This window comes from Chloroflexus sp., assembly GCF_049970315.1.
Classification (GTDB): Bacteria; Chloroflexota; Chloroflexia; order Chloroflexales; family Chloroflexaceae; genus Chloroflexus.
The window spans coordinates 117344-175014 of sequence record NZ_JBMFNE010000001.1 but is presented as its reverse complement, the minus strand read 5'-3'; the positions used below and the strand labels follow the sequence as shown (position 1 = coordinate 175014).

46 protein-coding genes, 1 tRNA gene, 1 pseudogene and 1 other annotated feature (1 of these 49 cut by a window edge) are annotated in these 57671 nt (G+C 55.5%); of the genes and pseudogenes, 21 read left to right on the top strand and 27 right to left on the bottom strand.

Annotated elements, in window-relative coordinates; all coding sequences use genetic code 11:
• The 9 genes from ACP5OT_RS00770 to ACP5OT_RS00730 form a co-directional block, all read right to left on the bottom strand.
• Positions 1 to 4399: the 5' portion of a DUF2298 domain-containing protein gene (locus ACP5OT_RS00770; protein ID WP_428131066.1), read on the bottom strand. The gene continues 3077 nt to the left of window position 1, outside the view; only the first 4399 of its 7476 coding nucleotides appear in the window; the start codon lies at positions 4397 to 4399; its stop codon lies beyond the left edge, outside the window.
• A gap of 91 nt (positions 4400 to 4490) precedes the next feature.
• A complete protein-coding gene (locus ACP5OT_RS00765) occupies positions 4491 to 4742 on the bottom strand; it encodes a (2Fe-2S) ferredoxin domain-containing protein (RefSeq protein WP_424674589.1) in 252 nt (83 codons plus the stop codon).
• Positions 4743 to 4834: 92 nt separating this feature from the next.
• On the bottom strand, positions 4835 to 5683 hold the full coding sequence (locus ACP5OT_RS00760; protein ID WP_428131064.1) for a 2-oxoacid:ferredoxin oxidoreductase subunit beta: 849 nt from the start codon (positions 5681 to 5683) through the stop codon (positions 4835 to 4837).
• A gap of 23 nt (positions 5684 to 5706) precedes the next feature.
• Positions 5707 to 7443: a 2-oxoacid:acceptor oxidoreductase subunit alpha gene (locus ACP5OT_RS00755; RefSeq protein ID WP_428112889.1), complete on the bottom strand. Its 1737-nt coding sequence runs from the start codon at positions 7441 to 7443 to the stop codon at positions 5707 to 5709.
• A 277-nt stretch (positions 7444 to 7720) separates the two neighbouring features.
• Entirely contained in the window at positions 7721 to 11947 is a 4227-nt protein-coding gene (locus tag ACP5OT_RS00750) for an AAA domain-containing protein (RefSeq protein WP_428131061.1), read from the bottom strand.
• Positions 11931 to 12434: a YcxB family protein gene (locus ACP5OT_RS00745; RefSeq protein WP_424674585.1), complete on the bottom strand. Its 504-nt coding sequence runs from the start codon at positions 12432 to 12434 to the stop codon at positions 11931 to 11933. Before ACP5OT_RS00745 ends, ACP5OT_RS00750 begins: the two co-directional genes overlap by 17 nt.
• Before the next feature lie 12 nt (positions 12435 to 12446).
• A complete protein-coding gene (locus ACP5OT_RS00740; RefSeq protein ID WP_424674584.1) occupies positions 12447 to 12860 on the bottom strand; it encodes an ATP-binding protein in 414 nt (137 codons plus the stop codon).
• A 127-nt stretch (positions 12861 to 12987) separates the two neighbouring features.
• A complete protein-coding gene (locus ACP5OT_RS00735) occupies positions 12988 to 14952 on the bottom strand; it encodes a hypothetical protein (RefSeq protein ID WP_428112886.1) in 1965 nt (654 codons plus the stop codon).
• A 64-nt stretch (positions 14953 to 15016) separates the two neighbouring features.
• Entirely contained in the window at positions 15017 to 16477 is a 1461-nt protein-coding gene (locus ACP5OT_RS00730) for a hypothetical protein (RefSeq protein WP_424674582.1), read from the bottom strand.
• Between the two features lie 148 nt (positions 16478 to 16625).
• Between ACP5OT_RS00730 and ACP5OT_RS00725 the strand changes: the two genes are divergently transcribed.
• The 4 genes from ACP5OT_RS00725 (at position 16626) to ACP5OT_RS00710 (ending at position 22472) form a co-directional block, all read left to right on the top strand.
• Entirely contained in the window at positions 16626 to 18737 is a 2112-nt protein-coding gene (locus ACP5OT_RS00725) for a SulP family inorganic anion transporter (RefSeq protein ID WP_424674581.1), read from the top strand.
• A 238-nt stretch (positions 18738 to 18975) separates the two neighbouring features.
• Entirely contained in the window at positions 18976 to 21027 is a 2052-nt protein-coding gene (locus ACP5OT_RS00720) for a SulP family inorganic anion transporter (protein WP_428131059.1), read from the top strand.
• 173 nt (positions 21028 to 21200) lie between these two features.
• Complete coding sequence (locus tag ACP5OT_RS00715; RefSeq protein WP_424674579.1) at positions 21201 to 22181, top strand: fructose-bisphosphatase class II family protein; 981 nt, start codon at positions 21201 to 21203, stop codon at positions 22179 to 22181.
• Between the two features lie 214 nt (positions 22182 to 22395).
• Positions 22396 to 22472: transfer RNA gene (locus ACP5OT_RS00710), tRNA-Arg, on the top strand.
• Positions 22473 to 22621: 149 nt separating this feature from the next.
• Here ACP5OT_RS00710 and ACP5OT_RS00705 read toward each other — a convergent pair.
• From ACP5OT_RS00705 to trpS, 3 genes are all read right to left on the bottom strand, one after another.
• Positions 22622 to 23140: a methylated-DNA--[protein]-cysteine S-methyltransferase gene (locus ACP5OT_RS00705; RefSeq protein WP_424674604.1), complete on the bottom strand. Its 519-nt coding sequence runs from the start codon at positions 23138 to 23140 to the stop codon at positions 22622 to 22624.
• The gene (gene trpE / locus ACP5OT_RS00700; protein ID WP_424674578.1) at positions 23140 to 24651 is read right to left on the bottom strand and encodes an anthranilate synthase component I; all 1512 of its coding nucleotides are present in this window, start codon (positions 24649 to 24651) and stop codon (positions 23140 to 23142) included. The genes ACP5OT_RS00705 and trpE overlap by 1 nt, the downstream gene beginning before the upstream one ends.
• Positions 24652 to 24735: 84 nt before the next feature.
• Entirely contained in the window at positions 24736 to 25746 is a 1011-nt protein-coding gene (trpS, locus tag ACP5OT_RS00695) for a tryptophan--tRNA ligase (protein WP_424674577.1), read from the bottom strand.
• A gap of 362 nt (positions 25747 to 26108) precedes the next feature.
• Here trpS and ACP5OT_RS00690 point away from each other — a divergent pair, with 362 nt between their 5' ends.
• Positions 26109 to 28058, top strand: a complete 1950-nt coding sequence (locus ACP5OT_RS00690; RefSeq protein ID WP_428112880.1) for a hypothetical protein — start codon at positions 26109 to 26111, stop codon at positions 28056 to 28058.
• A 130-nt stretch (positions 28059 to 28188) separates the two neighbouring features.
• Here the strand turns inward: ACP5OT_RS00690 and ACP5OT_RS00685 are convergent, their stop codons facing one another.
• Entirely contained in the window at positions 28189 to 29550 is a 1362-nt protein-coding gene (locus ACP5OT_RS00685; RefSeq protein ID WP_424674575.1) for a TrpB-like pyridoxal phosphate-dependent enzyme, read from the bottom strand.
• 62 nt (positions 29551 to 29612) lie between these two features.
• Positions 29613 to 29876 (bottom strand) — a binding site (T-box leader).
• Between the two features lie 1016 nt (positions 29877 to 30892).
• Here ACP5OT_RS00685 and ACP5OT_RS00680 point away from each other — a divergent pair.
• A complete protein-coding gene (locus ACP5OT_RS00680) occupies positions 30893 to 32407 on the top strand; it encodes a phytoene desaturase family protein (RefSeq protein ID WP_428131056.1) in 1515 nt (504 codons plus the stop codon).
• A 160-nt stretch (positions 32408 to 32567) separates the two neighbouring features.
• Here the strand turns inward: ACP5OT_RS00680 and ACP5OT_RS00675 are convergent, their stop codons facing one another.
• A complete protein-coding gene (locus ACP5OT_RS00675; RefSeq protein ID WP_424674573.1) occupies positions 32568 to 33014 on the bottom strand; it encodes a chemotaxis protein CheW in 447 nt (148 codons plus the stop codon).
• 81 nt (positions 33015 to 33095) lie between these two features.
• Between ACP5OT_RS00675 and ACP5OT_RS00670 the strand changes: the two genes are divergently transcribed.
• The 4 genes from ACP5OT_RS00670 to ACP5OT_RS00655 all read left to right on the top strand — a co-directional run bounded on the left by ACP5OT_RS00670 (position 33096) and on the right by ACP5OT_RS00655 (position 36190).
• Complete coding sequence (locus ACP5OT_RS00670; protein WP_424674572.1) at positions 33096 to 33881, top strand: DUF429 domain-containing protein; 786 nt, start codon at positions 33096 to 33098, stop codon at positions 33879 to 33881.
• A gap of 268 nt (positions 33882 to 34149) precedes the next feature.
• Positions 34150 to 34353 (top strand): hypothetical protein, encoded by a 204-nt coding sequence (locus ACP5OT_RS00665; protein ID WP_428113414.1) that lies wholly within the window; start codon positions 34150 to 34152, stop codon positions 34351 to 34353.
• On the top strand, positions 34354 to 34773 hold the full coding sequence (locus ACP5OT_RS00660; protein ID WP_424674570.1) for a CPBP family intramembrane glutamic endopeptidase: 420 nt from the start codon (positions 34354 to 34356) through the stop codon (positions 34771 to 34773).
• Positions 34774 to 34918: 145 nt separating this feature from the next.
• A complete protein-coding gene (locus tag ACP5OT_RS00655; protein ID WP_424674569.1) occupies positions 34919 to 36190 on the top strand; it encodes an MgtC/SapB family protein in 1272 nt (423 codons plus the stop codon).
• 16 nt (positions 36191 to 36206) lie between these two features.
• Here the strand turns inward: ACP5OT_RS00655 and ACP5OT_RS00650 are convergent, their stop codons facing one another.
• Entirely contained in the window at positions 36207 to 36653 is a 447-nt protein-coding gene (locus tag ACP5OT_RS00650) for a methyltransferase family protein (RefSeq protein ID WP_424674568.1), read from the bottom strand.
• A 41-nt stretch (positions 36654 to 36694) separates the two neighbouring features.
• Here ACP5OT_RS00650 and ruvA point away from each other — a divergent pair, with 41 nt between their 5' ends.
• A complete protein-coding gene (ruvA, locus tag ACP5OT_RS00645; RefSeq protein WP_424674567.1) occupies positions 36695 to 37282 on the top strand; it encodes a Holliday junction branch migration protein RuvA in 588 nt (195 codons plus the stop codon).
• Between the two features lie 37 nt (positions 37283 to 37319).
• Here the strand turns inward: ruvA and ACP5OT_RS00640 are convergent, their stop codons facing one another.
• Complete coding sequence (locus ACP5OT_RS00640) at positions 37320 to 37934, bottom strand: phosphoribosyltransferase family protein (RefSeq protein WP_428131054.1); 615 nt, start codon at positions 37932 to 37934, stop codon at positions 37320 to 37322.
• 352 nt (positions 37935 to 38286) lie between these two features.
• The gene (locus ACP5OT_RS00635; protein ID WP_424674565.1) at positions 38287 to 38862 is read right to left on the bottom strand and encodes a bifunctional nuclease family protein; all 576 of its coding nucleotides are present in this window, start codon (positions 38860 to 38862) and stop codon (positions 38287 to 38289) included.
• A 165-nt stretch (positions 38863 to 39027) separates the two neighbouring features.
• On the opposite strand from ACP5OT_RS00635, the gene ACP5OT_RS00630 reads away from it, so the two are divergent.
• The 7 genes from ACP5OT_RS00630 to ACP5OT_RS00600 all read left to right on the top strand — a co-directional run bounded on the left by ACP5OT_RS00630 (position 39028) and on the right by ACP5OT_RS00600 (position 44945).
• Positions 39028 to 40428, top strand: a complete 1401-nt coding sequence (locus ACP5OT_RS00630; protein WP_424674564.1) for a peptidoglycan DD-metalloendopeptidase family protein — start codon at positions 39028 to 39030, stop codon at positions 40426 to 40428.
• A 156-nt stretch (positions 40429 to 40584) separates the two neighbouring features.
• Positions 40585 to 41382, top strand: a complete 798-nt coding sequence (locus tag ACP5OT_RS00625; RefSeq protein ID WP_424674563.1) for a ParA family protein — start codon at positions 40585 to 40587, stop codon at positions 41380 to 41382.
• Positions 41379 to 42482, top strand: coding sequence for a ParB/RepB/Spo0J family partition protein (locus ACP5OT_RS00620; protein WP_424674562.1), 1104 nt, complete (start codon positions 41379 to 41381; stop codon positions 42480 to 42482). The genes ACP5OT_RS00625 and ACP5OT_RS00620 overlap by 4 nt, the downstream gene beginning before the upstream one ends.
• A 3-nt stretch (positions 42483 to 42485) precedes the next feature.
• The gene (locus tag ACP5OT_RS00615; RefSeq protein ID WP_424674561.1) at positions 42486 to 43394 is read left to right on the top strand and encodes a PfkB family carbohydrate kinase; all 909 of its coding nucleotides are present in this window, start codon (positions 42486 to 42488) and stop codon (positions 43392 to 43394) included.
• A 57-nt stretch (positions 43395 to 43451) separates the two neighbouring features.
• The gene (locus ACP5OT_RS00610; protein WP_424674560.1) at positions 43452 to 44090 is read left to right on the top strand and encodes a CDP-alcohol phosphatidyltransferase family protein; all 639 of its coding nucleotides are present in this window, start codon (positions 43452 to 43454) and stop codon (positions 44088 to 44090) included.
• A gap of 22 nt (positions 44091 to 44112) precedes the next feature.
• Positions 44113 to 44403 (top strand): Asp-tRNA(Asn)/Glu-tRNA(Gln) amidotransferase subunit GatC, encoded by a 291-nt coding sequence (gatC, locus tag ACP5OT_RS00605; protein ID WP_424674559.1) that lies wholly within the window; start codon positions 44113 to 44115, stop codon positions 44401 to 44403.
• A gap of 104 nt (positions 44404 to 44507) precedes the next feature.
• Positions 44508 to 44945, top strand: a complete 438-nt coding sequence (locus tag ACP5OT_RS00600) for a hypothetical protein (RefSeq protein ID WP_424674558.1) — start codon at positions 44508 to 44510, stop codon at positions 44943 to 44945.
• A 78-nt stretch (positions 44946 to 45023) separates the two neighbouring features.
• On the opposite strand, the gene ACP5OT_RS00595 is transcribed toward ACP5OT_RS00600, so the two are convergent.
• The 8 genes from ACP5OT_RS00595 to ACP5OT_RS00560 all read right to left on the bottom strand — a co-directional run bounded on the left by ACP5OT_RS00595 (position 45024) and on the right by ACP5OT_RS00560 (position 53316).
• On the bottom strand, positions 45024 to 45809 hold the full coding sequence (locus tag ACP5OT_RS00595; protein ID WP_428131052.1) for a DUF4397 domain-containing protein: 786 nt from the start codon (positions 45807 to 45809) through the stop codon (positions 45024 to 45026).
• A 430-nt stretch (positions 45810 to 46239) separates the two neighbouring features.
• A complete protein-coding gene (locus ACP5OT_RS00590) occupies positions 46240 to 47601 on the bottom strand; it encodes an NAD(P)H-dependent oxidoreductase (protein WP_424674557.1) in 1362 nt (453 codons plus the stop codon).
• 114 nt (positions 47602 to 47715) lie between these two features.
• A complete protein-coding gene (rfbC, locus tag ACP5OT_RS00585; protein ID WP_428131050.1) occupies positions 47716 to 48246 on the bottom strand; it encodes a dTDP-4-dehydrorhamnose 3,5-epimerase in 531 nt (176 codons plus the stop codon).
• Between the two features lie 3 nt (positions 48247 to 48249).
• A complete protein-coding gene (locus tag ACP5OT_RS00580; RefSeq protein ID WP_424674555.1) occupies positions 48250 to 49278 on the bottom strand; it encodes an NAD-dependent epimerase/dehydratase family protein in 1029 nt (342 codons plus the stop codon).
• A gap of 58 nt (positions 49279 to 49336) precedes the next feature.
• A complete protein-coding gene (gene rfbF, locus ACP5OT_RS00575) occupies positions 49337 to 50110 on the bottom strand; it encodes a glucose-1-phosphate cytidylyltransferase (RefSeq protein WP_424674554.1) in 774 nt (257 codons plus the stop codon).
• A gap of 29 nt (positions 50111 to 50139) precedes the next feature.
• Positions 50140 to 51090: a UDP-glucuronic acid decarboxylase family protein gene (locus ACP5OT_RS00570; protein ID WP_424674553.1), complete on the bottom strand. Its 951-nt coding sequence runs from the start codon at positions 51088 to 51090 to the stop codon at positions 50140 to 50142.
• 82 nt (positions 51091 to 51172) lie between these two features.
• Positions 51173 to 52186, bottom strand: coding sequence for an NAD-dependent epimerase/dehydratase family protein (locus tag ACP5OT_RS00565; RefSeq protein ID WP_428131048.1), 1014 nt, complete (start codon positions 52184 to 52186; stop codon positions 51173 to 51175).
• Positions 52183 to 53316, bottom strand: coding sequence for a DegT/DnrJ/EryC1/StrS family aminotransferase (locus ACP5OT_RS00560; protein WP_424674551.1), 1134 nt, complete (start codon positions 53314 to 53316; stop codon positions 52183 to 52185). The genes ACP5OT_RS00565 and ACP5OT_RS00560 overlap by 4 nt, the downstream gene beginning before the upstream one ends.
• Positions 53317 to 53499: 183 nt before the next feature.
• Here ACP5OT_RS00560 and ACP5OT_RS00555 point away from each other — a divergent pair, with 183 nt between their 5' ends.
• Together ACP5OT_RS00555 and ACP5OT_RS00550 are read left to right on the top strand one after the other, a co-directional pair.
• Positions 53500 to 53682 carry a Flp family type IVb pilin gene (locus ACP5OT_RS00555; protein WP_424674550.1) on the top strand — a complete coding sequence of 61 codons (183 nt, stop codon included), beginning with the start codon at positions 53500 to 53502 and terminating at the stop codon, positions 53680 to 53682.
• A gap of 162 nt (positions 53683 to 53844) precedes the next feature.
• A pseudogene (locus tag ACP5OT_RS00550) lies at positions 53845 to 54634 on the top strand (IS5 family transposase).
• Between the two features lie 20 nt (positions 54635 to 54654).
• Here ACP5OT_RS00550 and ACP5OT_RS00545 read toward each other — a convergent pair.
• Positions 54655 to 55305: a Crp/Fnr family transcriptional regulator gene (locus tag ACP5OT_RS00545; protein ID WP_424674549.1), complete on the bottom strand. Its 651-nt coding sequence runs from the start codon at positions 55303 to 55305 to the stop codon at positions 54655 to 54657.
• 99 nt (positions 55306 to 55404) lie between these two features.
• On the opposite strand from ACP5OT_RS00545, the gene ACP5OT_RS00540 reads away from it, so the two are divergent.
• Complete coding sequence (locus ACP5OT_RS00540) at positions 55405 to 56178, top strand: alpha/beta fold hydrolase (RefSeq protein WP_424674548.1); 774 nt, start codon at positions 55405 to 55407, stop codon at positions 56176 to 56178.
• Between the two features lie 26 nt (positions 56179 to 56204).
• On the opposite strand, the gene ACP5OT_RS00535 is transcribed toward ACP5OT_RS00540, so the two are convergent.
• Positions 56205 to 57500 carry a PQQ-dependent sugar dehydrogenase gene (locus ACP5OT_RS00535; RefSeq protein WP_424674547.1) on the bottom strand — a complete coding sequence of 432 codons (1296 nt, stop codon included), beginning with the start codon at positions 57498 to 57500 and terminating at the stop codon, positions 56205 to 56207.
• Between the last annotated feature and the right edge of the window lie 171 nt (positions 57501 to 57671).

Genomic DNA, 57671 nt, shown 5'->3' with positions numbered 1-57671 from the left:
TGTACAGTTGTCGCTCGACCCCACCGATATAGACGTACTCAACTCCATAGCGACGCAGGGCATCCAGTGCGGTGTCGGGATCGGGTGTGTTATAGATGGTTGCAATCGTCTGCTGCCGATGTGCAATGACCGGTCCGGCATTAACGGCACTCCGCTGCTGAATCTGGTGCCATTCCCAACCGAGAATGGTGGGCAAACCGGTGAAGGCGGCAATGCGTCCGGCCCATTGGTATGAAGGCTGGTGTGCTTCGAGGATAATCGGCGTTCCACGCGCGTTGCGCCGGAGCCAATCAATCACGGCAGCATCTTCATCGAGCGAGTACGCCGGACCGTTACGTGCAGCGGTGATGTTGGCAAAAAAAGCCATACCGTCGAGAGTATGCGGTGCGTCGCGATCCCAGCGATCGGCAAGACGAGCAGGAGTAGCGGTAAGCGGGTAGACCAACCCGGCGGCGAGCAGCAGACCTACCCCGGCACGCAATGACCAACGCCATTGATGCGCCAACCGTGCTGTCGCCGTCCACAACAATGGCATGGCCGCTGCGGTAGCTAGTGCTAATAGCATCCATGCATGCAGACCGAATTTGAACACAGTATTCATCCGGCCCACATCGCCGCGTACCACGACGACCTCAACCAACGCCCATAACCCGATCCCGCCGAGTGCCCACAGGGCAGGTATCAGAAAGGTGAAAGGCCACTGCCGCATCTGCCAGAGTAACCAGATGGATACGACCAGTAGACCAACCAACGGTACGATCGCCGGCACATTAAACGCCAATGCGATTAAGAAAAACACCGCCAAACTCTGTACAATCAGTATGGAGACTCCGCGCCGCCACGTCCACAACCCGATCACGATCAACCAGATCGCCAGCCAATGACCACCGATCTGTACAAGCTGACTCGTTGTCGTTCGTTCGGCAGTGAGAATTGCCTCTAGTAAGGTAGCACCTGCGCCACGCCACACCTCGATCCCACTCGAGTCGGTAGCAAAGTTGGCGATAAACGGGGCAAAGAGCAAGTTCCCGATCGGTGCCGGTGCCACTCCAACTCCTAATGCGACCAAGACCGTTGCCGGCCATCCCCAACCGGCACGCCGTTGGTGGCGTGCGGTCGCCACTGCCACCAACAGACCGGTCAACCCAACAAACGTCGGGTAATCCCACGTATTGGTGGCACGGATCGCACCGGCAACCAAACCCAACCACCCTATCAACCACCAATGAGTAGCTCCACCTGTACGCACCCACGCCAGCCCCAAGCCTAACGCAGCCAGGCTGAGTGGCATCACGATCATATGTGCGTGCAGATCGGCAAAGAGGAAGGTAAAAAACGGAAATTCGTTAATCGTCCCCGGAATAATGCGTGTCGCATCCCAGAAAGCCCACTCCAACCGCCCCTTTGCTACCTGTTCGGCAGCATACCCACTCAGGAACCAACCGGCTTGGGCCAGATTACCGAGCAACAACATCAATACCGGTGCAAGCACACCGGCCACTAACGCAGTACATTCACGCCGGAGTTGCGGGAGACGCGGAGCGAGGAGATTGTAGACGACGCCAAATGCGCCGAATGCGGTTAGGGCAAAGATTGTGGCTACAGCGAGATTATAGCCAACTGCCGGGGCGACCCCGCTGAGATGGATCAAGGCCCCAACGAGCACAAACCCAAAATAATAGTAATTTATGTAGCCACCAGCGTGCCACGGGTCGAGAGGAGGAAATGCCGCACTGCGCAAGACGGCGTTCAAATAAGCGAAATCCATCGGCTTTTCCCCACCACGGGCCGGATGCCACAGATCGGGGTTGAACCAGCGCAACGTCACGCCGAGCAGCAGAAAGCCGATAAAGAGAGTCTCGGCTATCAGCAGCGCCGGCAAACGCTCTTGCCAAATACGCCGCAAGGTGTAACGTGTGCGCCAACTGACAACTGCGCCTATCCCTAACAACCCTATCCCAATCGTCCACAAAGTAACAGGGGCAAAGGGCGCAAGCTGCAAGCTGCCGGCCAGCCATGCCAGATACGCAACCAGTAGCAAGCCACTAATCTTAGCAAGGGTGAAGCCGCGATCGGGTAACCGGTGTAGGTGTGGTCCGATCAGGGCGAAAACGGCCAAACTGAGGGCCTCGATCCAGAATACCCAGAGCAACGGCGCAAACGGGTTGGTACCCAGCCAAGCCCACCAATCGCCACCGGCTGCATAACGTGGCCAAACACTATCGGTCAAGCGCAGCGCCGTCGGATTGCGATCGGCAATCTGGAGCGGTGATTTATAGACTTCACCCCACTCAACCGCAGCCGTTATCAATTGCTCGGCTCGCTCGCGGCTATAGAGCGGTGTTTTGCGAAAAATCAACACACGGGGATGATCGTAGACGGTGAACGCCTCTTCGGCCATCCAGTCGGGAAACCGAATCCCGAGCACAGTCGGGTATGAGGTGATTTCTGCGACTAATTCAAAGCCGAGTTCACCGGTAAATAGGCTATGGTAATACCGCATGAGCGCCGGGTAGCGCATACGTAAGCGCGACGTGCTATCGTAGACCCGGTTACTCGTGAGGGTAATGTAATCGGCACGGTCGAGTTGATCAAGCAATCCAAGCTCACCACCTTGACCGAAATACTTCGCCGGCTCATCTTCGGCATAGGGCGATGAATCGATCCCAAAGAAGGTAATCCCCCACGCCGCATTGGTGGTCGCTTGGAGCGGTAACGGATCATCCCAACGTTCCGAGATCACAAAACTCCCAGGCGGGGCATGTTCGGCTAACCAACGAGCCGCTTGTACCCGCGAATGAGGCATCGTATAGATACGGGAGAAGGCATACGCCCAAAGCGCAGTTGCAACGAGTACCACCGGCAAAGCCCAGCGAGCTGCCCAGGCTAACCCACGGCCGGCAACCATCGCCCACGGCCGTAACGACGATACGGCTTTCGTTGTGCGCCGACGCCCCCAGCGCCCCAGCACGACCAGCATCCACGCACCCAGTACGGTCAGTGCACCGTAGATCGGCAATAGATACCGCATTGTGATGGCAAACTGGCTACCCTGCCAACCGAAGTAGAAGGCAACCCACACCCATAGCACCCATGCCGGATGCCACGGACGCCCGATCTGTGCTGATGGATGCACAGCCCACTGCCACCCGCGCCGCACATAACGCCCGGCAAAGAGCAACCAGCCACCCCACGCCGCTAATCCCAACGGCAGACCCATTCCCCAAAGCACCATATTTTGCCACGGGAACAGATAAGCCGGCCGTCCTACCCACTGTTGACCGGGGGGAAAATCATACTCGCCGGTCACCAATGCGCGCACCGTGATCAGATTTTCGCGAAAACGTGGATCAAGTCGAATATCAAAAAATCCGGTACCATACAAGATCGATGGGCTATCGATAAGCGGTGAATCGGGCCGTGAACCAATGAACGCATCAGGTGCCAAGATGCGAAACGTTAGCACTGTTGCGATCCCCGCAACAACGAGCAACCACATCTCACGTTGCCAGAAACGATCAAACAGCGCGTGCCAACGTTGCCCCCGCAACGCACGCTGCGCCGCGATGAATGCCGCGACAATCGCCAAGCCACCGATTGTCACCATGGTAATCCGGTTCGCCGCTGCCGCGCCGATACTCACCCCCAATGCGACATACACACCGATACCACCACCCTGTGCCGCACGTACCGTCCAATACAGTGCCAGTAAGCAGAAAAACGTTGAAAAGGCTGGATCAACGAAAAAGTGGCTCTGCTGAATATGCATCACCGTCAGCGCCGTCAACAGGGCGGCGAGCAAACCGATGCGCCGACCAAACAGCCGTCTGCCGATCAAATAGACGAGTACCACACTACCGAGATCAAACACGACGGCTAAGGCACGGCCAACCTTTACAATCTCCCCATAGGTAGTTAAATTGACGCCATCAGGGTTAAGCCACCAGCGTAACGGCAGGAAGCGCGGCCAGTTCCGCTCAGGGTTTGCCACCGGTGGCCCGTAATCGGTTCGCCGTTCTTGTGGCGCTGTTGGATCGGCGCCAAGTCGTGGGGGACCTTCAATGGAGGGTACCTGGGCCGACAACACCTCCGCAGGCGTTAGCATGACTGCAACTACCCGCGTCAGCATAATCGGCAGCGGCCCATATACATAGAGCGGAAATTGTTCGTAATTACGTGGGTTAAGCGGTGAACGGCTTGAATCGTAGAATTCACCGAGATCACTCGGCAGACGAACGGTCGAGGCAACGTAGGTAAAAAAGCGCTCGTCAGGATGCTGACCGGTACCGCTATCCCAATCAAAAAGGTTGAGAGTACGGAAGTAGAGTGCCAACAGGAAAATGGCCGCCAGCCCAAGGCGGACGACCCATGCAGCGGAGCGATTGAGAGCCTGTCGCACGGTGGTTCTCACAAGATGTCTTGCCAATACGATAACGGCGTACAGTGTACACTGCGCACACTACAGTACCGATACGATTTATGCGTTGGCATTATACACCGGCATCGGCCAATACGGCTACTAAGACACCAATCTGCTGAAGAGTAACACCGTGCCAGCGCCGTCCACCGGGTTGCAGCAGCAGATTCGGCCCAATCTGACAGCGATCTTGGCAGCCGCTGCTGATACATTCAACCCGATCAAGCAATCCGTGTTGCCAGAGGGCCTGTTCGAGCGCCATGCGTAGCTCTACCGCACCACGACTGCGGCAATTGGGACCCATACACAAGTAGAGGCGAACCATCACTGTCTCATCCGTGTCCAATAGACAAAGGACAGGTTGGGGATATGCTACCACCAACCCGTCCCTGCTGTGATCGCCGCTTCCAGATCGTCTCACACCCGAAAACGGTTCAGATATGCCTGTGTATCAAACGGCTTGGGAGGCGGACCAGGTAACTGCTCAAGTGGCGGACGGCGGTAGAAAATACCGAGCGGTAACCGATCACTTTCGACTGCGTAATGCATTGCCGCGTCGAGATCGGACGGATCATGGTCTGCCGGTAAGTTATACACCAGCTCTTTATAGAGTTTGTAGGTATCGTAAAACGTAACACACGGGCTAAGGACGTGAATAAAGGCAAAACCACGATGTTCAAGACCGGCCTTGATCAATTTGGCCAACTGTTTGGGCTGACTCGAAAAGCCGCGCGCGACAAACGACGCGCCACTTGCCAGGACAATCGCCAGCGGGTGCAAGGGTTGCGCCGACTGACCATACGGCGTACTCTTCGTCACGTGACCACGCGGCGACGTCGGCGATGTCTGACCTTTCGTTAAACCATAGATCGCGTTATCCATCACGATGACGGTAATATCGAGATCGCGACGCGCAGCGTGAGGCAAGTGACCCAACCCAATACTGAAAAAGTCACCATCACCCCCAACTGCCATTACCGTTAGGTCGGGACGTGCGGTCTTCAAGCCAACTGCCGCCGGCAAAGCCCGGCCATGCACAGTATGCAAACCATACGTTTGCAAAAATCCCGGTAAACGCGAACTACAACCGATACCGGAGACAACTGCCAAATCTTTCGGATTGATCTGGAGTGCAACAAGCGCTTGCTGGATCGCGGCCAACACTCCAAAATCACCGCAACCCGGGCACCAGATCGGCTTGAGATCGCTACGGTAATCGGCAGCTTTGAACACGACAGGCGTCGAAGTGATTGGTACAGTAGTCATAGAACAACCTATCCTAGAGAATACTATGCCAATGTCGGCTCGGCCAACCCGGCAAGTGCGTGAATTTGGCGAAGAATCTCGAGTCGTGAGAAGGGCACACCGGCGTACTTCGTCATCGAATATACTGTAATCCCCAGTTCGGCTTGCAACAGCTTCGCAAACTGACCCTGAAAATTGACCTCCGGCACCAGTACGATCTCAACCTGATCGAGAAACTCACGAATGGCATCAACAGGCAGCGGCGAGAGCATCTGCACCTGTAACATTGCCACCGGTACATCCTCTTGGCCGGCCAGATAGACTGCCCCTCGACACGGACCGGCGGTTGTCCCCCAACAAATGATGCCCACCTTTGCCCGTTCGGCACCAAAGCGACGAACATACTCACGCGAATGCAGCAACGGCGCCAACTTACCCCATCGCTTCTCGGTCATCCGCGTGTGATTGAGCGGTGTGTAATCGGGATTGCCAAATTCGTTATGCTCAAGACCGGTAGCCGTGTATTGCGCATAGGCAACACCAGGGGCAACCATCGGCGAGATGAGATTCGCCGTCAATTCATAGCGACGGTACTGCTTAGGAGCTAACGTACCATTGGGACGCAGACGGTCAATACGTGGGTATTTACTCAGATCGAACGGATCGACCGTTTCGGTGCGGAACGAGAGGGAATAGTCGCTCAATACAATTACCGGTGACTGATACTGCTCGGCCAAATTAAAGGCCCATACCGTCAGATGAAAACACTCGGCAACGCTCGCCGGTGCCAGCACAATGCGCGGACTATCACCGTGACCACCGTGCAGGGCAATGTTCAAGTCTGACTGCTCCATTTTGGTGGGCAAACCGGTACTCGGACCACCGCGTTGCGCATCAACAATAACGACGGGAATTTCGGTCATACTGGCATAGCCTATCGCCTCGCTCATCAGCGATAATCCAGGCCCTGAGGTCGCAGTCATGGCTCGCTTACCACCATACGATGCCCCAATACAGGCCATAATCGCAGCGATCTCATCTTCGGCCTGGAGATAACCGCCACCAATTTGGGGAAGGATCGCGGCCATGCCTTCCATAATGTCCGAAGCGGGCGTGATCGGATAGCCGGCAAAGAACTCAACTCCGGCGTGGAGCGCACCGGCGATAATTGCCTGATTGCCGGTCATCACATAGCGCTCGTGTTCGGCCGTCGCTTCCATCCAAAACGGATCGCGCTTTTCAAGTTGATGGGCATATTCAATACCGGCGCGGAGGGCTGCGAGATTTGTTTCAAGCAGATCGACCTTCTTGCCCAACTTCGCTCGCACAATATCTTCCAACTTCGTTAACCCTAAACCGAACAAAGCCGCCACAACCCCAAGTGCTACAACATTTTTGCCACGCCGATTCCCGGTCTCTTGGGCAATCTTTCCGATAGGTACCGGATACGCGACTCCGGTAAACTCGCTCGGTAAGGAAAAATCTTCGGGATCGTAGAGGAGAACAGCGTTGGGGGCTAGATCGGTATGATGCAGATCCCATGCCTCACGATTGAACGCGAAGAGAATATCAACAGCATCACCCATCGAGCGCACAGGACTGTTCGAGGCACGCACCTGAAACATCACCGGTCCCCCTTTGATTTCAGCCGGTGTGGTGCGGAATGTGAAGACATGGAGTCCCGAACGGGCAGCCGCTTGGGCCAGCATCTCACCGGTCGCGCTGCTGCCGTCGCCACTTTCGCCGGCAACGCGAATGACGACATCTTCTTTGACGATCATAGCAACCTCGCCGTAGATTGCGGATGTACGTCAGTATTGACGCAATAGGTGCAAAGGATTGTTAGAGCTATCATAGCACTGTGGACTCACCGGTGCAATGCCCTTTTGTTTGTGATTAACCGTGCGATTTTTGTGCAAAGATATTGCGTAATCACATACTGAAACGACAATAGTGAGTACATCAACACTTGTGGAAAGACGAAGAATCTCAGTGGGTACTATGACCGGGGAACACTCTCGCCAGACGAGATACATATACACGACAAGGCAAGCCAGACTAGCGATTCCCCCACACCTCAACCGGCACACCCGCGTACTCACCACTCCAGATGCGTGTCCGACACGTATCGCGTAACAAGCGCTTCCACAGTTGGGCGTGTTGGAAGATCTCTTCGTCGTTGGCAAAGAATTGGAAGACAGTACGTGCGGCAATCAGAATCAGTTTGTGGCGTGCCCGGCTGAGAGCGACGTTGAGCCGGCGCGGATCGAGCAGGAAAGCGCCGGAGACACGGAGATAGTTGGGATCGCTCTCGGTTGCCGAGACGATGATCACGTCGCGTTCATCACCTTGAAACCGCTCAACGGTATCAACCGTCGCACCATCGTGCTCGATCAACAGTTGCTGCATCAGATTAGGTAGTTGCTCACGCAGCACCAGCCGCTGCGCCCGGTGCGGCACGACAATGCCAATACCGCTCCTCGCATCGAGTCCAAGCTGACCAACTAGCGTCTCGATCAGTGGACGAATGAGTTGAGCCTCGAACAGGTTTACATCCTGGCTTTGCGCTTCATCATGCACAATGACAACAAGTGGATGTGCCGGATCGAGTGCAGCCGCGATGAGCTGATTATCCGTATTAACCGCCGGTGTGGTGGTCGTCCGCCGTGAAAAGTAGGGAATCCCGTCTTGCTCGTAAATCGCTCGACGCAAGAAGTCGGCAAGGTCACGGTGTAATCGGAAACTTTCGACCAGTTTGACCATCGGCGGTGGTTCATCGAGGGCTAGGAGAGTCTCGAAGAGCGAAGCGTAGACACGGTACGATTGGAAGGTACGCCGTCGTTCACTCCGCCATTCGTGCTGCACGATTGGCGGCATCTGGCGATGATCACCGACGACAATGACCCGACCATCAAGACGGAGAGCCAATACCGCCATACATGCTTCGGGTAAGTTCATTTGTGACGCTTCGTCGAGCACCAACAGATCGGCGAACGGTTCATTGTGATAACGCTGCTCGCGGCGTAAGAGGGTCGAGACGGCAAATGGCGTTGCTGCGACAAAACAAGCCGGGACGGCGGTGATCGGGTCAATCGCATCAACAACTTGGATCGCCGACGGCAGATCATCGGTATTCTTGGGACGTACTCGAAATAGCGGCACCCTTAAGAGTCGCTCATCGAAGTACGCAGCGAAGAGAGCAGGATGGTGCGCATAGATCTCGGCCAGTCTGGCTTGTACTTCAGCAATCTTCCGCAAGAGTACATCGGTGGCAGCGTGTGTCTTGCAACTGAGGAGCACCCGGCAAGGCCGCTCAGCAGCTACCATGCCTTGCATCCGAGCAAACAGGGCAAAGGCCGAGGTGTAGCTCTTTCCGGTACCGGGCGGACCTTGTACCAGTAACGTGGGGGCATCGCCATAGTTGGCGATATATTCCATCTGATACGCATCGAAACCGTGCAGCAGCCCGGCGTCGGCCAATGCCTGCAATCCCTCGACAAAACGAGCTTGTCCATTCAAAGCCGCCGGTGGTATTGCGGTGTGGATACGCTGAGGGTCGGTGAGACGCAGGTAAAGGGAGTTTACCGCTCCCTGTTGCAATTCCTGCACCACCTCCATACAGCGCTGACCGTAGATATCGTTGGGATCGGCTTCGATGGTGTAGCATACGCCGTCTTGCGGCCACTGCCACCGAGCCGGAAAGGTAAACCGGCGATCACCGTTGCTGTAACGAACGTCGGGTTTGAGCAAAACAAATCCATTTTGGTTAAGTTCGATGAGGGTAGCCCGTGGTTGAAAAAGCAGTTGACGGGCAGTTGTCGTGAACGGCGTTGGTTGATCAGTCGGTAACCGCTCATCGACACTCCAACGCGGCGCCAAAATTACCTTATCACCGGGTGAGAGGCCGGTCAGGCGCAACGCCGTTTCGAGATCGCATTCAACACCATCGAGATCGATCCGAAAGCGTAACGGCACCTCCGGTATCGGCAGTTGCTCGGTCGTTTTACGTTGCTCGGCATCCAACCGCGCTCTGCGTCGTCCACCGGTTAATTCGAGACGCAACGCTTGGCGTCGCTCATTCTCGGCAAGCACGTTCAACAAAGTAGGGTCTTGATCGGCTGCCACATAGCGCACAATCAGACTCACACCGGCCAGCACCCGTTGTTCAGGCGGCGGTAAATGTTGTCGGCCCCACGTTACTAAGGCCACATAGCGCTCGATCAGCAGGAACTCGGCCAACGCATGGGCGAGGGTATGGGCTTGACGCCGGTAATCGGCCAGACCCGTCAGATCAAACGATGGTTTTATGGTTCGTTCGTTATGTGGCAAGCGCTGCACCAAAAACTCATAGGCAGTGAGTCGTTTGGCGACAAAGCCGATCAGATCCTTCAGTCCTACTCTGCGGTAATCAACCAGATCGTCATTGCCACGATCGGGCGGCGATGGCAGGGCTTTCCACGCTGCGTAGGCATATTCAAGCGGTATTTGGTTATTAAACCGCACACGGCGGGTATACCAACCCAACTCTCTATCATTGCCCAGATCGTCGAACATGCGCCGGTAAAAGAGTCGGCGATATTCACCCCACTCAAACCCATGCAAGCGAGCTAGCCGTGCCAACGAATCGTGAGCCAGTGGGTCGTTGCGAAATCGGCGCCATTCCTCAAGCAACACCGTCACCATCGGCGCTTCAAAGCCGGCGCTTTGTGCCGCTAAGTCATACAGTGGTGTTGCGCCGAAGAGGTGCGGATGGCGGGATAGTCCGTCGAGCAGGGTTTGCAGGCAAAACCCGTCAGGAACAACGAGATGGATCGGTGCATGCAATGCACCATTAGTATCAGGAACTGCTACCTCATGAATAGCTTGTAATAGCGCGGTAAGCCACCTTTCCAACAGACGCGCTTCATCATCAACAGTTTGTAGTGGCTGAGCAGGAAATTCTATCACCTCTCGCCGACTATGCGGTTGACCTTGGGAATGCCCCACAACCAACGCCCCAACCATTACCAGCATTCCCTGCGTATGATCATAGAGTGTATCGAGATAGACGGCGACTAGGTTCGGATGGAGATCGGCACTAACTGCCGGGAAAGAACCGTACCCCGTGTAGGGCAGATAGCTGACCGCAGAACACTGATCGCCACGCCAGCGCCGGTAAGCACGGGCTCGATGGATCAATTCATGAAGGCGCGGAGCGAGCGTAGGATGGCGCAAGATCGACTTCATCAGGGAGCGGTGTGATGGTGGGGTGGATAAATCCCCCTTCCCTGACAACTCCTTAAGGAGTGCAAGTTGGGTTGCAGTAACAATACCGTGGCTACGCAGAGCCGACTTCTCCGGTTCGGTAAGTGATGGAATAAGCGACAGATCGTCGTGATCGGCGGCCCAGCGCATACAAATCTCGTTGTAGAGACAACCATCACACTTGGCTGTCAGATGAAACGGAACCTCGGCAAAAGGGGCGCTCGCTGTTATGTTCAGAATTGAAGTAGGCCCATCAAGCAAGGTTACAATCTCGGCCAGATACGGTGTCGGATCGGTGATGAGTTCAAGCTGGGCAATCGTGACACCTAGCAGATCAAAGGCTTGCTGTCGTTCTTGCTCAATCCGGCGTCGTTCGGCGGGTGTCTGCGCGGGCGAGAGTAACTCACCTCGATAGAGCACACCGATCTGAACGGTCTTGAGTGCTATATCGGCGGCGCTAGTTATCTGCTGAAGCAAGGTGTAATAACAGGCCAACTGCAAGCGATGCTCAATCTTGGCCGTTGCCGAACTCTTAGCATCAACGACCAAGGCATGCACATCACCGTCCCGATCACGACGCAACAGGAGCAGATCGACATCACCGCTCATCGGCCAGCCGTAGAGCTGAGCAGCGAGGCGAGGCTGAAACAGAACTTGGGCTGTCTCAGGTGCTAATTGACACAACTGCTCAATGACAATGTGATTATGATCGGCAGTTGTAAAGGCCGGATCTCCACGTTGTCGGCGCTGGGCGCAATGAATAGCGTGAGGAAAACGGGCGGTGACCTGCGCCTCAACCGCCTGTTCAAACTGCCGACCGGCAATAGTCAGCATCGGTGGAATAGACTGAAGCGCAATACCAAAGCGTGGCAGCCAGGCCAACCCTTTGTGCCGCTCGTGAAGGCGCAGTCGTAGATAGCGCCGGCACTGTTCGAGCCGAAGATACTGAGCCAAATCGGTTGGCGAAATCGGCTGCAACTGCGCTGAGTTAACCGCTAGCGGCGACAGGAGATCGTCCATTGTCTCACGCCGTCGGTTCATCGAACACCCCCGGTTCTGGCTTCGGTTCGATCCGATTGCGTAACATCCGCTCAAAGTTCCCGACTTGGCGTGGCCCAATGGCCCGTGCTGAAATCAACAACACTTGCCCATTCAGCAACTGAAGCTCGTACACGCCGGCAAGCTTACGCCAAGCCCGCACCTTCGACCATGGGATCTCGCTCCGTCCGCTGCGTGCGCTAACGATCAGCCCCTCACGACCAAGCTCGTAGCGCGTGGGTTGGTACACCGGTAAATCGCGGTTTCGGCTCTGGCGATGGATCGTTATCCATCCGACGATGATATAGACCAGAAAGGGGATCCATCCACCGAGCAACGCCGGTGCTTGCGGTGTATTCGGGTCGTAGATCACAAAAGCAGTGAGAACAGCTGCAACAAAGGCAAACACGTAGAAGATAGGTCGGCGAAAATAGCGACTCAGCGCATGGCGAGTGAACTCTTTTTGGCTAATTGTGCTCTCGATAATCATACATGTGTAGACTTAGAATGCGTTCCACTTGACCAACGTCAGTTCATTTCCACCGTAAGGCAATTCTCGATAGTGTAAATCGTCGAGCAAATGGCGGGACAAAAACAGACCTAATCCACCGGCTCGCTGTTGACCACGCCCGATCAGATTACGCGGCAGCGGCACATTCAACGGATTAAACGCAGGAGCAGCGTCAAGAATCCGCACATACAACGCCTTATTCTCGCTCCACACATCGATCCAAATCGGGCCGCTGTGGTCATGATACCCGTAAGTAATCGTATTTGCGATCAGCTCGTTAGCCGCATAGACCACGTCATCAATACACTCACGGCGAGCACCAATGTAGCTAGCCGCATCAATGATAGCACGCCGGATCTGCTTGAGGGTACGAAGGTCGGCGTTGAACGAGAATGATGCGGACATACGTACTCCAGTAACTTAGGGGGCAATATAACAAGAATACCGCTCATAATACCATAGGCACTGACGCTTCACGAAGCAGAACCTGCTTGACCACACCGATTACCGCCATTCTATGCGGAATAGCACGTTATGGCGACGACTCGGCAAGCCGAATAATCCGCGGCGCAATGGTGATGATCAAGGAATCAGTGATCGGCAGCTCTTGACCCGTTGCATCGTAGATAGCTCGCGGTTGCGCCGGCAACACAAACGTTCGTTCTTTGCCATCGCTACTCCACACCACGATCACATCACCGCCCGGCGTGCGAAAACGGTAGCCCTCCAAACCGTCATCATCTACTGCGCGCACATACCGTGCCGCCCCAAGTTGCTGACGCAAAAACCGGAAGGCTCCAAACGCCGCTTGTGGTTGCTGCCGATTATCGAGTAAGCCACCCTCTTGCCAACCGGGGCCGTTGAGCGTATACCAATGCGACATCAGCAGATCGGCAGCCAGCGTGCGGGCATACAGTCGCGCCACTGCGTCGGCCTTTGCTTCCTCGAAACCATTAGGCCGGCAATTCGGCGAACTACGGTAACAGAGCAGCGCACCTTCATTCATAATCACCGGCTTGGCGTAGCCATAGGTAGCAAGCACCGACCGCAGGTAAGCAAGTTTCCCTAGCGTTGCCCCGCCTCCCTCAGCCCACGACGGATGCTCACGGTCAGGATCGCGATGAACGGCAAAGTAAGCGTAGGCGTGATACGCCAGAATATCGAAGTAATCACCCCCCCCGGCGCGCAGCACCCCTTCAAAGAAGCGTCCGGCATGACACGGTTCATTCGTGCGAACGGCATGATCCGGTGAGCATGCCAGCAGTAATCCACCAAAGATCACCTGTGCCTGCGGATCGGCAGCTTTGATCGCAGGATAGGCCACTTTAAGCATCTCGGCATAGGCAGCACCACCGTAATTATCGGAATTGCTTTCATCGCCCCAACAGCCAAATGGCGCATCACCACCCACAAGCTGAAACGGGGCATCAGGTTCATTGCCCAATTCCCAGAACTTGACGTTGTACGGTGGCTGGCTGTAGCGGGTCACGAGTTCCCTAAGAAAGGCAGCGAAATCGGGTAGCGCTTCGGCCTGAATAGGCCCACATGACTTATCAGGTTGGGCCTGCGCCCACGTCGGTGTACCACGCACAATGACCATCGGTACCGCACCGCTTGCGCTGATTAGGCGCAACTCAGTCTCAACATCCTGCAATGCTGCCCAATTACGCACTCCACGGCTTGGCTCGACCTCATCCCAGCGAATGCCGTTGTAGCGCACCCAATCAGCTCCCAGTTCGGCCAACTGCGTGGCAGTAGCGGCAACCGTACCGCGATTGATCTCAACGCCGAACACCGACCGCCCGTTCCGCAGATCGGGCAATGGCTGTGGTGAGGTATGCAACTCACGTCCCAACAGCCCCAATAACACCCGCGAACGAGCCGGGTTTTGTGGATGCCATTCGAAACGGGCCCGCTCAAACCACTGCGTCAACACCAGATCACCGTTTGCATTCCGTTCCATCTGCGGCGCAGTGAGGGGATAGCCAAACAACGCCAGTGATTGCGCATAACGACTAAGACCGGGAATGCGCAGACCATTATTCTGCCAATAGGTGCGAAACCCATTGCCTGGCTCTTGATCACACACATTATGGCCGGTCTCTGGAAACCATAAGCAACCGGGCTGCGGGCCGGGGTCGGGGGGATCGGCAAACGGATCACGACCGACGCGCGCCAACGCCTCGGCCCCCATTCGCCCAATCTGAATCCGATACGCCGGCGGATTGGTCGGATGCAATTCCAATCGGTTTCGCTCTGTCCACTGGACGGTTAAGGTGCGGCCTTCATCGCCTACAAACTGTTCGAGCGGCCCGATGGGGTAGCCAAACACCGGCAATCCACCGTTGTCACGCCAGTAGGCAGTGAACGATGGGTGCAGGCAATTATCGATCAACGGCACATCGGGAAAACAAATCGGCGCGGCTGATTGAGCAGTTACCGGTGATGCCCAAGCAAGAAGGGACATGATAATACAGAGCAAGATGATGCGTTGCATAGACAGTTCTGGTGTGATGAAAAATACGCCAAAGGAGGGCGCCCGTTAGCGGCACAGGTTTATCTTACCAACGACATTGGTAGATCGTCAATGGTTGTAGATAGCGCGGATCGGGGATGGTGGCAACAACCGAACAACGTTCGACCAGATCGGGGCGATGGCTCAGTAACGGCAAAGCCTGTTCTTGCCATACCAGGTAATCGGGACGATAGAACTCAAGTGCGTAAGATGCCGCAGCGACAAAGCCACCCGTTCCCAACCGAGTGGCTATATCTGGCTGTAACAAACCGGCAATATCGATCATCGGGCGTTGCGCATAATAGCCGATGATACCTATTTCAAGTGCTGCAACGCGCGCATCCGGTGGTGTATGCGCAGCTAACCATTCACCGGCAGCCCGATAGACCGTCAATCGCGGATCGATTTGTTGTCCGATTCGATAAACGGCACCACCAAACCACACGATAGTACCACCCAACAGAATAATTGTTCCGATAGTTGCCAGTCGTTGGCCGCCGAATCGTTGCAACCACTCGATCACCGTTTGCGCCCCCAGACCAAAAGCTGGCGCCAGACCGATTAAGAGCGGAGCAACGTACCAAAAGTAGCCGGCAACGTGCAAAACGGTGTACGCCAGCCCGTATAAAACCGCCCACCCCATCGGAAGTAACCAATACGGCGTGCGAATCGTTGCGACGAGACCGAGACCGGCTAATCCGAAGACCACCTGATACAACGGCTGGCGCAGATACTCCGACAATGTAACCAACAACCGATCACCAAAATCGTAAAAGCCGGGGATGAGTGCCTGTTGCTGTTTGGCATATAGCGTTACCGGAAGCGGTATCCCGTAAACTATCCATGCCAAACCAAGACCAGTGGCAACAATAATGATCCAGAGCAGCGCCGCTTTCCACGGCCAACGCTGCCACTGACGCCAAACACCACCGGATACCATCATTATGAGCAGGGCTACCGGCCCGGCCAGCACACCATCGGGCCGCAACCATACCAAGACCCCTAAGAGAAAACCGGTCAACCACTGCCGGCCTTGTGCCGCACAAACAAAACTCCATAACGTCAACGCCATTGCCGGCATCGTTTCACTGCCCACGGTGGTTAACGGAAGGGGAAAGAACATGTAAAGAAGGGCAGCCATTATCCCGGCGAGTTGGTTACCCCACCGGTCGCCGAGATACCACAACGCCAACCCACCGGCGGCATGGCTTAAACAACCCACGAGGTTAGCAACGAGGGGTACAGGCCAACCCCAGAACGCTACCGGTGCCAGGATTAGCCCAAAGAGTGGTGCCGTAGTACTTAGTGTTGCAGTACCGGGATTGTAGACGAAGCCGTAACCGGCGGCCAGATTGGCTGCGTAACGGTAGGTGATGTACGGATCATCGTAGCCGCGTCGGAATAAGACCGCGAATAAGCCTAATCCAACGATCATTGCCGCTACCCAAGCCAAGTATGGCTCCCTCACCGTGCTACCTAGCCGGATAATGGTTTGTTTGATTTTCACAGTTTACCAACCTATACGTGTGCAATCCCTGCCACAAAAAGAAAAAATAGCGTTATGATAAGACTAGCATAATTTTGGTAGACACCGCTCAGCACTGACTAGCACGCCGTGCGTGCCATATTGCTAACAAAGCAAGACACTGATAACCATGCTTTCCTTTGGATACTCGGTCGCTCAGCTCTTCATCCGACCGGTCAGATTGGTTCGCAGCTTCACCCCCGAAACCCTGCGTGCCGATTTTCTTGCCGGATTGACCGTCGGATTGGTCCTGTTACCGCAATCGCTTGCCTTCGCGCTATTAGGTGGTTTACCACCCATTACCGGCTTGTATACTGCATTGACCGCTACTATTGTCGGTGCATTGTGGGGGTCATCGAGTCATCTCAATAGCGGGCCAACAAACACAGCGGCCATTATCACTTTATCGGTTCTAGCTCCGGTTGTCCCCATCGATAGCCCGGAGTTTGTCACGGCAGCGAGTTTGGTTGCGGTAATGGCTGGTATTATCCGGGTTATCATGGGTATTGCTCGCCTTGGTATCCTTGTCAATTTTGTCTCTGATGCGGTATCGGTGGGATTTACGACCGGCGCTGGTATTTTGATACTTTCAAATCAAATCGGCCCATTGTTACGCATCGATCTCCCACCCGGTGCCGATCCCATTACGACGGTTACCGAAACAGCTCGTCACTTTGATGCCATTCACTGGCCTTCGTTAGCGGTAGGAGTGACTACGATTGGCATCATTTTGCTTTCACCACGCATCACCCGCAAAATCCCGGCCGTCTTGATTAGTATTGTGATCGTTTCACCGATCGTCTGGTTCCTCAATCTCAAAGCGCAAGGGGTGCGGGTAATGGGACCGGTACCACCGGGTTTTCCACCGCTGGCCCAGTTACCGATCTTCGATCTAGACCTGATCGGACATCTGGTGAACGGTGCGTTAGCACTGGCCATTATCGGCTCGGTAGAGGCCGTCGCGATTGCACGAGCAATTGCCGGCTATACCGGTGAGCGTATTGACAGCAACCAAGAGTTTGTCGGACAGGGGTTGGCCAACATCGCCTCTGGCATCTTTTCAGGAATGCCATGCTCAAGTTCGTTCAATCGCTCGGCATTGGCCTATCAGTCGGGAGGCCAAACGGCTCTTACCGGGGTTGTATCCGGGATAACAGTTTTTCTGGCAACCACCGTCCTCGGTCCGTTGTTGGCCGAAGTCCCGCGGGCGGCATTAGCCGGCGCATTGGCGGTGACCGCTTGGAGTATGGTTGACCGGCGCAATATGTCAAGGATCTGGCGCGGGTCACGGGGCGAGGCGGTTATCATGATCATCACGCTCGTCCTCACCCTGACCCTCCCCCTCCAATTCGCCATTCTCACCGGCGTGCTGATGTCCCTCGGCTATTACCTCCTCCGCACCGCTACCCCGCGCATTGAAACCGTCGTCCCAGACACAGCGTTCCGCCATTGGGACCCCGCCCACGGCCGTCCCACCTGCCCTCAGCTCCTCGTCGTCGACCTCCAAGGCGACCTCTACTTCGGCGCCGCCAGCCACGTCGAAGAAATGTTGCTCCGCCTCCTCAACCAGCACCGCAGTGTTCGTTATCTCCTCCTCCGGATGCACAGTGTCAATCACTGCGATGTCAGCGGCATTCGCGCCCTCGAAACTATCCGCCGCACCCTCCGCGTCCGCGGTGGTGACCTCTACTTCGTCCGTGTCCGCGCCGGCGTGATGTATCGGATGCAGATCAGCGGCTTCTACGAGCAGCTCGGTCCCGAACGCTTCCTCGATGAAGATACCGCCATCGACTTCCTTTTCCACCGTGTCCTCGACCCCGCCGTCTGCATCTACGAGTGCGACCGCCGCGTCTTCCGCGAATGTCAAGAATTGCCCAAACAGACGCTGCCCGGCCACTTGACCATCCCGTTGCTCGACGGCAAGCTGCCGACCCAGATCAATGCCCGTGCCTTGTGGGAAGCGTTGCATAGCCCGCAACCGCCGGCGGTCATCGACGTGCGTGAACCGCGCGAGTTTCAGCGCGGCCATATTCCCGGTGCACGCAACATCCCCCTCTCACGGCTGATCAGCGAGCGTGACGCCGTGCCGGCGGGGCCGGTCGTGCTGGTCTGTCGTAGTGGAAGGCGCAGCTTACGGGCAGCAGCGTTGCTAGTTGGACGCACCCCCCCGCCGCAGGTGCTAGAGGGTGGGATGCTGGCGTGGGAAGCTGCCAACCTACTTGAAGCCGTTGAGCAGGTGTGAAACGGAAGCTCACTTTACACATTTAGTCAAGTGAGAGAATAGGCTTACGAAGCGACCCTTACGGAAGAAGAGAAGCGTCGGGGATTCAGCGATAGCCTACTTTTCGGTACTATAGATCGGTATTCGATAACGAGAATCGATAAAATACATAACCAAAACCCTCTTCTTTTGCATCAACATTCGACAATGGCGTTACAATAACGCTATGATCTAGAACTCATGAAAGCTCTGACAAGGTATGATTGATTACCTACGTTCAGTCATAACCCTCTTTGCCCAACCGATCCGGCTCATCCGCACGTATCCCATCGATGCGTTACGCGCTGACTTCTTTGCCGGAATCACCGTCGGTCTTGTCTTGTTGCCACAATCGCTTGCCTTTGCAATTTTGGGTGGATTACCACCAATTGTTGGGCTGTACAGCGCCATGACGGCAACCATCGTCGGTGCATTGTGGGGTTCATCAAGTCACGTGAACGGTGGTCCAAGCACGACCAGCGCGATCTTGACCCTCTCTGTGCTCCTCCCGATTGCACCGCTTGGTAGCGCCGAGTTTGTCACCGCAGCCAGTATGATCGCGGTGATGGCCGGGATCATTCGCTTAATTATGGGAATAGCGCGCCTTGGCATGCTGATAACCTTTATTTCGGATGCCGTAGCCGTGGGATTTACTGCCGGCTCAGGTCTGTTGATTCTGTTTAACCAATTTGGCCCAATCACCAAACTCTCTATCTCACCTGGTGCCAGTATTCCAACGATCGTCCAAGAAACGGTCACCCAACTGACGGCAATCCATTGGCCCTCACTCATTATCGGTGCCGCTACGATTGCACTCATCTACCTTCTACCCTACATCACACGCGCTGTGCCGGCAGCCCTACTTAGTATGACAATTGTCACAATCGTGACTGCATTTCTCAACATCGAACAATACGGAGTGCGCTTAATCGGTGATATCCCACCAGGTTTTCCACCACTGGCCCAATTGCCCTGGTTTGATATTGGTTTGATCGGCCAATTGTTAAACGGCGCACTTGCTTTGGCAATCATTGGTTTAGTAGAGGCAGTCGCGATTGCACGGGCTATTGCCAGTTACACCGGCCAGCGGATTGATAGCAACCAAGAGTTTGTTGGGCAGGGGTTGGCCAACATCGTTTCTGGCCTCTTCTCAGGGATGCCGTGTTCTGGTTCGTTCAACCGTTCGGCACTAGCTTATCAAGCCGGTGGTAAAACTGCACTCACCGCCGTAATTTCTGGCCTTACTGCCCTGGCAGGAACGGCGATCTTGAGTCAACTATTAGCGATTATTCCCCGACCGGCTATTGCTGGGACACTGATGGTCGCAGCACTTGGTATGGTCGACCGGCGTGGTATGGCGCGGATCTGGCGCGGGTCACGGGGCGAGGCGGTTATCATGATCATCACGCTCGTCCTCACCCTGACCCTCCCCCTCCAATTCGCCATTCTCACCGGCGTGCTGATGTCCCTCGGCTATTACCTCCTCCGCACCGCTACCCCGCGCATTGAAACCGTCGTCCCAGACACAGCGTTCCGCCATTGGGACCCCGCCCACGGCCGTCCCACCTGCCCTCAGCTCCTCGTCGTCGACCTCCAAGGCGACCTCTACTTCGGCGCCGCCAGCCACGTCGAAGAAATGTTGCTCCGCCTCCTCAACCAGCACCGCAGTGTTCGTTATCTCCTCCTCCGGATGCACAGTGTCAATCACTGCGATGTCAGCGGCATTCGCGCCCTCGAAACTATCCGCCGCACCCTCCGCGTCCGCGGTGGTGACCTCTACTTCGTCCGTGTCCGCGCCGGCGTGATGTATCGGATGCAGATCAGCGGCTTCTACGAGCAGCTCGGTCCTGAACGCTTCCTCGATGAAGATACCGCCATCGACTTCCTTTTCCACCGTGTCCTCGACCCCGCCGTCTGCATCTACGAGTGCGACCGCCGCGTCTTCCGCGAATGTCAAGAATTGCCCAAACAGACGCTGCCCGGCCACTTGACCATCCCGTTGCTCGACGGCAAGCTGCCGACCCAGATCAATGCCCGTGCCTTGTGGGAAGCGTTGCATAGCCCGCAACCGCCGGCGGTCATCGACGTGCGTGAACCGCGCGAGTTTCAGCGCGGCCATATTCCCGGTGCGCGCAACATCCCCCTCTCACGGCTGATCAGCGAGCGTGACGCCGTGCCGGCGGGGCCGGTCGTGCTGGTCTGTCGTAGTGGAAGGCGCAGCTTACGGGCAGCAGCGTTGCTAGTTGGACGCACCCTCCGCCGCAAGTGCTAGAGGGTGGGATGCTGGCGTGGGAAGCTGCCAACCTGCTTGAAGCCGTTGAGCAAACATGAAACGGTAAAATGTACTATGAATTGTCGATCTTGCACATCGCATCTATACTTTCGTATACCATTGCAGTAAAGGTATATACCTGCAACGCGATTGGAACACTTGAGAGTGCAACGATGGATATTCCTCAATCACAACGACTTGGTCCCAACACCGGTCTCGATCTCGTGCGTGCTACCGAGGCAGCAGCGATTGCCGCAGCCCGCTTGATGGGACGGGGTGAAGTTGAAGAGGCCGACCGGGCCGCAGCCACGGCGATGGCTGCAGCACTGGCCAATCTTGATCTCGACGGACGGCTCGCCATGGGTGAAGATGTGCGAGCAGCGGTGAGTACGCCTCTCCCCGCCGGAGCGCGCGTTGGTAACGGGAATGGCCCACCTGCCGACCTGATCGTCGATCCAGTTGATGGACGTCGCCAGTTAGCCCAAGGACGGGCGGGGGCAGTTTCGTTTGCTGCGGTTACCAATCGAGGGACGCTCTGGGCACCACATCCGGCGGCATACATGGACAAAATTGTGGTGGGACCGGAAGTTGCTCCCTACATGGTGCCGGAATGCCTCGACGCACCGGCCGGATGGACGTTAGCACTCGTCGCCCGTGCCATTCGACGCACCGTGCGTGATCTGGTCGTCTTTGTCCTTGATCGTCCACGACACACCCACCTCATTGAAGAGATCCGAGCCGCCGGTGCACGGGTAATGTTGGCCGATGATGGCGATATTTATGGAGCTTTACTCGCGGCTATGCCAGGCACCAATGTTGATATTCTGATGGGAATTGGTGGTGCGCCGGAGGGTGTATTAGCGGCATGTGCGATCAAGTCATTGGGCGGAGCAATGCTTGCCCGACTTGCCCCACAGAGCGAAGCCGAGCGCGAGGCAATCACACGTGCCGGCCTTGACACGAAGCGTATCTTGACCTGTGACGATATTGTGAGCAGTAACCAGATTTTCTTCGTAGCCACCGGAATTACCGATAGCATCCTGTTGCGTGGCGTGCGCCTAGCCGGTGATCGGGCCGAAACGAATTCGCTGATTTTGCGGAGTGAAACACGTACCCGCCGCTTGATCTTCGCCGAGCATTTGTTGACCCCCTAAACGAACCTTGGTATCGCCCGGCGTGGTATCGAGAACAACACCGGCCTTCTCCTCCATGGAGAAGGCTGCATTGTACTGTATTAGGCACTGTTACGCTGAGTAAGGCTGTTGTCTGTACCTGCCGACGGCATATCATTTTAACAAACACTGCCAATTACCAATCAATTTGCATGATCGGTGAGATTGTGCTATAATTTCGCTGTGAACTGAATACGACCCCGTAGCTCAGTGGATTAGAGCGTTTCCCTGCGGAGGAAAAGGTCGCGCGTTCGAATCGCGCCGGGGTCGCCAACCAACCCGCCTACTCGGCGGGTTGTTCATTAGCAAAAGCGGTTGCCGAGAAGCGTTTACAACCATCGTTACCATCGTTGCTGAGCTAGGGGGACGATGTGCCGTCCCCTAACATTGCTGCTACTATTAAGACTGCACGTATTCTCAGATCATCCCTCCGGCAACAACACTCCCTCCAGTGCCAATAGCGCCCGCTTCCGCTCGATCCCCCAGCGAAATCCATGCAGCTTCCCGTCAGCACCCAGTACGCGGTGGCATGGCACCACAATTGCTAACGGATTCGTGGCGCATGCCCGCCCCACCGCCCGGGCCGCCGTGATCGGCAGTCCAAGGTCGCGAACAAGTTGGCCGTAGGTACGAGTACTGCCTCGTGGAATAGTCTGTAACGCCCGCCAGACCCGCTGCTGAAACGGGGTTCCTGCTGACAGATCGAGCGGCAACGGCGGCAGATCGGTCTCGTTGCGTAAGTAGGCAGTGATTGCCGTCGCCGCAGGGAGTGGCTCATCGCCTACGTGGATCGATGCAGTGGAGAAGGTTGTGCGAAGTGCCGCTACCAGCGACGAATCATCGTCGCCGAGAAAGACGGCGGCGAGACCGTGCGCAGTCGTGGCGACGAGCAAGCGCCCTAAAGGACTAGCAGTGAGCATGATCGTAAACACGGGCTGCATCACAGTCCTACCTGCAATTCTTCGGCCAGATCAATCGCGCGTAACGAGGCTGCTGCTTTATTACAACTCTCATTAAACTCGTATTCGGGAGTGCTATCGGCCACTACCCCGGCAGCAGCTTGGGCATAGGCAACCCCATCTTTGACTATCAGGGTACGCAGCGCAATGCATGTATCGAGATCACCGTTGAAACCAAGATGCCCAACTGCGCCGGCATAGATACCACGCTGCTCACCCTCGAGTTCGGCGATAATCTCCATCGAGCGAATCTTAGGCGCACCGGTGACGGTACCGGCGGGAAAGCAGGCCCGTAAGGCATCGATTGGCTTGAGATCGGCCCGGAGTTTGCCGACCACTTCTGACACAATATGCTGGACGTGACTGTATTTCTCGATGGTCATAAAGACCGGCACGTGTACCGTTCCCGGTTCGCTGATCCGCCCTATGTCGTTACGCCCCAAATCGACCAACATCAAATGCTCGGCACGTTCCTTTTCGTCGGCCAGCAACTCGGCGGCCAGTCGTTCATCTTCGGCGGCATCACGTCCACGCCAGCGCGTGCCCGCAATCGGGCGGGTCGTGATGTTGCCATCGCGCACCTGTACCAGCATTTCAGGTGATGCACCGACCAAATCGCCTTCGCCGGTGCGAATGTAGAACATATACGGCGAAGGGTTGATGGTGCGGAGAGCGCGATAGATGGTGAAGCTGTCGGCGCTCGTTGCCTTGCTGAAGCGCTGCGAAATCTGTACCTGAAAGATGTCACCGGCCATAATATACTCTTTCGCCCGCAACACCGCCGCCTTGAACTCGGCTTCAGTACGGTTCGAGACGACCGGATTGGGCACGGTACGCGCCGGCGTATTGTGCGGTTCGTAATTGCGCAGGCTAAACCCGATAGTCGAAGGCAATGGCTTTTGCAGCCGGGCTATCAGTGTTTCGATGCGGCTAACGGCTCGCTGATATTCAGCCGCCAAATCCTCGACATCGAGATGGACGTGCGAGATAACGATAATCTTGTGGCGGACGTGATCGAAGGCGAGAAGCGTATCAACAAACATCCACCAGCTATCAGGCATATCGTAGGGACGCACCGGTGGCACCGGTAGGCGTTCAAAATAGCGGGCCGCTTCATAGCTGAGATAGCCAACCGCACCACCAACAAAGATCGGCAAATTGGGCAGACGGATAGGGCGATAGGCGTTAAGATAGCTCTCAAGCACGATCAACGGATCGCTGTATGGAAGAGTCTGCTTGTAGCCCCTATGTGTCGCCTGCGCCACACCGTCGTGCATGCGCAGAACCATATACGGATCGCTACCGATAAATGAATAACGACCGATATTCTGCCCTCCGGTCACGCTTTCGAGCAGAAAGCCGAGACCGCTCTGCGCGATCTTGAGATAGGCCGAGACCGGCGTTTCAAGGTCGGCCATAATCTCACGGTAGATCGGGCAGAGATTGCCCTGCCGGCGTAATTCATACATCTGGTCAAGGGTTGGATAATACATGTAATTCCCCTTATTGGGCTGTCCAATCCATTACAGCGCACAGCCGTCGCCATCTCACGACTGTGCGCCACGCCGTGACCAGCATTATTTCCGGTCATTCGGCAACACAAAACCCACCCGTTCAAGGATCAGGGTCATCTTGGGTTCAGCGACGGCACGAGCCTGTTCGGCGCCAATTGCTAAAATGCGATCTAGCTCTGCCGGATCGTCCATCAACTGATAGTATCGCTCACGAATAGGCCGAAGCGACTCGATCACAACCTCGGCCAATTCACTTTTTAGCGCGCCATACCCTTTGCCGGCAAAATGTGCCTCGATCTCAGGTCGACTTTTTCCGGTAAGTAACTCGTAGATTTGCAAGAGATTGTTGACACCGGCGCGCTCTGGATCATCGCTGAAGCGGATTTCGTTGTACGAATCGGTAACGGCACGCTTGATTGCCCAACGAATCTCGTCGGGTTCATCGATGATCCGAATAGCATGACCGCGAGTGGTATCCGATTTGCTCATCTTGGACGTCGGATCGTTCAAGCCCATAATGCGGGCCCCACTTTCACGGATGACCGGCTCAGGAATGACAAAGGTCTCGCCGTAGAGGTAATTGAACCGCTGTGCCAGGTCGCGGGTCAGCTCGATATGTTGCTTCTGATCTTCGCCGACCGGCACCTCATCGGCGTCATAGAGCAAAATATCGGCGGCCATCAGCACCGGATAGGTGAGCAGACCGGTCATCACACTCTCTTGCTTTTGGGCTTTGGTTTTGTATTGGGTCATACGTTCGAGCCAGCCAAGTGGCGTGACGCAACTAAAGACCCACGCACACTCAGCATGGGCGCGCACATGACTCTGTACAAAGAGCGTCGTCTGTTGCGGATCGATACCGCAAGCCAGCAACACCGCAGCTAATTCACGGGTTTGCCGGTGCAGTGCCGCCGGTTCCTGCGGCACGGTAATTGCGTGCAAGTCAACGATGCAGATAAAGTTGGTCTTCTGGCCCTGCCCGGCCACCCATTGCTGGATAGCGCCCAAGTAGTTGCCGATATGGAGATTGCCCGAAGGCTGAATGCCGGAAAAGACTCGTGGTTTGCGGTTCATACGCATGCCTCTTGTCGATGATTATCGAAATTACAGAGTAAATACGCTGAATAGACAACTCCGCCAGGCAAATCGAGATTTATCTCATATGTACGTCACCAAAAGAAGCCAAGATATTGTCCACTTTGCGGATGGTAGACCGACCATTGACAGGTTCTTCTCGCCAATACGCTGCTCATACTACTTATAGATGACAGCAGTCTGCTCATAGCGATTTCCTTTCGATAGTAACAGAGAAGTTTTACCATCCGTTACCCTCTTGCCGGTTGTGCCGCTCGATCAGAAGTGCGGCAAACTATATCTTTCGCCAACAATGCTATACTATGAGTATCGTTGCCGTGTATCAGCATGCCAGGTTATCAATGAAGCGTTTGTTCCTCTTGATAGTTTTGATCGGGCTGCTAGGCAGCCTGAGCACACCAACAACGCCGGCTCTGGCCGAAACACCTGCGACGTTCATCAGTCTCAATCCCATCGTTCAACCACTGACGCCCACACCGGTCGTAGTGCGCATAAGCGGCTACAATGGCCCAGCCTCTCTGATCATATTCGACGGTCGCGGGCGCTTCGCCGGCGTCTTCAATCTGACCATTGTCAACGGTGAAGGTTGGGGCGAAGTGATACCGCGCGGCGCACTGGGTAACCATTGGGCTGCGCTCTTCACTGCCGATGGGCAGATAGTCGCCAATGGTACCATCTATCGCCTTGATGCGGAAACTACGCTGCACACCGGTATTGATGGCTATGATCGGTTGTACCCAACCGTGCGCCGATTTATGGCTGCTGACCGGCTGAGCTATCAGCTCGACGGGCAGAAGGTAGTCGGTTACCGCTCGCCCGACAGCCCGCTGCTCTGGCTGCGCGACCACTACTATCAAAATCGTGCGTTTCGCTATTTCGAGACCGATCTGCGTTCGTTGCCGGAGGCATTTGCGCGTGCGCAAGCCCCTGACGGTAGTCTGCCCGATTTCGTCGCCCGCCCGGAGTGGGCCATTCCTGCGTTTCGTACTCCGGTCGAAGCCGATGTGGAATATCTCTTTGTGCAATTGATCTACGAGACGTGGCAAGTCACCGGCGATACCGAATGGATGCTGCGCATGTTGCCGGCTGCACAGCGCGCCATTGACTACACACTGCGCGACTCGCTGCGCTGGGAACCGACATTGGGGCTGGTCAAACGCCCGTTCACTATCGACACGTGGGATTACGAGTACGGCCCGGCGGTGGTCAACCCGAACACCGGCGAACTGGGACCGCGCCACTGGATCGATGAACAGACCAAGTGGGGCATTTTTCACGGCGATAACACCGGTTTGGCGGCAGCACTCAAGGCGTTGGCGCTGATGGAGGAGGCTGCCGGGCAAGCAGATCTGGCCGCTGTGCGCCGCGTGATTGCCGCCGATCTGATGACGCGCCTCAATGCGCTGAGCTGGAATGGCCGCTTCTACACCCATCATGTCAAGCTTATCCCCTATGATGTGCCCGGCGTTGATGAAGCCGAGCAGTTGAGCCTCTCGAACGCGATCGCGCTGAATCGCGGTGTCTTAACCGAAACGCAAGGCCGGGCCATTGTGGCCGAATATCTGCGTCGGTTGAACGATCCCCGTCGGATCGCCTTTGCCGAATGGTACAGCATTGATCCTCCATTTCCGGTAGGCGCATTCGATATGAACGGTCGTCTCGGCGAACGACCGGGAGAGTACGTCAACGGTGGCATTATGCCGTTAGTCGGTGGTGAACTTGCCCGCGGTGCATTCCGTTACGGCTACGAAGCCTACGGCTTCAACATTTTGCAACGGTACATTAACCTAATCGAGCGCACCGGCACGAGCTACCTCTGGTACTACCCAACAGGTGGGATTGCACCGGCCAACGAATTCTTACCCACCGATGGCTGGGGGGCTAGCGCAATGCTCGGTGCGTTGATCGAAGGCGCTGCCGGCATTGAGGACCAGCATACGAGTTTCACCACGGTTACCATTTCGCCGCGTTGGCCAGCCGACCCGGTCTACACGATCCACGATGTCTACGCAGTAGCTCGCTACGCCGCCGGCGATGGGTATGTCGCATACCGGTGGCAACTGAGACCGGCCACCGACAACCAACCGAGCCAGATCAACCTCACCGCTACCGGCAACGGCGACAGCTTCCGCTTGCGTCTGCTTGTACCGGCAGGTATGACACCACAAACCATACACCTCAACGGCGCGCCCATCTCGTTACAGATCGAGCAAGTTGGTGCTAGCCGGTACGTCACTATCACCGCCGCCGGGCCGATTATCACCGTCACAGTGACGCTGGCGCGAGGGTAGGATCGCATTGGATCAGGGCGTCGAGGCACTGCGAGCGCGGGGGAGGGAACCAACCCTTCACGACTTTGCCTTCTCTGCACCTTTGCGTGAGCGACCCGCTGCCCTCCTCCGCGCCTTTGTGTTAAAGTCCCTACGCCCCTACCGATGGCAACCCGGCCAACGCCATCGCCACCTCGGTGTCCGAATACTCGTAATCGCGCAACTTACCAGCCTGATAATCCATATAGGCCTGCAAGTCAAAATGGCCATGGCCACACAGATTAAACAAGATAACCTCGCTCTTCCCCTCTTCCTTGCAGCGGAGCGCCTCACGAATAACGCCGACAATAGCGTGGTTAGCCTCAGGTGCGGGCAAAATACCCTCAGTGCGGGCAAATTGGACACCGGCAGCGAATGTCTCAAGCTGCTGAATGGCAATCGCCTCGATAACCCCAAGCTCAAGCAAATGGCTCACCAACGGAGCCATACCGTGGTAACGCAGACCACCGGCATGGATACCGGGCGGCACAAAAGTGCTACCGAGCGTATGCATCTTCATTAATGGCGTCAAGTGAGCCGTATCACCGAAATCGTAAGCATACTTCCCTTTAGTCAGCGACGGGCAAGCCGCCGGCTCAACTGCCACCACCCGTAATGGCCGCTCACCGCGCAGCTTCGCCCCGATAAAGGGGAAAGCGATACCGGCAAAATTCGAGCCGCCGCCGGTACAACCGACCACCACATCAGGATAGTCGCCGGCCATCTCCATCTGGATCATCGCCTCTTGGCCGATCACCGTCTGATGGAGAAGGACGTGATTGAGCACGCTGCCGAGCGCGTAGCGGGTATCATCGCGCTGGGCTGCCACTTCCACCGCCTCAGAAATCGCGATACCAAGACTGCCGGTACTATCCGGATGCTCGGCCAAGATAGCCCGTCCGGCTGCCGTCTCGGTGCTTGGGCTGGCGATCACGCGCGCACCGTAGGTCTCCATCAGCGCCCGACGGTAAGGCTTCTGATTGTAGCTGACTTTGACCATAAACACCTCGACCTCAAGGCCGAACAGCGCACCGGCGAAGGCAAGCGACGAACCCCACTGACCGGCACCGGTTTCGGTAACTAACCGCCGCACCCCCTCGATCTTGTTGTAGTAAGCCTGTGCCACTGCCGTATTCGGTTTGTGGCTTCCGGCCGGACTGACACCCTCGTACTTGTAATAGATGCGAGCCGGCGTATCAAGCGCACGTTCGAGCCGACGCGCACGGAAGAGAGGCGTGGGCCGCCACTGGCGATAGATAGCACGCACCTCTTCAGGAATGGGAATCGTGCGCTCAGTGCTCACCTCTTGCTTGATCAGCTCCATCGGGAAAAGCGGGGCCAGATCGGCAGGGCCAATGGGCTGACCGGTAGCCGGATGTAACGGCGGTGGCGGCAGAGAAGGGAGATCGGCGGCGATGTTATACCACGATTCCGGCAGGCGATCTTCGCTGAGCAGATACTTGACGGTTTCCACAGACACCTCTCCTTGCAGCAATACACCAAATACACCAATAAAAAAGCTCTCGACCAAATTGGTCGAGAGACGGAATAAACCGCGGTGCCACTCTCGTTCGCCGCAGCTCACGCACACGGCGCACTCTACAGGTGCTGTCGGCAATGCCGCTCCACACCTAGCGCCCTGATAACGGTGGCGTCTCCGGCAGCGACTACTGCGGGAAAACCCGGTTCGCCGTGCGACTCACAGGCCCATTCACAAGCACCGAACTTGCCGATCTCGCACCATCACCGGCTCGCTGGACTGTCGCCATGCTTGTTACTCTTCCTGATCAACGTCGTTATTCTAATGTGGAGGAAGTATACCATCCTCGGTTGTCGGTGTCAATACAAGGTCATACCACATCGAACAAGAACGTAATTGTACGTTTACCCTGTGGATTCCGGTGACAGAGGGCGATTCAGAGGCCGGCCGTGCAAATAGGAGAACGTTCGCTATGCTAGCGAAAACCGCAATCAATAACAACTTCCACCAACACACCTGTAGAACTCGACAACGATGATGACATATGCATCCGACAAGGGTTTCGCGTGTGGGTCTTTACAAATCCGCAATAGGGAACAGATCCGGTTTATGAGCCTGTTTCGGGCTAACCCGGCGCACGAATTGGCCGATCGGCTGCCATACGCGAACCGCATCAACGACGAATTGCACATAGTGTGAGCCTATATCGGCTTTGACGGCTATCTGGTTGGATCAGACGGAGCTACGCGGCGCAATATCATCTTCGCTACCCGTACTTTCATCGATCACGTGCGGGCTGGGTTGCGAAGGGCGAGACGGATGTAATTGCGTAATCGCTGTTGGCAGCAGCGCGGCTACCGCACGCCATACCTTCTCTGTCGGCAGCAACACGGCTGCCACATACCATACGTACAGTCTCCTGAGCGTATTCACAGAGTAACAAAGGGACTGTATCGTTTCAAACTAGGTATGAACTAGATCATAGCTGCATGAATCAACAACGGCCACCGAATCGTAGGTGGCCGGAGAGAGGGGAATGAGGGCGGTGTGTAGGTTGGGAGATGTTTGTCACGCGGCGACCACCGCAAATCGCTTCGCTTGACAATAGGTACTATAGCAATCATAGATTAGCCCTAGATTAATCCACTATTAGATGAATGTTAACGGCTGACCAAGTGCGATCTTTTACCCAAGTTATCCACAATTCCACCAGTTATCCACAATTCTGCACAACTTCATTCGTTCATGTCCCAACCGTGACCGGAAGACAAAAGCGGTGTATACTCAAAAAGGAGGCTATGCAACAACGTTCAATGAAGACGACAGAGGAGTAACAGTGACACAACGTATCGTCATTGTAGGCGCCGGGCTAGGTGGGTTGGCGACGGCTATCCGCTTAGCCGGGCGCGGCTATCAAGTTGATATCTTTGAAGCTGCCGACCGTCCGGGTGGGCGCATGCGCGGCTTCTCGCTGGGTGATTACCACTTTGATACAGGACCGACCATCTTACAGTTGCCGCGACTATACGACGAATTATTTGCGAGCGTGGGGTTGCGTTTTAGCGACTACGTCGAACTAGTACGCCTCGAACCAAATACACGAATCAGATTTTGGGATGGTGAATACCTCGATCTGACTTCGGATACGGCGGCCTTCAAGGCGCAGCTTGCCCGATTTGGTTCAGAGCTGCCGGCGCAGTTTGAACGCTGGTATATTGAGCATATCCGCAAGTACAAGGTCGGGTACGAACCGTACCTTGCGACGCCGGTACGAACACCGCTCGGTTATTTGAAACCACGTGAAATTGCCGCAGCGCTCGCTTTTCGCCCGTGGGAAAGCCTGTACGATCACTTCAAGCGCTTCTTTCACGATGAACGAGTAGTCTATGCCTTGGCTTACCAAGCGAAGTATTTGGGTATGCACCCTACCGCCTGTTCGAGCATCTTTAGTCTGGTGACCTTCCTCGAGTTTGCTGAGGGCATTTGGCATCCGATCGGCGGCTTTCGCGCTTTGGCAGCCGGATTGGCTAAAGCTGCGACCGATTTAGGTGTAACGATACATTACAACCGACCGGTCAAACAGGTGCTTGTCGAAAACGGACGGGCTTGTGGGGTTGAGTTGGCTGATGGCGAGCGAATATCTGCTGACGGTGTGGTGGTCAACGCAGATTTTGGTCATGCGCTGACTCACATTATCCCACCGCACGCGCGTGGCAAGTATACCGATCAGAAACTCAACCAGATGGAGTTTTCGTGTTCAACGTTTATGCTCTATCTGGGTGTCAACCGACGCTGGGACGAGTTGCCACACCATCAGCTCTATCTCTCAGCGACGATTCGTCGTAACGACCCATTGTGGGCCAAAAGTGCAATTCTCGACGAAGAAGATCCATCGTTCTACGTATGTAACCCAACGATTGTCGACCCGGCGAACGCCCCTCCCGGTCACAGTACTCTGTTTGTGTTGGTACCGGTGCCTAATCTGCGTTATCAGGTTGATTGGCCGGCGGTGAAGCAACGTTATCGGGACCTGGTGATTCAGCAGATGACCAAACTCGGGTTTCATGATGTCGAGCGCCACATTGTTGTCGAGCGGCATTACACCGCCGAGACGTGGCGCGACGAGCATCACACTTATCTAGGCGCGGTCTTTAACCTGATTCACAGTTGGAGCCAGCTTGGCCCATTCCGCCCCCACATCCGGCACGATGGCGCGCGCAATCTCTATTGGATCGGCGGTGCGGTGCATCCGGGTAGCGGTCTAATGACCATTTTAGAGGCAGCCAAGAGCGCGGTTCATTTTATCAGCGAAGACCTGCCATTGGACCAACCGATAGCGATAGGACGTTAGGGATAGGCATCGCCCCACCGTAGCCCCGCACTGCCGGACGGGCCCCGCACTGCCGGACGGGCCCCGCACTGCCGGACGGGCCCCCCACTGCCGGACGGGCCCCCCACTGCCGGACGGGCCCCGCACTGCCGGACGGGCCCCGCACTGCCGTGCGGGGCTACTAGTCGCGGGGGTTGCCGTGGGCTAATGCAAACAGTTCATCAACATCTAATAATAATGCGGGATGGGGCAGATCGCGTATTACACCACACGAAAAACCATCAACATGATCGGGCGGAGCAAGACCATCGGTGCCAACGCGATGGATACTCATCACTTCATCAACCAGTAACCCGATCTCAGGAGGTTGATCGAAATCCGATGCTGCAAGCAGAATATGGCTATCGAAGTCATAGCCGGGCGGTTCACCAAGCAGCGAACGACCATCGATCACCGGTACAGTTGCTCCATAGAGTGAGACCATACCACACACAACCGCAGGTGCATCACCTAGAGGGGCAATCTCGTTAAGGTGGGCGGTATGCACGACCGTCTGCATAGGTAATGCGACAAAACGACTGCCAATCTGGCAGACAACAACCATCGTGGTGGGGGATGATTTGATCATAAGAGACCTCCCTGTCTCCTTGTTTTACACTAACTCTACCGCGAAGTTCAGGTCAGTAGAGTTACAATCGAGCAACCGGTAATGAACGTTGACACCACCTTGCCAACCGTCTATCTCGGTCTAGATTTGGCGTGGTCGCCACGTAACTCCAGTGGATTCGCGGCTTGTGTTGGTACGCCGGCCGGGGCACAGCTTGTACAACCGCCAAGCCGCCTGCTGACGAACGATGCCATCGTACAGACGATTCGTACAGTGATCGGAGATGCACCGGCCATTCTTGCAATTGATGCACCGTTGGTCGTGCCCAATGAAACCGGGCGACGCACCGCCGAGGCCGAGTTAGCTGCGGCCTTCCGGCGTTATGATGCCGGTCCACACCCGGCCAACCGCCGTCTACTCGCACGCTACGGAGGGGTGCGCGGTGAAGCACTGCTGGCAGCGCTGGCATCGGATGGATTTGTCTACACAGCAGCCATTGAGGCCGGTATGAGCGGGAGGTTCATCGTTGAAGTCTTCCCACACCCGGCAACTGTGGTCTTATTCCGCTTACCGCACATCTTGCGCTATAAAGCACGGCCAGGCCGTGCGTTAGCCGAACGTCGGCGCGAATTAGGGCGTTACCTGAGTTTGTTGCGCGGATTATCCGGCGGCGATCCACCATTGTTTGGGAGTGATGAACTATGGCATGGAATTGACCTCGATCAACTCAGCCCACGTTCGTTGAAGGCCGTCGAAGACGAAGCTGACGCTTTGCTCTGTGCATATATTGCCCTCTACGGTCATCGCTGGGGGGCAACACGCTGCCGAAGCTATGGTACGTTGGAGGGAGGAGCCATCTTTACACCGGATTGGAGTGCGTCCAACTAGTACTAGCACCTTGGTTGCTCTACCGTTACTTCCAACACAATGTTTGGATTAACAGCTACCGGTGCAGAAACCGATGTAGGTGCATAACTCTCCACGCCGGTGCGCTTGCGGCACTACTTTCCGAGCGATATGCTAGAGCACAACAGCCCACAACGAGTCGGGGCTGACGGCAACGAAGCCGAAACCGAGGAAGGAAATGTGTGATGGCAACTTCTCACCATCCGCTGCGACAGGTATGGATGTTCTTTGCCGTCACTTATGGGTTCTCATGGATTTTTGGCTTCCTGCCGTACTCATCGATCGCGGCATCACATTCCCATCACCGTTTATCGATGTTTTCAGCGGGCCGCTCAACCCAGCCGCTTTTGGTCCATCGCTGGCGGCGCTGGTACTCACGTGGCAACACGAGGGATGGCGTGGTGCGCCGGCGTTATTACGCCGGGGACTTGACTTTCGTTTCGGTTGGCGCTAGTTGATCATCATTCTGATTGGGCCAATGATGATCTTTGGCGGATCGATCATCGTCGCGACGATTATGAGCAGAGGTGCCATCGACCTTTCGGTTATCAGCGATCCACCCTTCGCCCTGATCGCGTTCTTCGTCATCTTGTTCACCGGTGGGCCGCTACAAGAAGAATTTGGTTGGCGCGGCTATGCCTTACCGCGCTTACAAGCACACTATGGTTCTGCCATCGCGAGCCTGATCGTTGGCGTGGCGTGGTGGTTATGGCATGCACCGGCCGTCTTCATTCCGGGCCGGTTTATGACGAATGATCTTCTCTTTTGGCGCACTAACCATTGTTATCACCCTTACGTCCTTCATCTTCACATTGGGTCTACCAACACACCAACGGCAGCATCCCGGCGTGCCTGTTGTTGCACACCACGATGAATTGTCGATCTGTCCGGTGATGCCATCAATGCAGATTGACCTCATCACGATAGGGTATATGATAGTGGTTCTCACTACCGTTGTTAGAATCATGACGGTCCAAACAGTCCGTTTCGCCACACACTAATCGAATCACTGTACCACTATGCTCAATAACATCGCTAGTCCTGAACTCTTTTACCAATTCGGCCTTGCCCTGCTCATCGGCGCGCTCATTGGCCTACAACGCGAGTATGCTCACGGTGCTAGCAGTGATCTTTTCGCCGGTGTACGCACATACGCGATCATCGGTGTGATCGGCTGTGCAGCCGGTTTGGCCGCAATCACACTGCAAGCGCCGGAAATCTTCGCGGCGATGGCCCTGGTAATAGGTGGATTACTGATTGCCGCATACGTTCTCAGTCACGGACACGATGGCCCCGGTCTCACCAGCGAAATGGCTGTGCTCATCACGTTCCTGTGTGGAGGCATGGTCGCGTGGGGCTACGGAACGGTGGCAACGGCAATCGGGGTGGCAATTGCTATTCTGCTAGCCCTGAAAGCCCGTCTACACGGCTTAGCGCGCCAACTCAGCCCGCAAGATATGCAAGCTTCGCTCACGCTGGCCGGTATCAGTCTCATTGTTTTGCCGGTGTTGCCAAATACGCCGATTGGGCCAGCACCATTGGACGTGATTAATCCGCAGAAGATATGGCTGCTCGTTGTCCTAATCTCGACGCTGAGTTTCAGTGGCTACATACTGCATAAAATTATCGGCACTACTCGCGGCATTGCGCTCACCGGTCTGATTGGCGGTATCGTTTCTTCAACTGCGGTCACCCTCAGTAATACCCAACGCAGCCGGATCACACCGGAATTGAGTCAGGAATACACGCTGGCCATGTTGCTGTCGTGGGCGGTGATGTTTGTGCGTGTCGGGCTACTCACCAGCGCGATTGCGCCGGAGGTCTTACAGAGATTATGGCCGGTGTTACTGGCGGGAGGCAGCGGCTGCCTCATCTGGGGAGGATGGCTGGCGCGCCAGTCACGCCGGCATGAGGTAATACCGTTGAATTTTGGCAACCCGCTCGAATTGCGTTCAGCAATCGGGTTCAGTCTCCTTTACACTACTATCCTCGTCGGCGCCAATTTCGCCCGTACCCAGTTTGGTGAGGCCGGACTCTTCATTACCAGTATCTTCGGCGGACTTGTCGACGTGGATGCAATCACGTTATCGCTCAGCGAGCTAGCAATCACCTCTGGTGGGCTATCCAATCGGTTAGCGGCCAGCGCTATTGGGGTCGCCGTTTTGACCAACACACTGGTAAAAGGGGGAATCGCGCTGGCCGGCGGGAGTAGCCGGTTGCGCCGTTCAATCACACCAGGGTTACTGCTGATCACCGGATCAATACTAGGCACACTCTTCTGGCCGTGGTAATATCTCATTGCGCTGGCTACCAGACAAACGGCACTAACCGCCACGATCGCTGCTGATACACACGATAGCCGGGAATAGTTGCCACGAGCATGCGTTCTTCATAGCTTAGCTTAGTTACCAATACCACCAGTAAGGCTAGCCACAAGGCCCAGCGCCACAATGTCGGCATGGTCAGCACCCACGCCAATGCTACAATAAGCAGGCTAGCATACATCGGATGGCGGATCAGACGGTACGGTCCAGTACTGACCAGCTCGACCTGTGGCAACGGATCGGGCAATACCGAGAGCCGATGCAGACGCATCGTGAGGAGAGCCCACAAGCCAAGGCCAAGCCCGGCGGCCAGCAATCCTAGCAAGAGCGGAGAGGACGGCAGGAGTGGCCCGCTGAAGGCGATGGCACCCAAACAGGCAAACTGGCCAAACACCAAGCCAAAGGAACGACATGGCGAACGGATCATCATTGGTCATCTCCCAACGTACATCAGCGTAAGGTCTATATCTCATGATTGCATCAATTCGCGGCGTGATCCAGAGCATTGGCAATGACTATCTGATTGTTGAAACCGGCGGTATTGGCTTTCTGATCTATGCACCACGCTCAACACTCAGTGCTGTCGGTACGGTTGGTAGCGACATCTTTCTTCACACCGTCTTAATTGTGCGAGAAGATGCGCTCACCCTCTACGGTTTCAGTGACAACGCTCAGCGTAATCTCTTTGAACAACTGATCGGAGTTAGTGGAGTTGGGCCAAAATTGGCGCTGAGTTTGCTATCAAGCGGGACACCGGATGAAGTGCGGAGCATGATCGCCGGTGGAGACGTAGCCCGATTGGCGCGGGTACCGGGGATCGGCAAGAAGACGGCCGAGCGGATTGTGCTTGAGTTGCGCGGCAAGATCGATTTCCGCCAGCTCACGGCGAGTGGCAGTACGAGTGTCAGCACTCTTGATCGCGAACTCAGCGAGATTTTAGTCAGTTTGGGCTACAGCGCCGCCGAGGCAGCCGCAGCGATCGCATCGTTACCCAGTGACGCACCACCGACGTTAGAGGAACGATTACGGTTGGCGTTACGCTATTTCGGCAGCGCATAACCGTCAAGGTCATCGTAGGGTCTTTGCGGCACTCTCTCTACGATGATGACCAACCGCTGATGACCGGCCGGCCATCGGCAAATCGTTCGATTTGGGCCAAGGCGATCACCGGTATCCCTAACGCAAGCAACGGTTCACGACCCTGTTGAAACACCTTCTCCACCACGAACGCCGCTGCCACAACGCTGGCACCAGCCTCTTGCGCCATCTCGGCCAACGCGAGGGTTGTCCGTCCATTGGCCAAGAAATCGTCGACAATTGCCACCCGTGCTTTAGCAGGAATAAAGCGAGCGGTGATTGCCAATAGCACCTCTCCTCCTTTCGTAGGCGAAGAGATTAGGCGTGTAAGAGCCGGCATCGGCACATCGGGATGGTATTTTTTGGCATATACCAGCGGTATGCGACAGGCAAACGCTGTTGACAACGCCGGTGGAATACCGCTCGCCTCTGCCGTCAGGATAAGATCTGGCTGAAATGGTGCAAGGCGGTTTGCGAGTTCAGCACCGATAGCCTGCATCAAATCGGTATCAATACGATGATTGAGCAGATGATCGATTTTGAGGATGCGATCATTGATCACGACAGCTTCGGCATTGATACGCTGAACGAGTGGTGGGAATGGTTCACAGAATGTAGTAGGCAAGAGGTTCATAGATATTCCACAGGTCTAATAGATTGTTCTTTATCAGATAAACAATATTAACAGAAAGAAATGAACCGTCATGATCGTAGTCAGGTGGAAGATGTGGATAAAGCTTCAAATCATGCTTTCTAATGCGCTGCGCAGGATGTGGACGACATGGGTATAGTTTTCCACATAGCGATGATCGTGTTTCGGGTGCGCGTACCTGTTCGCACATCTTCCACGCGCTGTACACGAACTATTCCGCACGTTATCCACATAGGTGGCGAGTTTTCCACATAATATCGTAAGTTATCCACAAGAGCAGGATATAAAGAAACGGGGCGGTTAACCGCCCCGTTACACGATGTATCTGAGGTACTTACGACTTCTCACTGGAGCGATCGCGGTCGTCCAGGTCAAGCGTGTTGATAAAATTGCGGAAGATCGACAGCGAATCCTCGTTAAGCTCGGGTTCCGATTCGGTTTCGGCCTCAGGTTTCGGTTCTTCGCTGCGGCTTGGAGGAGTGGGGAGGGTCGCATCAGACTGTTCCTCTTCATCAAAGAGGACACCAGCTTGTTCAAGCACATGGTCAGCCACGAAGATGGGTGCTTGGACCCGCTCAGCAAGGGCGATAGCGTCACTTGGACGAGCATCCAATTCGAGGGTACGCCCTGCCTGATCAATGATAATCCGCGCAAAGAATGTATTGTCACGGATATCGTTGATATAGATCTGGCGAACCAAACCGTCTAACTCGCTAATAGCAGCCTTGAGCAGATCGTGGGTCATCGGACGTTGTGGTTCGTGACCTTGAATAGCTGACGCAATGGCGTCGGCTTCAAACTGGCCGATCCAGATGGGCAAGTAACGATTGCCTTCAGTTTCGCGGAGAACGACGACCCGGCTCTGCGTCAATAGGCTGACACGGATACTATCGACAACGACTCGTATCATCGGCCGGCCTTTCGTGAAATGCCCATCACCGGTCATTGGGGAAGGCCGGATCGGGCAGCGAGAGTATCAAGTGCTAATATCTTATCATGCGATGAAAGATGCCGTCAAGATTGACAAACTATTCTATTCGGTGTATTCTCTCGGCAGAGCTGAGCAGGATCGATCATGCAGGTTATTTTTCATCATCCTCCATGGTTTGAGCGATGGATGCGCAGTCGGCGACGGCTTGCTACGGCGCGTTATACCGTGCGTCGGTTGCGTAATCAGACGATTGTATCGGTACTACGACCACCTGCCGTTGCTCCCCTTCCGGTGGTGCAGTGGCGTCTCCGCCTGTCACGTCAGGTTGGTCATGGATTTCTCCTCCTCGCCGTTATCGTCATGCTCGCGGTTGATTATAGTTTCCCTTGGCAGCAACTGATTGCGGGTCGGCAACAGGTGCATACACCGAGTGTGGCGACAGTGGTGGCAACGTCGGCCGAGCAAGCGGTAGGCGTGGCGAGAGCAGTACGGGTGACCGCATCGGTAGCTCGTGAACCTGAGCCGATTGCACCGGCGTTACGTGCGCCGGTACCGGTAGTGACGGCATATCGAACAACGCACCTGCTCACGGAGGGGGAGACCCTGGCTGAGGTGGCGGCTCGCTATCAGATTCCGCTGAGCACATTAGTATGGACAAACGGCCTTGATCGTGGCGATGCCTTGCGGGTGGGGCAACCGTTGCGGATTGCCCGTTTGGCCGGTGTAGCCCACACCGTGGGGGCTGGAGAGACGTTAGCCGCTTTGGCCGAGCGGTACGGGGTGGCACCGGAAGCGATTGCAACCTTTGCACCGAATCGATTGCGTAACGAACAGTTAATCGTTGGTCAAGAGATTTTTATTCCTGGCGGGCGCTTGGCATGGTCATCCGAACAGGAAGCGGCCTTTGCTCAGCGTAAGGCCGAGCCGGTTGGGATTGTCCTTACCAATGAAACAAATGTTCGTTCTGGTCCAAGCACCGATCACCAACGTCTTGCCCAATTAACCGCTGGTCGGCAAGTTGCGTTGCGTGGGCGGTATGGCGATTGGGTGTTGGTTGCTCTTGGGGAAATGACCGGTTGGATTCGCAGCGATCTGCTCGAGTTGGATCCGGAACAGGTTGCCGCACTGCCGGAAGTGCGCAACTTCCCTCCCCCACCGCCGCGTTGGGTTTGGCCGGCGCAGGGGGTGTTAACTTCAGGGTTTGGCCCACGTTGGGGCGGCTTTCATAATGGTATCGACATTGCGAATGTGGCTTGGACTCCGATTGTTGCTGCGAGTCGTGGTTGGGTGTACGAAGCCGGCTGGTGTAGTGGTTACGGCTACTGTGTGAAGATTCGCCATCCCGGCGGGATTGAGACGATTTACGGTCATTTAGTTACCCGCCCGATTGTGCAGGTTGGTCAGGAAGTCAGTACTGGCCAACTAATCGGTTATATGGGAAGTACCTACGATCGTGCCGGCGGTGGATACTCGACCGGCGTGCATCTCCACTTTACTATCCTCGTCAATGGACGTGCAGTGAATCCACTCCGTTACCTACCGTGATGCCCAAAGCTTTTGCGCTTGTGTCGTGTCACCCGTGCTGCGTCTCGTTCATCGGTCATTCTACCTACGGTTGTTTGATACCGTAGCGTTTCACGCGGCCCTGTCACCGTATGGTACAATAGCGAGCGGAGTGACTGCGTAGTGCAGGTGTTTCACGTGAAACAGCAACCTACAGGCCCGCAACCACGTATCGTAGCGATTGCTAACCAGAAAGGCGGTGTCGGGAAGACGACAACCGCCGTCAATGTAGCCGGCGAATTGGCTCGGCGTGGCCGGCGTGTTCTGTTGGTCGATATTGATCCACAAGGAAATGCCACCACCAGCCTCGGTATCGCGAAGGCTTCACTGAACGTCACCACCTACGATTTATTGCTCGGTAGTGCATCGCCGGAAACGCTCCCCCTCGCCACCGGACGAGAGCGGCTCGATCTGATCCCCGCCGATCAAGAACTTGCCGGGGCGGCTGTGGAGCTGGTCGGCGTTGAACGGCGTGAATGGCGCCTGCACGATGGCTTGATCCCACTATTGCCGCGTTACGATTGGATTATTATCGATTGTCCACCCTCACTTGGATTGCTGACACTTAATGCTCTCTGTGCAGCAAATGCGGTGCTGATCCCGCTTCAGTGTGAATACCTCGCCCTCGAAGGGTTGGCTCAACTCAAAACGACCCTCGAACGAGTGCGGGAGAGTCTGAACCCAACGCTCCGGATTCTTGGTGTCGTGATGACGATGTACGATGGCCGTACCAATCTGGCGCAACAAGTCGTTGATGAAGTGCAACGCTACTTCCCCCGTCTCATCTGCCGTACCCTCATCCCACGCAGTGTACGGCTGAGCGAAGCGCCAAGTCACGGTCGCATTGCCTATGAGTATGACCCCCACGGGCGTGGTGCTCAAGCTTACGCCCTGCTGACCGAAGAAGTAATAGGACGGGAGGAGCGAACGGTATGAGCCGAAAACGTGGGCTAGGGAGTGGATTAGATGCACTCATTCCGGCAACCACCACCGACCAAACGGTTGTGCGCTCGTTGCCGGTAGCGGCAATTCGGGCGAATCGGGCCCAGCCGCGTACCTCCTTCGACGAAGCAACATTGGCCGAATTAGTAGCTTCGATCCAAGAGCACGGTATCCTTCAACCGCTGATCGTGAGCGAAGATCCGGAAGGTGGCTATGAACTGATCGCCGGTGAACGGCGCTTGCGTGCCGCACGGATGGCTGGCCTGACAACAGTACCGGCGATTGTTAAGAACGCAACTCCTCAGCAATTCCTTGAATTCGCTCTCGTCGAAAATATCCAGCGCGCCGATCTTAACCCCATCGAAGAAGCGCAAGCTTACGAAACTCTGCGACGTGAGTTCGGGATGAGCGATGAAGAAATTGCACGTCGGGTTGGTAAGAGCCGGGTAGCTATTGTCAATAGCCGTCGTCTCCTCCGCCTCGCACCAGTCGTGCGCCAAGCGCTCCTCGACGGTGCGATCAGTGCTGGTCACGGGCGTGCCCTGTTGCGTCTTGACGATCCTGCCGACCAAGCCGCAGCCCTGACCTTGATCGGCGAGCGTGGCTTAACTGTGCGTGATGTGGAACACCTCACCGAGCTGGCGAGTCAACCTGGCCTGACGGCACGTACTCGTCAGGCCCTCTGCACCGGTCAGATCGAACCGACACAGGCGCTGGCACTACTCCGCATATCCGATCCACAGGTCCAAACGGAAGCATGTGAGGCGGTGATCCATCATCGCCTCAATGTACTTGAGACTGAACAATTCTGCATGGCTCTGGCTGCCGGTACCGATCAGCGTACTGCACTGGCTGCGCTGCATCAGCCACTGGGGGGGAAGCCCACCTCGGAGGCAACACCACGCTTGAACGCTGAACAAACCCGCACAGTACGGCGCTCGCCTGAAGATCAGATGGCTCAGCAGATGTTTGAAGAACTATTGCAAACTCCAGTTCATATTGTTCGCAGTGGACGCACTATCAGAGTAACTATTACGCTGTACGATGAAGAGCAGTTACAAGGGTTGTACGATCGTTTATTGGGGAATGGCTAAGCCATGGTAGAAGTTATTGCTTTTGGTAATCCGGTCTATGATGAAATTATCACGCCGGTAGTGCGTACCGAGGGACGAGTCCTCTCCGGGTGCTCGACGAATGCCTGTCTGGCACTGGGCCGGTTGGGGCGCACGACTGCGCTGGTTGGACGGGTAGGTCCTGATTACGCCGACCGATTCCAATCTGACCTTATGCGTTACGGTATCACACCGTTCGTTGAGAGGGCTTCCCAAACCGGTGGCTTTAAGTTGGTGTATGATAGTCGTGGTGATCGCACGCTCGACGTCTTGGGTGTGGCCGAACCAATAACAATGGTGCCGGATGTTGTCACAACCGCCGCAGCCGTTGTTGTGGGGCCAATTCTGCAAGAAACGTCATTGGAATTCATTTACACCATCCGTACTCGTACCCAAGCACCGATCTTCCTCGATCCGCAGGGGCTGTTGCGCCGGATTGGCGCCGATGGACGGATCGAACACTTTCTACCGGTCGAGTTTGCAGCGATCGCACCGCTGTGTCATGTGATCAAGGCAAACGAAGTTGAAGCGAAAGTTATCACCGGTATTGACCCGCGTAGTGACCCGGTGTTAGCGGCGCGGCGGCTGCGAGAGACTGGGTGTGCCATTGCGATTGTGACAATTGCCGAAGCCGGCTCTCAGATCGATGATGGTGATCGTTCAATTGCAATTCCAGCCTTCCCCACCGATGCGCGCGATCCGACCGGGGCTGGAGATACGTATATGGCCGGTTTCTTGCATGCCTATCTCGCCAATCCGAGCGATCTTTTTCGGGCTGGATGCACCGGTGCCGCGACAGCCTCGATCTGGATTGAATATACCGGCCCGGATGCACCGATTACCCTGGCTGAGGTAGAGCGACGTACCGCCTTTCTTGTGCAACAGGATCGATAATGTGGCACGGTCTGATGTGTGCGTTTCAGCAGTGCCCTAGCTAAAGGATAAACATCAATGATACCGTTGCTTGCCCGCTTTCGCCAAGTCTACGAGCAGGTTTCGTTGCCGCTTGGGCATTTCTGTACCCGTCTTGGGATCCATCCCAATATGCTTACCTATCTGAGCCTTGTGTTTAGCATGTTAGCCGGTTATTTGCTCGCACAACGCGCCTTCCTCTGGGGAGTGGTCACCATCTTGCTGATGGGGTTAGCTGATGTACTTGATGGTGCTACAGCACGGGCTAGTGGTAAAGCAAGTGACTATGGTACAGTCCTTGACCACGTTACCGATCGCTACGCTGAGGCGTTTGTGATGGGGGGCTTGATGATCTCCGGTTTGGTTTCTCCGGTGTGGACGTTGTTTGCGATCTTTGGTATGGTGATGGCAAGCTACGTTCGTGCCCGCGCAGAAGCAACCGGTAAATTGACTTCGTGCAATGTTGGCTTCGCCGGTCGGCAAGAAAAGCTGGGCCTGCTCTTGATCGGTTTGGTGTTGATGCCCCTCTTGCCTGATTTACCGATCCTTGAATGGGCCGTGATTGCAGTAGGTGTTGCCTCCCACGTGACGGCTGTGCAGCGGTTGTTGTATACGCGCCAAATGTTGGTTGGTTCGGCACACGATCATAAACTGCACAAGGAATCAGGGGTTGTGTAAGTAATTAGGATACGAGGTTGTTATGTCGCTCTCAGAAGCCGAAGTCCGCCACGTTGCCCGCCTTGCCCGTATTGCCCTTTCCGATGAAGAAGTGAATGTGATGCGAGCCCAACTTTCGGCAATTCTTGACTACATTGCCATGTTGCAAGAGATTGATGTTAGTAATGTTCCGCCAACGGCCCAAGTTACCGGTCTGACGACCGTCTGGCGACCTGATGTGGTCGGTGAAATGCTCACTCAAGAACAGGCACTGGCCAATGCTCCCGATCAGCAGGATGGTATGTTCCGTGTACGGGCAGTGTTTGAAGAATAGACGTTGTCATCTGTCACTCCTCGTGTATGGGCCATGCAACTTTTGGCGTGGTAGCAACGTCGTACCGGCAGCGATATAACGTAATGCAGTGAAAGGATACGACGATGTACGGGAATAATGGTAATGGTTCACGCCAATCGTATGTCTTGATCGGGGGGTATCCGGTTAAGCCGATCTACCTCGTTATCTTCGGGGTGATCGTCTTTGGCTTGTTAATCTACCTGTTGCTGCGCTTCTTCAACATCGGTCTCACCATGCACTTTAGTGCGTTTGCCGGCGTCCTTCTCTTGATCGCGAATCTGCGCGAACTGCTCGGGACCGGCTATACCCAGCGTGAGAGCACCGCTCTGCTGAATGTCCTGCTTGGCGCCGGTCTGATCTGCGCGTGGTTGGCTCAGTTCTTCGTCCTCTTTTGGCTGCCGGCGTTGCTGGCTGTCGGTGTCGCTACCCCACTGGTTTTGAACCGTTCGGGCGTCTATACCGTGTATCTCACTATGGCTCAGCAAGCGATCGATCGAGTGCGGCGTACATTGGTACGGTAACAGCATAGTCGTCATCAATAGCAAGGGGATCGGTGAGAAACCGATCCCCTTTTTCATTTCTTACGATTGGCTAATCGCCTATCGCATACTGCGACGCATCACCAGACCACCCACTGCCATCAGCGCCAGCGCCGTCAGAGCTGCTGCTGCCAATGGGAGTGTCTCACCGCCGGTTCGCGGTAACGTTGCCGGAGCTGCCGTCGTCACCGGTGCAGTTACTGCAAGCTGTGGCGTAATGTTGGCAACAAAGTTCGTTGCGAAGACGCTGTAAATCTGTCCTGCCTCAACCCGCGTACCCGCCAAATTGATTACCACTGCATCACCACCGGCTGGTGTGACTTGCAGATCGTAGGTCCCGGCCGGCACTTCAAGATAATCGCTCGCGTCTGGAAATGCCAGATTACTGATGAGTGTTGTACCGTTGGCCAACTTCACGTCAACCGCCGGTGCATCAGGCGAGAAGTGGTAGACACGCACTTTCGCTTGACCGGCAGCCGGTGCGCTCAGGTTGTCGACGATTACTTGCGGCTTAATGCTCGCGACCGGGCCAACAGCAGCGATTGTATACGCACGACCAGCCTCGATGGTGACATTCGCATCAATTACCGCCGAGCCGGCTCCTGCACCCGTTGGAGCCACCTGTACGCGATAGGTACCGGCAGGTAGATCAAGGTAAGGGCTGGCGGCAAAGAAACCAACATTGGTCAGCACTGCATTGCCATTAACGAATACATCTACCGCCGGTGCATCGGGTGAAGCGTGAATAACTCGTACTTTGGCTGTGCCACTCTGGGCAAAGGCCGGTACTGCCAGCAATGCAAACAACAGGGCCGTGGTCAAGGCGATCGACAGCTTTCGGATCATGAACGTTCCTCCCTATCTAACAATAAGGCTTTACCATACCGGGAATGCGCCCTTCTTGAACGGTTTTTGCACAATTTCCGGCTTCACTCCTTACTACGCAGCAGTGGCTAAATCGGATGTGTGAGATTCGGCCAATGTTGGCAAGAAGGTGGCAGAGGGGAGCATGCTCCGACCGTCTCGTGTCTGTGACCGGCGCAGTGCGTAGCCGACATCGGTTGGTCGGAACAGGTTGTTGTTTTCCTTATATGTTATTGAGGTGCGGTCGAGATGGCCGGTGCGGTGCAGTGGTATGGGGTATGGGTGTATAGATAGTTTGTTATGCTCGACTCAGGTTCACCGGTAGTTTGTCCGTTGCGATGTTGGTAGCGCTCCATCGCTCGTCAAACAGGAACGGGAGCCGAGCAAAACCCTCTCCGGTCATTGCAGTCAATCACTCTGTGTGTGCTATGCGCTGGTATTGTCCTTCGGATGCGTCAGCAGCAGCCGGTGTCCCCCAAAACAACGCATCTTGCTCGGCACGCAAACGATCACTCAGCCGATCGGTCGGGAACTCCACATCGTCGTAGGTGATGACACCATCTTTGGGAATATCACGTCGCAAGGTACACCCTTCGGCTAATCCGATCGGCAACAAACGTTCTGCATAAACTACATCAGCATTCTCGGCTAAACCATACGTCATGTAGCCGCCCAACCCATCAAGAATCTGACCGGCATGTAGGTCGGTCTTGGCTGCTGCAATAACCTCAACCATTGGTCGGCCGGCAGCGGCTAACACCTGATCGCCGAACAGTGCCACACGCGCGATTGAATTGGGCACTTCAAAGTGGCAAAGATGGTACGGCGTATAGAAGAGGTAAAGAGGACCCTTCCCCAACTTGTACAAGTTGAGATAGTGCTGCATACGTGGATGATCGTGGGTACCCAGCACAAACACACCCGGTCCCGGTGTCGCCCCAACGACATAATCGACAATCCCCGGCCCTTCGATCAGTGCCTCTAGCGGGTACAGGTTGTGTACAACATCGGCGAGTGGTGTTCCTGAGGGAACGGTCGGGCCGAACATACCGCGTCGTGCTACCCGCATACCGGTTGCATTAGCCACAACCGCCTGCTCAAACGAAATCTTCGTGCCATCGGCAAAGCTCGTCACCATGTACGGATTTTGTCCCCACTGCCTGGCAAAGTTGGCTTGGGTGGTTGGATTCCGGTACGGATCGTGCAAGCCCTTGATGTTACCGCACAGCACCGGTTTGACCCCCAATCCACGAACAAACCGGTAGAGATTCATCGTGACCCCGGGCTGATCGCCATCGGACAGCGTGAAGATAACGCCGTAACGACGGGCATAGACTTGCAGAATCGCGCCGAGGGTGCCATCGAGTTCGGCATTCATGGTCACGACGTGTTTACCGTGTTGCATGGCGGCTAGTGCCACGCGCGCCCCAAACTCCACCGCACCGGTGACTTCGAGAATGACATCGATACCATCAGCAGTGCAGAGCAGGAGTGCGTCATCGGTGACAGCCGGTGCGCCGGCTGCCAGCGTCTCAGTGAGGTCAGTTGCCGTGGTAGCTCGCCGAATCGCCTCGGCAGGCACGTCAGCTTCAGTATAGGCTTGGATAGCGCGCTCAATAGTACGGTTTGCAATCGCCACCAAACGCATCCCACGAGTGTAGCGAATAATCTGGAGCGCAATACCGCGCGCCATAAAACCGGCACCGATCATGCCCACCCGGATTGGGCGTCCTTCGGTTTCAGCACGGGCGAGAGCAGTGTCAACAAGGATCATAGAGCACCTTCGAGTAGTGATGGAATAGCAATAAGGGAATGGGCAGAACGGTTGGAGGATTTGCCGTGTGCGTAGTGGGATAGCCTTCGCGCACACGGCAAGCTGTCGAACACACTATCCGTTAAACAATGGCCAGCGCTTATCCTTCTCACTCATTTTGGTAACCGGTAACGGCCATTTAATACTAAAGGCCGGATCGTCAAAACGCACACCGCCTTCAGCGCTCGGTGTGTAGTATTGCGAGACCTGATAGAAAACCTCAGTGTCGTCTTCGAGCGTCTGGAAGCCGTGGGCGAATCCTTCAGGGACATAGAGTGCCAGCCGGTTGGCCGCCGTGAGGGTCACGCCGATCCAGCGCTTGTAGGTGGGAGAATCGGGGCGCAAGTCGATAATCACATCGTAGATCGCACCGCGAATACAGCGTACCAACTTTGTTTCAGCATACGGTGCGTGCTGAAAGTGCATACCCCGCAACGTCCCGGCGAGCCGGTTGTACGAGAGATTCATCTGCACGACCCGATCCACCAATCCGTGTTCGGCAAACTCATCCTTCGACCACACTCGTGCAAAGAACCCACGATTGTCTTCCCGCGGCTCAAGTTCAATAATGTGTGCGTCTTTTAGCTCGGTTGGAATGAAGCGCATACCCTAGCTCCTCCAAAACAGTTCAGCATCAAGCTGGTTGGTCGCGATCAGATGACGCAACATCTTCAGCCGCGTGTATGGTGGGGCCTCGAAGATCTCGCGCGTCATACCGATCCGCTCAAACACCGCGCGTAATTGCCGAGCACCGGCGCTGGCATCGTACCGGCAGGCGAATCCGGGTAAGCGGGTGGCAATCTTCGTAAAATCCACTCGGTAGCTCCGGTTATCTGCATCGTTACGCCCAAACGTAAGTTCGCAGCCGGGAAACACCTCGGCAACGATCTCGGCAATTTCGCGTACCCGATAATTGTACCGGCTATCGCCAACATTGAAAATCTGGTTGTGGATCGCTTCTCGTGGTGCTTCCAACGCACAAGCCACTGCGTGGGCAATATCGAGGATATGCACTAAAGGTCGCCACGGCATTCCATCGCTGGTCATTGCAATCTTACCGGTCGTCCACGCAAGGCCCGACAGGTTGTTGAGCACAACATCAAACCGTTGTCGTGGTGAAGGACCAAATGCGGTGGCATTACGCAAGAAGACCGGTGAAAAGTTATCGTCGGCCATCTGCGCCAGATCATGCTCGACCAACACTTTACACTCGGCGTAGGCGGTCTGAGGATTAACCGGTGACTCTTCTGTCTTGATTTCACCCTCTTCGCCAATGCCGTAGACCGAGCACGATGACATATAGACGAAGCGGGTGATACCGGCAGCTTTGGCAGCCTTCGCCAAGTTGACGCTACCCTGATGGTTGATCTGAAAGGTCAGTTCCCGATTAAGTTGACCGAGTGGATCGTTCGAGAGTTCGGCCATATGCACAACGGCATCAAACCCAACGAGGTCGGCTGTAGTCAGCCGACGGATGTCTTTGACGATCAATTGTGGTTGAGGCAGGCCACTGTGATAGAGCCACCCACTTTCGTAGTAGCCGGTATCTACACCAACCACCTCGTGACCACGTTCCATCAGATATGGGGCGGTGACAATGCCGATATAGCCGCCGCTGCCGGTGAGCAGGATTCTCATGGGAAACTCCTAGCGCATGGAATAGGCGATCCGATACTATGGAATGGTAACGCTGGCCTTACCAGATCTTCCACGGTGCGTGACCACTTTGCCACAAACCTTCGAGATAATTCTTGTCACGCAACGTATCCATCGGGTGCCAAAAGCCGTGGTGACGGTAGGCTGCCAACTCACCGCGCTGAGCCAACTGCTCGAGTGGCTCACGCTCCCAGACCGTGTCGTCGCCGGCGATCAGATCAAAGGCAGCCGGCTCGACCACAAAGAACCCACCGTTAATATAGGCACCATCACCACTAGGCTTCTCTTTGAAGCTCTCGATGCGGGTTTGGTCTTCGGCCAGGGTAAAGGCCCCAAATCGACCCGGTGGCTGCACCGCCGTGAGTGTTACCGTCGCGCCCTGCTCGCGGTGATAGGCGATCAAGGCCCGAATATCAACATCGCTCACACCGTCACCGTAAGTGAGGCAGAATGTTTCGTCACCAACGTAGGGGCGGATCCGTTTGATCCGCCCACCGGTCATCGTCTGCTCACCCGTATCGACCAGGGTTACCTGCCACGGTTCGATCTGGGTGTGATGGACGGTCATCCGATTGGCCTGCATATCAAAGGTTACATCGGCGTGATGCAAGTAGTAGTTGGCGAAATATTCCTTGATTATATGACCTTTATAGCCGCAACAGATGATGAATTCGTTGATACCGTGGGCTGAGTAGATCTTCATAATGTGCCAGAGTATCGGCTTTCCACCGATCTCGACCATCGGTTTAGGCCGAATAGCGCTTTCTTCACTGATGCGGGTACCGTAACCGCCAGCTAGAATGACCGCTTTCATACACTGCAACCTGCCTTCGTGTGGAATGATTACAGTTCGCCGCGTCGCTGCAATTCTTGGCGGAACCACGGGATCGTCAGCTCGAGACCTTCGCGCAGCGATACCTTCGGTTCCCATTGCAAAATCCGGCGCGCCTTGCTGATGTCAGGTTGGCGCACCTGTGGATCGTCTTTGGTGCGTAGATCGCGATAGATCACGCCGGCTTTATTGCCGGTAATCTCGTTGACGATCTGTGCGAATTCGGCAATGGTAAATTCGCCCGGATTACCAATATTGACCGGTTCGACTTCATCGCTGAACAGCAGTCGGTAGACACCTTCAACCAAATCTGACACATACTGAAACGAACGGGTCTGAGTACCGTCGCCATAGATCGTCAACGGCTCACCGCGCAGTGCCTGTGAGATAAAGTTGGGAACAACGCGGCCATCGCGGAGACGCATACGTGGGCCATAGGTGTTGAAGATGCGAACGATTCGTGTTTCGACACCGTGATAGGTATGGTAGGCCATCGTCATCGCTTCGGCGAAGCGCTTCGCTTCATCGTAGACACCGCGAGGTCCAACCGGGTTGACATGCCCGTAGTAGCTTTCCGGTTGGGGGTGGACTTGCGGATCACCGTAGACCTCTGACGTGGACGCGAGAAGGAAGCGTGCTCCTTTGGCTCGGGCTAAGCCGAGCGCTTTATGCGTGCCGAGCGCACCGACTTTAAGGGTTTGGATCGGCAGTTCGAGATAATCAATCGGTGACGCCGGTGAGGCAAAGTGGAGTACTGCATCGATGGAACCTTCAATATAGATATAGTTGGTCACATCGTGGTGGATAAAGAGAAAGCGGGGGTGTCCGGCCAGATGGGCAATATTATCGGTGCTACCGGTAATGAGATTGTCCATCGCAATCACTGTATGCCCTTCTGCCAGAAAGCGGTCACACAAGTGTGAACCGAGAAAACCTGCTCCCCCGGTGATGAGTATGCGCATAGCTGTCGTTCTCCTCTGTACTATCGGTTTGCATGCTACTGAGTATTGGTGAAGGTTTAATGAACATTGACCGATAATGGAATTAAACTCCTTTCATGACCGAATCCCAATAATGTTGGTGATGTTCGCGATAGAAGGCAATTGTGCGGGCTAAGCCGGTACGGAGATCGATACGTGGTTGCCAGCCCAACATCTGTCGAATACGACGATCATCGGCGTAGTAATCACCAATATCGATTGACTTGCGGTCGGGTGGGTAGGGAATAATCTCGAAACTGCCTCCACCGGCCACTTCTACCGTTAAGGCTGCCAGATCGCGCAGATTAATCACCTCTAAACCGCCCAGATTAAAAATTTGTCCGGTTGCAGCCGGATGCAGAGCTGCCAACAACAGTGCATCCACACAATCGTCGATGTAAGTGAAGTCACGCAGTTGTTTGCCGTCACCCCACACTTGGATCGGTTTGCCCTCGATCACATTCCTGATCCAGACGCCGAGGAAGGTTTGGCGCGCGTCCTTCACCCGCATGCGTGGGCCGTAGGTGTTCGTTAGGCGTAAGGCACATGCCCGAATGCCGTACACATTGTTGTAGAGAATGTGGTACCATTCACCGGCCATTTTGTTGATACCGTTGACATCAACCGGATGCAACAGATGGCGTTCATCGACCGGCAGATAATCGGGCTTGCCATAAATTTGGCGGGTTGAAGCGTAAACTACCGTGATTCGCGGATTGTGCTTACGACAGGCTTCGAGGATTGATAATTGGGCACGACAGTTAATATCGAGGTCGATGTAGGGGTTACGCATCGAGTCGAGATGGCTGGTCTGTCCGGCGAGGTTAAACAGGATGTCGTGCCCTTGTACCAGATAGTTCATGGAATACTCATCGCGCACGTCGGCAATATTGACGCGCACTCGATCCTCGATGCCGGCAATGTTGTAGAGATTACCACCGTATTCAGGGATCAACGAGTCGACGAGGGTGATCTGTGCACCGAGTTCAACCAGCCTGTGCGCCAGATTGGAGCCGATAAAGCCAAGCCCACCGGTAATCAAGACTCGTGCGCCGGACAGGGTTTGCAGATCGATCATATGATACCCGCTCTGATAGTTTCAGCAACTAACATCACTTCATCGTAGCTCAATTCCGGGTACATCGGCAGTGAAAGGATGCGTCCGGCTAAATCTTCCGTTATCGGCAGGCTACCCGGACGATAGCCCAAATCGGCATAAGCCGGTTGCAGGTGAGTCGGAACCGGATAGTGAATATCACAGCCAATACCATGAGCCAACAGATGGTTGCGCAACCGGTCGCGGGTTGTATGGTCGGGTAGGATTATCACAAACAGGTGGTACACATGCCCCGGTTCATCGCTGGGCACTTCAACCGGTAGATCGGCCAGTGCTGTCGTATACCAGCCGGCCCGTTCTCGCCGGGCAGCGTTTGCCGCAGCGAGATGGGGTAGCTTTACCCGTAGCAGCGCCGCTTGTAACTCATCGAGGCGTGAGTTGCGTCCACCCGGTTCAATAGTATAGTACTTGCGCTCCCAACCATACATTCGTAACTGTCGCAATCGGTCGGCCCACTCGCGGTGATTGGTCGTTACTGCACCACCATCACCTAACGCACCCAAATTCTTGCTCGGATAAAAACTAAACGCGGCCAGATGGCCCCACTGCCCAGCCGGTCGTGGCCGACCGGTGTCATCAAGTCGCCACGCGCTATGGGCTTGTGCTGCATCTTCGATCACGATCAGACCGTGCCGCTCAGCAATTTCCATAATTGCCGGCATATCGGCCAAACGACCAAACAAATGTACTGGGATCACTGCTCTGGTGCGTGGTGTGATAGCGGCAGCCAATGCTGCCGGATCCATATTCTGCGTCGTTGGATCAACATCGACCAATACCGGTTGCGCACCGGACTGCACGATAGCGGCAACATCGTACATACAAGCGTTGGCGACGGTGATAACTTCATCACCCGGCCCGATGCCGGCTGCAACCAGTGCCAAATAGAGTGCATCGGCGCCACTGGCAACACTGATACAGTGTGCTACGCCACAAGCCGCAGCAAACTCTTGCTCAAATGCAGTCACTTCAGTACCTAAAATGTACCATCCACTTTCAATCACACGTTTGGCGGCAGCGATGAGGTCTGCCTGCAACGCCTGATGACTGCGTTGCAGATCGCCAAACGGAACGCGCCACGATGTACTCATGCATGTACTCCTGGTTGGGTATGGTAGCCGAGCTACGAAACGACATGCTGCGACGATGATAGACTAGATCATTTTACATCGGTCTCGGTACTATAGGGCAATAGTACTTGATGCGGCTTGCATCTGTTTAGACAGCACGGTACAGTAGAGCTATCTATTTGAGGTAGAAAGGAGGTGATCCCGATGAGTCTCCATCATTTTTTGGCGATAGTGTTGGCAATCGGACAACGGCGTGAACGTGGCCAAGGGTTGGCCGAATATGGTTTGATTATTACATTAATCGCACTAGTTTGTGTGTTGGCCATGATCACAATTGGTGATTCGCTGTCTGATATGTATAACACTGTCGCCGCAATTTTCCAGTAAGTCCGGCGACAGATAAGGTATGAGCGTATAGGTGATCCTGGTGGGTTCAAATCTGTTGAAGATTTGTAACCCACCTTTATGTTTATTTTTGTCAGTGTCCAAAGGGATCGCAGTCCTCTAGCGCCTGTTATACACTTCAGCTAAACATGGTAGGATGTCAGCATGACACGTACACTCTATCCAGGCGATGTGAGCGATGAGGAGTGGGTCTTCGGCCCTCTCTACCTGACCTTAATGACCGAAGACGCTCCGTAGCACGGCCACTCGCTGCGCGCGGTCTTTAACGGCTTGCGCTGGATCGTCCGCACAGGAGTACCCTGGCGCATGATGCCAACGATCTGCCGCAGTGGTACACCGTCTCTCGGCAACCCCAGCGCTGACTGAAGGCCAGGGACTTTGAGATGCTCGTCCATGATCGGCGCGCGCTGTTGCGTGACGTCGAAGGGCGTGCGCCTGCGCCGCGCGCGGCGATCGTTGACGCGCGCACGATACAAGCGACCCCCGGAAAGCGGCACGCGCCGGCGCTGACGGGTAGAAATGACGCCAGGGCAGCAAGGTCTACGTGGCGGTTGATCTGCTGGGCCAGTTGCTGACCGTGGTCTTCACGCCTGCCAACGAACAGGAACGCGCGCAGGTCGCCACGTTGGCGAAACAGGTCCAAGCCGTCACGGGCGAGTCGGTTGAAGTGGCGTTCGTCGACCAGGGCGATACGGGGGAACAACCGGCGGTCGACGCCCACGGCATCCGGCCGGCGATCGCTAAGCGGTCGGAAGCCACACGCCTGCTGCCGCACCGCTGGGTCGTTGAGCGCGGCTTCGCCTGGATGGCGCGCTTTCGTCGGCTGGAGCGAGATGATGAGCGGTTGCCAGAGGTCTTGGCGGGATTGCATGTTCTGGCCTTTGCGATGCGCATGCTGAAGCGGTTCATTACCTTTATGCTCGAAAGGACATAACAGACTCTAGACGATCGCTCCTACTCCTCAGCGACCTGGGCCAAGCGCGCTCGGTCTAGTACGATCACCCGGCCCCGCTCGAGTTTCACGAGGCGTTCTTCGGCCATCCGGCGTAACGCACGACCGGCAATTTCGCGAACCGTACCGGTGCGTTCGGCCAATTCCTGTTGGGTCACCTCAGCAGTACCACTTGTCGCTTCAGCGAGTAAGAGGCGGGCTAGGCGTGCGCGTACTGAACGAAAGGCGAGATCTTCGACTAACGTCACCAACTCACGCAATTGACCGGCAAGATCGGCGAGGGCTGCCAGCGCTAAGTCGGGATGTTTGCGGATGAGGGCTAACAGATCATCACGGGCAAGAAGCACACAGGTCACATGACTCATTGCTCGTGCTGTCGCCGGACTAAGCCCTCTGTCGAAGATTGGTACAGCGTTAAAGTATGCGCCCGGCCCAACCATCGCCAGTACCTGTTCACGACCGTCAGGCGCCGTGCGCGATAACCGTACCCGACCGCGCAGGACAAAGAAAATCGCGTGAGCCGGTTGATCTTCGTGTATGATATGCTGACCGGGGCGATAGTGGCAAATCTGGGCTCGCTGTGCGGTGTCGGCCAGAGTTGCTTCATCGAGGCTAGAAAATAATGGGATCGAGCGCAGGTTCTCAATTGTCATTATCGTGCTCACAGTCTGAGGTAGTGTATTATTTACAACACTCGCATTTTGGGTATATCGTTTAGCCATAAGCTACTTTGCATCATTATAGGCATGTTTATGCAGCATCGCGTTACGCTTCATGACGGCGCAGAAATCGCGTATCACGATCTTGGGAGTGGGCCGCCGGTGTTACTCATACATGGCTTTGTTGGTACTGCTCGCACCCATATGGGATTACTGATCGATGATCTGAGTCGCGATCATCGCGTCATTGCTCCCGATCTGCGCGGTTACGGCGCGAGCCGGCCACCCAACCGTACCTTCCCGCCTGATTTTTATCAACGTGATGCTGCCGATATGGCTGAACTGCTCGATCTCATTCAGCCAGGACCGGTAGTTGTAATGGGCTTTAGTGATGGTGGGGAGAGTGCTCTGATCTTGGCGGCAAGCCGGCCTGATGTGCTTCGCGGCGTGGTTGCGTGGGGCGTGTCTGGTGTGATGAGTCAAGCGATGGTCAATGCCGTGCAAGATTGGCTACCGGCAACGGCGTGGGTCGAACGGCGCCCAAGTTGGCGACAAGAGATTATAGAACTGCACGGCTCCGAACAGTTTGAAGCGATTATCGAGGGTTGGGTCCATGCTGCACAGGCAATTGCCGCAGCCGGCGGTGATATTTGCTTCCAGACAGCGTCTCGTATTCGTTGTCCGGTACTGCTGATCAACGGTGATGGTGAACGGAACAATCTACCTTCTGATGTGCAGCGATTGGCCGCAGCTATCCCCAATTGTCGGCTTGAGTTTGTAACTAATAGCGGCCATGCGATCCAAGAGGATCAACCGGAAGCACTGATCCGGCTGATCCGACAGTTTCTCGCCCAGCTAGCGCTGTAGTGTTCGGTAGCGACTAACGTGCCGGTTCAGTCAACCGCTACGAGTCGGTACACACCGCCGGCACGGTCGAGCAGATAGATCTCGCCATCTTCATCTAACCCAAACGAGGTCGTCTGAAGGTTCAGGCGCGCTACCAGTGCGTGTTGCCATTCGTCCGTATTCCTCCACAAGGCCCACAGATTACCGGTACAAAAATCGGCATAGAAGTAGATGCCGGTGAGTGCCGGTTGGCGTATACCGCGATAGACTTCACCGCCGGTTACCGAACAACCACCGATGGCGCTGTCGTGTGGATAGACGGCGACCGGCATGACCAACCCGCTCTGATCACACGTCGCCGGTCGGTAGCATTGTTCACCTTCCATCAATCGCCAACCATAATTGAGGCCGGCAACATTCGCCGGTACAGCATTGACTTCTTCCCACGCATTTTGACCAACATCGGCGATAAAGAGGATGTTATCGACCGCGTCGAAGGTAAAACGCCATGGGTTACGTAAGCCGTAAGCCCAAATCTCCGGTAAAGCACCGTTGCGGTTGAGGAAGGGGTTATCGGTAGGAATAGCATACGGTTGGCCATTATCAACATCGATCCGTAAGAGTTTACCCAACAGCGTATCGAGCCGTTGTCCGGCATCGAGTGGATCGCCGGCGCCGCCACCATCACCTGTACCGATGTAGAGATAACCATCTGGGCCAAACAAGAGTAAACCGCCGTTGTGATTGGCTGCCGGCTGGTCGATCCGTAGCAATTCGCGGGCACTCGCCGGATCGGCCCGATTGGGGTCGGTACTGACTCGGTATTCAGCAACGACCGTATCACCATTTCGGTCGGTATAATTGACAAAAAAGCGACCATTGTTGGCAAATTGAGGATGGAAGGCGATACTCAGTAAGCCCTGCTCGTTTCCGCGCGATCCCACTTGCGCGCGCAGATCGAGAAACGGTTCGCTGAGCCGTTGTCCATCGTGGATAGCCCAAATCTGCCCTTCCTGCTCAACTACGAATAAACGTCGACTACCATCACCAGCGTTCGTGAGGTGGGTTGGGCGACGAAAGTTATCGGCAATCATCTCTAGCGAATAGGTGAGGGTGGTCGGATCGATGGCCGCTATCGGTGCGGATGTGGGTGGAGCTACCGATGGCTGTATAGGTGCCAGGGTTGCTAGCACGGTTGGGGTAGGAGTTGGGGTAGGAACGGTTGGCGTGACGACCGATGCCGTGGGCGGCCAGGTGGGTTGTGCAGTTGGGTTGTTGGAGGCGACGGTACAAGCCGTTAGAGCGATAGTACCAAGAACGATTAACCAAATTGTGTAGCGCATGTGGTTCCTATCTTATGGATTGATAACGATCTTCCTACGTTATTCATACCACATGCGAACGGTGCTTTTCAAAAAGCACGATACACGAGGGCACAGCACACCGCGCCCCTCCTTTCTCTGCGCCGTTGCGTTGCACAACCAATCCGGGCAGGCGAGAGCACAGCACACCGC

Coding starts and splice junctions, on each gene's coding strand:
- ACP5OT_RS00765 (WP_424674589.1), bottom strand. CDS start 4,742: ATGGTTCGCCTCTACTTGTGTATGGGTCCCAATTGCCGCAGTCGTGGT.
- ACP5OT_RS00760 (WP_428131064.1), bottom strand. CDS start 5,683: ATGACTACTGTACCAATCACTTCGACGCCTGTCGTGTTCAAAGCTGCC.
- ACP5OT_RS00755 (WP_428112889.1), bottom strand. CDS start 7,443: ATGATCGTCAAAGAAGATGTCGTCATTCGCGTTGCCGGCGAAAGTGGC.
- ACP5OT_RS00750 (WP_428131061.1), bottom strand. CDS start 11,947: ATGAACCGACGGCGTGAGACAATGGACGATCTCCTGTCGCCGCTAGCG.
- ACP5OT_RS00745 (WP_424674585.1), bottom strand. CDS start 12,434: ATGATTATCGAGAGCACAATTAGCCAAAAAGAGTTCACTCGCCATGCG.
- ACP5OT_RS00740 (WP_424674584.1), bottom strand. CDS start 12,860: ATGTCCGCATCATTCTCGTTCAACGCCGACCTTCGTACCCTCAAGCAG.
- ACP5OT_RS00735 (WP_428112886.1), bottom strand. CDS start 14,952: ATGCAACGCATCATCTTGCTCTGTATTATCATGTCCCTTCTTGCTTGG.
- ACP5OT_RS00725 (WP_424674581.1), top strand. CDS start 16,626: ATGCTTTCCTTTGGATACTCGGTCGCTCAGCTCTTCATCCGACCGGTC.
- ACP5OT_RS00720 (WP_428131059.1), top strand. CDS start 18,976: ATGATTGATTACCTACGTTCAGTCATAACCCTCTTTGCCCAACCGATC.
- ACP5OT_RS00715 (WP_424674579.1), top strand. CDS start 21,201: ATGGATATTCCTCAATCACAACGACTTGGTCCCAACACCGGTCTCGAT.
- ACP5OT_RS00705 (WP_424674604.1), bottom strand. CDS start 23,140: ATGCAGCCCGTGTTTACGATCATGCTCACTGCTAGTCCTTTAGGGCGC.
- trpE (WP_424674578.1), bottom strand. CDS start 24,651: ATGTATTATCCAACCCTTGACCAGATGTATGAATTACGCCGGCAGGGC.
- trpS (WP_424674577.1), bottom strand. CDS start 25,746: ATGAACCGCAAACCACGAGTCTTTTCCGGCATTCAGCCTTCGGGCAAT.
- ACP5OT_RS00690 (WP_428112880.1), top strand. CDS start 26,109: ATGAAGCGTTTGTTCCTCTTGATAGTTTTGATCGGGCTGCTAGGCAGC.
- ACP5OT_RS00675 (WP_424674573.1), bottom strand. CDS start 33,014: ATGATCAAATCATCCCCCACCACGATGGTTGTTGTCTGCCAGATTGGC.
- ACP5OT_RS00670 (WP_424674572.1), top strand. CDS start 33,096: ATGAACGTTGACACCACCTTGCCAACCGTCTATCTCGGTCTAGATTTG.
- ACP5OT_RS00665 (WP_428113414.1), top strand. CDS start 34,150: ATGGATTTTTGGCTTCCTGCCGTACTCATCGATCGCGGCATCACATTC.
- ACP5OT_RS00655 (WP_424674569.1), top strand. CDS start 34,919: ATGCTCAATAACATCGCTAGTCCTGAACTCTTTTACCAATTCGGCCTT.
- ACP5OT_RS00650 (WP_424674568.1), bottom strand. CDS start 36,653: ATGATGATCCGTTCGCCATGTCGTTCCTTTGGCTTGGTGTTTGGCCAG.
- ruvA (WP_424674567.1), top strand. CDS start 36,695: ATGATTGCATCAATTCGCGGCGTGATCCAGAGCATTGGCAATGACTAT.
- ACP5OT_RS00640 (WP_428131054.1), bottom strand. CDS start 37,934: ATGAACCTCTTGCCTACTACATTCTGTGAACCATTCCCACCACTCGTT.
- ACP5OT_RS00635 (WP_424674565.1), bottom strand. CDS start 38,862: ATGATACGAGTCGTTGTCGATAGTATCCGTGTCAGCCTATTGACGCAG.
- ACP5OT_RS00630 (WP_424674564.1), top strand. CDS start 39,028: ATGCAGGTTATTTTTCATCATCCTCCATGGTTTGAGCGATGGATGCGC.
- ACP5OT_RS00620 (WP_424674562.1), top strand. CDS start 41,379: ATGAGCCGAAAACGTGGGCTAGGGAGTGGATTAGATGCACTCATTCCG.
- ACP5OT_RS00615 (WP_424674561.1), top strand. CDS start 42,486: ATGGTAGAAGTTATTGCTTTTGGTAATCCGGTCTATGATGAAATTATC.
- ACP5OT_RS00610 (WP_424674560.1), top strand. CDS start 43,452: ATGATACCGTTGCTTGCCCGCTTTCGCCAAGTCTACGAGCAGGTTTCG.
- gatC (WP_424674559.1), top strand. CDS start 44,113: ATGTCGCTCTCAGAAGCCGAAGTCCGCCACGTTGCCCGCCTTGCCCGT.
- ACP5OT_RS00600 (WP_424674558.1), top strand. CDS start 44,508: ATGTACGGGAATAATGGTAATGGTTCACGCCAATCGTATGTCTTGATC.
- ACP5OT_RS00595 (WP_428131052.1), bottom strand. CDS start 45,809: ATGATCCGAAAGCTGTCGATCGCCTTGACCACGGCCCTGTTGTTTGCA.
- ACP5OT_RS00590 (WP_424674557.1), bottom strand. CDS start 47,601: ATGATCCTTGTTGACACTGCTCTCGCCCGTGCTGAAACCGAAGGACGC.
- rfbC (WP_428131050.1), bottom strand. CDS start 48,246: ATGCGCTTCATTCCAACCGAGCTAAAAGACGCACACATTATTGAACTT.
- ACP5OT_RS00580 (WP_424674555.1), bottom strand. CDS start 49,278: ATGAGAATCCTGCTCACCGGCAGCGGCGGCTATATCGGCATTGTCACC.
- rfbF (WP_424674554.1), bottom strand. CDS start 50,110: ATGAAAGCGGTCATTCTAGCTGGCGGTTACGGTACCCGCATCAGTGAA.
- ACP5OT_RS00570 (WP_424674553.1), bottom strand. CDS start 51,090: ATGCGCATACTCATCACCGGGGGAGCAGGTTTTCTCGGTTCACACTTG.
- ACP5OT_RS00565 (WP_428131048.1), bottom strand. CDS start 52,186: ATGATCGATCTGCAAACCCTGTCCGGCGCACGAGTCTTGATTACCGGT.
- ACP5OT_RS00560 (WP_424674551.1), bottom strand. CDS start 53,316: ATGAGTACATCGTGGCGCGTTCCGTTTGGCGATCTGCAACGCAGTCAT.
- ACP5OT_RS00555 (WP_424674550.1), top strand. CDS start 53,500: ATGAGTCTCCATCATTTTTTGGCGATAGTGTTGGCAATCGGACAACGG.
- ACP5OT_RS00545 (WP_424674549.1), bottom strand. CDS start 55,305: ATGACAATTGAGAACCTGCGCTCGATCCCATTATTTTCTAGCCTCGAT.
- ACP5OT_RS00540 (WP_424674548.1), top strand. CDS start 55,405: ATGCAGCATCGCGTTACGCTTCATGACGGCGCAGAAATCGCGTATCAC.
- ACP5OT_RS00535 (WP_424674547.1), bottom strand. CDS start 57,500: ATGCGCTACACAATTTGGTTAATCGTTCTTGGTACTATCGCTCTAACG.